Below are 54,583 nucleotides of genomic sequence, written 5' to 3'. Positions count from 1 at the left end.
GCCACTGCCTGGCGGAATTGCCGGTCGTCGAGGCGTGCCAGTACCTGGCCCTCGCTCACCTCCTGGAAATCCTGCACCGGCACCTCGGTCACATAGCCCGTAAGCTGCGGCGCGATGGCGGTGACGCGGCCGCGCACATAGGCGTTCTCGGTCATCACCGTGCTGCTGTCGAAGGGCGGCAGCTGCCAAGCGTAAAGGACGAAGCCGAGGCCGGCCAGGCCGATCAGCAGGGCGATGAGGGAATGGGACAGTTTCTTGGACAGGGACATGGGGAACCTCAGGCGGAACGGGGGGCAGAGGGAGAGGGAGCGAGGGCCGCCGTCAGGCGTCCCCAGGAAAGGTGAAGCACCAGGGCGGCGCAGGCGGCCAGCGCCAGCAGGGCCGTCAGGCGGAACAGGTCGTTGTAGGCCAGCACCTGGGCCTGGACCTGCAATTGGCCGGCCAGGCGGCTGGCGGCCTGCGCGCTTTGACCCGCGGGGTCGGCGGTCAGCGATGCGGCCTGCCGGGCAAGGCCCGAGAGCGCCGAGGTGACGGCGGGGCTGCCCGCCATCAGCTCATCGCGCAGGATCGCGGCGTGATGCGCGGTACGCAGGGCCACGCCGGTGCGGAAGAGGCCCGACCCGATGACCCCGCCCAGGCTTTGCGTCGACAGGAAGATCATCACGAAAGACAGGATGTACTCCGGTCCCTTCTGCAGCGCGGCCATCAGGCCAAGGGTCATGGCCGAGGGCATGAAGATGGCGCCGCCGAAGGCGATCAGCCCCTGGGACAGGCGCATCTGGTCGGGGCCGGTCAGGGCGGTGGCGGTGCTGTCCATCCAGGCGCCGGCGGCGATCATCAGCAGGGCGGCGGCATGGATCATCGGCACCCGGTCGGGCCGGATCAGCAACCCGCAGAGCAGACCGCCGGCGAGGCTGGCCACCACCACCCAGCCGAACAGTGGCGCCATCTGCGCCGTGCCATAGCCCAGCGTCTGCAGCAGGCCGGGGGCGCCCGCGCTCTGTTCCGCCAGCAGCATGCGGAACAGCAGCAGCACCGCGCTCAGGTGCAGGATGCGCGGCGTGGCGATCCAGCGGATGTCCATCAGCGGCGTGTCGCGGTGCAACTCCAGCACGGCGGCGAAGGTCAGCGCGCAGATGGACCCGGCCAGCACCATGCCCAGCCAAGCCGTGTCGGCCCACCACAGGGTCGTACCCCAAAGGGCGACTGTGACGATCCCGCCGAAGCCCAGGGCGATGCCGCCCCAGGCCAGGAAATCTTGGCGGTGCAGCACCTTGTGGCGGGGCGCATGGCTGAGCGGCAGCAGCAGGATGAAGGGCAGGGCGATCAGGATCAGCCCCAGATCAAAGAGCTTCATCGCCTCCCATCCGCCCAGGTCCAGCAGCGGCTGCGACAGCACCCGCGCCAGCGGCATGCCCAGCATGATGAGGGTCAGCGCGCCGCACAGGCCGACCGACAGGCGGTATTTCTGCGGCAGCGGCTCCAGCATGTAGAGGAAGGCCAGCGACGACAGCGGCGCGGCGGCAATGCCCGAGATCAGTTCCGTCGCGATGGCCGAATGCAGGTCGGTGACGAAAAGCGACAGCACCGTGGCGACGGAATAGGCGATGATGCCCACCACGGCGAAGCGGCGCAGCCCGTATTGCGTGCGGATCTTGATCAGCAGGATCGGCAGGGAGGCGCGCGGCGCCATGTAGGCCACCATCAGCCAGATGGATTGCGTCTGCGAGGCGCCGATTTCCCCCGCGATGGCGCGGGAATTGGCCATCAGGAACCCCTGACCCAGCGATTGCGACAGCGCCAGCAGCGCCGCCACGAAGAGGAAGGCCGCGACCCGCAGGGGTGGATGCGTCAGGGGCGCTGGTTCGGGCGCCGGTTGCGAGGCGGGGGTGTCAGGGCTGCTCATCCGGGGCCTCTTCGGCAAAGGACAGCCGTTCCAGGTTGGCGAAGATACGCGAAATCGTGTCTTCGGCGGCGTCCAGTTCCTCGGTGGGGATGCCGGCCAGCAGCTCGGCCCGCAGGGTTTCGGAGAAGCGGAACAGCGCACCGGCCTCGGCCCGGGCGTGATCGGTCAAGACGACGCGGCGCAGCCGGCGATCCTCGGGATCGGGGCGGCGTTCGACGAAACCGTCGCGGGCCAGCCCGTCCAGCGTGCGATTTAGCGTCGGGGCCTCGATCTGCAGACGGTCGGCCAGGTCGGTCTGGGTCAACCCCTCGTTGGCGGAGATGGTCAGCAGCGCCTCCAGCCGGGCCAGGCTGAGGCCGTAGTCCCGCGCCCGGATGTCATAGACCTTGCGCAGGGCGCGGCTGAGCTGGGCGATGGATTTCAGGATGTGGTGCGGATCAGGCTGATGCGGGGTCATGGCATTGTTAGGCTGCTAATGGTTAGCCTGCTAAGTAAATGGATTTGATGATTTTACAAGGGTGGGGGGATCTTCGTCTGCGGCGGGGAGATTGATGTATCCAATTGTTATAAATTGAAAAAACCATGACGTGCGGCGTCTCTGTCATGGCTGCTCCGCGCCTGACGCATGGCAGCTAGGCCGTGGCAGGGGTTTCCGCGCCCACGCGTTGGCCCTATCCCCGGGGCAGGCCGGGACGTCCGGCCGGGCAGACCCGGGGGAGGGACAGGTGGATTTTCGCGCGATTCTGATGGGGGTGGCCTTCGTCCTGATGTGGTCCAGTGCCTTCACCTCGGCCCGGATCATCGTCGAACATGCGCCGCCCATGATGTCGCTGGCCGCGCGCTTCCTGATTTCCGGCCTGATTGCTATGGGCATCGCCGCGGCCATGGGTCAGAAACTGCGCCTGACGCGGGGCCAGTGGCGGGCGACGGTGATCTTCGGCGTCTGCCAGAACGCGCTTTACCTCGGTCTGTTCTTCGTCGCGATGCAGTGGATCGAGGCGGGGCTGGCCTCGATCATCGCCTCGACCATGCCGCTGATGGTGGGGCTGTTCGGCTGGCTGGTGCTGGGCGAACGGCTGCGCCCCATGGCGGTGGCCGGGCTGGTGCTGGGGGTGATCGGCGCGGCGCTGATCATGGGCACGCGGATCTCCGGCGGGGCGGACCTGGGCGGCGTGGCGCTGTGCATCCTGGGCACCGCGGCGCTGAGCGTGGCGACCCTGTCGGCGCGCGGTGCCTCCTCGGGCGGCAACGTGATGATGGTCGTCGGATTGCAGATGCTGGTAGGCTCGGCCTGCCTCGGTGTGGTCTCTCCCTTCCTCGAAGACTGGCGGATCACCTGGGACCTCTCTCTGGTGCTGGCCTTCAGCTATACCGTGCTGGTGCCGGGCATCGCGGCCACCTTCCTGTGGTTCGTGCTGGTGGCGCGGATCGGCGCGGTGAAGGCGGCGACCTTCCATTTCCTCAACCCCTTCTTCGGGGTGCTGGTGGCCGCCGTGGTGCTGGGCGAACGGATCGGGCCGCTGGACATGCTGGGCGTGGCCATCGTGGCGGCGGGGATTCTGGCGGTGCAGCTGTCGAAACAGGCGCCCGCGCCGGCCTCCGTTCCGGTGGCGGACGCCCCGGATAAGAGCTGAGCCCGCCCGGCTGAAACAAACTGGCGCCATTTCTCACGCAGAGTTCGGGTGACAGTGAGCCCGCGTCGCGCCCATGGTGCGCCATGGAATTGCCGTTCGCCTATCTTGCGGGGCTTCTGACCCTGATCAATCCCTGCGTCCTGCCGGTGCTGCCCATCGTGTTGGGGTCTGCCTTGCAGGCCAGCCCGCGCGGGCCGCTGGCCCTGGCGGCGGGGATGAGCCTTTCGTTTGTCGTGTTGGGCGTGACCGTGGCGGGCTTCGGCTATGCCCTGGGCCTGACAGAGGAAGTTGTGGCCCAGGCGGGTGCCGTTCTGATGATCCTCTTCGGCGCGGTGCTGCTGGTGCCGCGTTTCTCCCACGCCTTTGCCAGTGCCACGGGCGGCATGGCCGCCGGGGCCGACGCCCGTATCGGACGGATGCAGGCCGGCGGCGCACGCGGGCAGTTTCTGGGGGGGCTTCTGCTGGGCGCGGTCTGGTCGCCCTGCGTCGGCCCGACGCTGGGCGGCGCGATCTCCCTGGCCGCCTCGGGCGAAAGCCTGGGTCGGGCCACGCTCATCATGATCTTCTTCGCCCTGGGCGTTTCCACCCTGATCGTTGGGCTGGGCTACGGCGCGCGGGGCCTGTTGGCCCGGCATCGCGGGGCGATGCAAAGGCTGGCGCAGGTGGCGCGGCCCCTGCTGGGCATCTTGTTCATCCTGGTCGGAACGGCGATCCTGTTCCGGCTGCATCACATGGCCGAGGCCTGGGCGCTGTCCGTCCTGCCGCCCTGGCTTCTGGACCTGTCGGTCGCGTTCTGAGGAAAGGTACCCTTATGAAGAGACGTCAATTCATCGCCACCGGGGCCGCCGCCCTGCTGACCCTGCCGCTGGTCCCTGCCGCGCTGCGGGCGCAGGATCTGCCGGCGCCCCTCGACTATGTCCCAGGGGTGATCACCGAGCGCCTGAATGCGGGCGAGACGATCTTCCTCGACTTCAAGGCTGATTGGTGCACCACCTGCGCCGCCCAGACCCGGGTGATGGACAAGCTGAAGGCGGAGAACCCCGCCTACCTCGACAATATCACCTTCATCGAGGTCGACTGGGACACCTACGGCCGCTCGCAGATGTCCGCCCGGATGCGTATCCCGCGGCGGTCCACCTTGGTGGTGCTGAAGGGCGATGACGAGCTGGGCCGGCTGGTCGCCGACACGCGCGAGGAGAAGATCCGCGCGCTGATGGACACCGCCCTGGCCGCCGCCACGACCGGCTGAACTTGGGCTGACGATGGGCTGACGCGGGGGGCCGTTGTCCTAGGGCCGTGGGCCGAGCCGGATCAGCCGGGTGGGCCCGGCGGCGGGCGCCTCGGCGACCATCGCATCGACCTGGGGGCGGGGCCTTGGCGCCTCACGCCCCGGCGGCGGCGCCCCGAACCAGCCCGAACTCAGCCCGATGATCCCGGCCAGCAGGGCGACCCCGGCCAGCCCCATGCCCAGCGGGCGGTCGCCTTCGGGGGCGAGGTCGTCGAAGAAACCGGCGGCGGCCATCCGGGCGCCCTGCGTCCGGTCCAGGTCCAGGGCCGACCGGCGGCTAGGGCCCCGGTCCTGCGTGAGATGTCGGGCGTTGCGCATCTGTCCTCTCCCTGTCAGCGGGCGCGCGGATAAGGCGCCCTGACCGGGATGCTGGGCAGGAAGTCTTAACATAGGGAAAACGCTGACCCGGGGGCCGGTCAGGCCAGGATGCCCAGCAGGGTCGTCAGGGTGATGAAGGCCGCGGCGGTGGAGATCGTCACGGTCAGCGCCGCCGCCCCCTCGTGCCCCGATCCCTGCGCCAGGATGGGGAAGATCCCGAAGACCGGCATCGCCGTGGAGAGGATCAGGGCGGGCGCCAGGTTGCCCGGCGGCACCGGCAGGGCCAGCAGGGTGAAAAGCGACAGCCAGGCGAAGGCGATCGTCGGGTGCAGCAGCAGCTTGCAGGCGGCGATGGCCCCGGCCAGGCCGAGGTTGCCCTTCATCGGCAGCCCGACCAGCGATCCCCCGATGAAGAACAGAGCCACCGGCGAGGCGGCCCGCGACAGCAGATCCAGCGCGCGTTCCAAACCCGTGGGCAGCGGCAGCGCGAAGACCGAGAAGACGGTGCCCAGGATGATCGCGATGATGAAGGGGCGTTTCAGCACCGACTGGGCCACCTGGCCGATCTGGCGCAGGGCCGAGGTGCCGGCGGCGCGCGGGTTCAGCGCCTCGATCAGGGTCAGACCGAGGGGTTGCAGCAGGAAGTTCTCCACCAGCAGGCACATCGCCAGGATCGAGGGTGCCTGGTCGGGATAGACCATCTGCATGATCGGGAAGGCCAGGAAGGCCGAGTTCGGTGTGGCTGCCCCCAGCACCCCGATGGCGCGCCGCCCCGGGCCAACGCCGCGCAGACGCAGGGCCGTCCACATCAGCGCCTGGGTGGTGAAAGCCGCCAGCACCAGCAACAGCAGGAAGGTCGGATCGACCAGCGAGGAGAAGCTGCGCGTGGCGGTGGCGTGAAACAGCAGCGCCGGCAGGGCGATGAGGATCACGAACTTGCCCAGCACCGCCATGTCGCGGGACTCGAAGACCTTCAGTGAGGTCAGCAGGTAGCCCAGCCCGATGAGGGCAAAGATCGGGAAGGTGATGGAGAGGATCGCCAGCATGTCGTCTTTCGTGCCTGTTCGTTCCCCCCGGTTCGTCCCCCTATAGCTGCGGGCCGATCCGACCGCCAGCCTCGCCGACCTGGCCGCGATGCAGCAGCAGGTGATCGAGGATCACGCAGGCCATCATCGCCTCGCCCACGGGCACGGCGCGGATGCCGACACAGGGGTCGTGGCGGCCCTTGGTGATGATGTCCGTCGCCTCCCCCGTCTTGGTGATCGTCTGACGGGTCTTCAGGATCGACGAGGTGGGCTTCACCGCGAAGCGCACGACGATCTCCTGACCCGTCGAGATGCCGCCGAGGATGCCGCCGGCGTGGTTCGAGGAATAGACCGGCTGGCCATCGTTGCCGAGGAAGATCTCATCGGCGTTTTCCTCGCCCGTCAGCATGGCGGCGGCCATGCCTTCGCCGATCTCGACGCCCTTCACGGCGTTGATCGACATCATTGCGGCCGCCAGGTCGGTGTCCAGCTTGCCGTAGATCGGCGCGCCGAGGCCGGCGGGCACGCCGCGCGCCACCACCTCGACGATGGCGCCGACGGAATTGCCCGACTTGCGCAGCGCATCCAGGTACGCCGCCCACTCCGTCGCCGCCGTGGCGTCGGGGCACCAGAAGGGGTTCTCGTCGATCTGCTCGGCGTCGAAATTGGCGCGGTCGATGCCATGGGGGCCGATCTGGGTCATGTAGCCCTTGATCTCCACCGTGGGGGCCAGCGCGCCCAGGGCCGCGCGGGCCAGACCGCCGGCGGCCACGCGGGCCGCGGTTTCCCGCGCCGAGCTGCGCCCGCCACCGCGATAGTCGCGCCGCCCGTATTTCTGGAAATAGGTGATGTCGGCGTGGCCGGGGCGGAACTTCTCGGCGATGTCGCCATAGTCCTTGGACCGCTGGTCGGTGTTGCGGATCATCAGCTGGACGGGCGTGCCGGTGGTCTTGCCCTCGAAGGTGCCCGACAGGATCTCCACCTGGTCGGGTTCGCGCCGCTGGGTGGTGTATTTCGACTGGCCGGGCTTGCGGCGGTCCAGCCAGAACTGCAGCAGCTCCGGGTCCACGTCGATGCCCGGGGGCACGCCGTCGACGGTGGCGCCCAGGCCGGGCCCGTGGCTTTCGCCCCAGGTGGTGACGCGGAAGAGGTGGCCGAAAGTGTTCAGGGACATGGGGCTGCTCCGGGGCTGGTTGCGTCCCGGTTACCCGATCCGCTGGCGCCGCGCAATTCCGCGCCGCCCGGCGCCCTCTGCGCCCGCTTGCAGCAGGGCGCCGGTGCCACTAGTGTCGCGGCTACCTCGGGGTGTCCTGGCCGATGTGCGCAGGACTGAGATGCGTGATGCGAACCCGTTGAACCTGATCCGGTTAATACCGGCGGAGGGATGGTCGGACAGCCGGGAATGCGTGATGCACAGGCTGTCTCGGAGCGTTCTCCGCCCGTAGCAGAAAGGAGGATGCAATGAAGCATCTTGCACTTGCCACGGGTTGTCTGCTGGCCACGCAAGCCGTGGCCGAGACCCCCGTTCTGAACGTCTACACCTATGAAAGCTTCACCTCCGAGTGGGGCCCCGGCCCGCAGATCGAGGCAGGGTTCGAGGCGCAATGCGGCTGCGATGTCGTCTTCACCGGCGTGGGCGACGGCGCCGCGCTGCTGTCGCGCGTCCGGCTGGAGGGCGCGCGGTCCGAGGCCGACGTGGTCGTCGGGCTGGACACCGCCCTGATGGCCCGCGCGCGGGCGACGGGGCTGTTCGCCCCCACCGAGGCCAGCGCCGAATATGACCTGCCGATCCCCTGGGAGGATCCCGATTTCGTGCCCTTCGACTGGGGCTATTTCGCCTTCGTCGGCGAGGCGGGGGCAGAGCATCCGACCAGCTTCGAGGCGCTGGCCGCCAGTGACCTGTCGATCGTCATACAGGATCCGCGCAGCTCCACCCCCGGGCTGGGCCTTTTGATGTGGGTGAAGGCCGCCTACGGCGACCGCGCGAGCGAGATCTGGGAAGGGTTGGCGGACAACATCCTGACTGTCACGCCCGGCTGGTCCGAGGCCTATGGCCTGTTCCTCGATGGCGAGGCGGATCTGGTCCTCAGCTACACCACCTCGCCCGCCTACCACATCATCGCCGAGGGCGACGACAGCAAGGTCGCGCTGCCCTTCGAGGAGGGACATTACATGCAGGTGGAGATCGCGGGCCGTCTGGCGGCCTCCGATCAGCCCGAGTTGGCAGAGCAGTTCCTGCAGTACCTGCTGGGCGCCGAGGCGCAGGGCGTGCTGCCGGAAACCAACTGGATGTATCCCGTCGTGCTGCCCGAGGGCGGTCTGGCCGAGGGGTTCCAGCAGATCGTGACCCCCGACAAGGCGCTGTTGCTGGAGGCCGGTGAGGCCGATGCCCTGCGCGAGGAGGCCCTGGCGGAATGGCGCGCGGCGCTGGCGCGCTAAGTCGCGGCGCGGGCCTCGCCGGGGCCGCGCTGGTCCTGGCGATGCTGGCGCTGCCGCTGGCGGCGATCCTGCGCGCAGCCGGGGGCGGGGTACGTCCCGGCCCCGCCGATCTGTCGGCGCTGTGGTTCACCCTGGAACAGGCCAGCCTGTCGGCGGTGCTGTCGGTGGCGCTGGCGGTGCCGGTGGCGCGGGCGCTGGCGCGGCGGCGCTTTGCCGGGCGGCGGCTGTTCATCACCCTGACCGGGGCGCCCTTCCTGCTGCCGGTGGCGGTGGCGGTGATGGGTCTGCTGGCCGTTTTCGGCGCGCGCGGCTGGCTGAATGCCGCCGCCGGCACCCTGGGGCTGGGGCCCTGGCGCATCTACGGGCTGCACGGGGTGGTGCTGGCCCATGTCTTCTTCAACCTGCCGCTGGCGGTGCGCATCCTGTTGCAGGGCTGGCAGGCGATCCCGGCGGAACGCTTCCGTCTGGCCGCGACGCTGGGCCTGCCGCCCGGCCAGGTCTTCCGCCTGCTGGAGGGGCCCATGCTGCGCCAGGCGGTGCCCGGCGCGCTGGCGGCGATCTTTGCCATCTGCCTGGGCAGTTTCTCGGTCGCGCTGATCCTCGGCGGGGGGCCTGCGGCCACGACGCTGGAGCTGGCGATCTACCAGGCCTTTCTGTTCGATTCCGACCTGGGCCGCGCCGCTGTGCTGGCGCTGATGCAGGCGGGGCTGGTGGCCGGGGCTGCCGTTCTGTCCCTGTGGCTGACACGGATGGACGGCTCGGGCAGCGGGCTGGACCGCGCGAGCCAGCGGCGCGATGCGCCGGGCGGCTGGCGGCGCGGGGCCGATGCCCTGTGGCTCGTCCTGGCGGGGCTCTTCGTCGTGCTTCCCCTGGTCGCGCTGGTGCTGAAGGGGCTGCCGGGGCTGGCCGACCTTCCGGCGCGCACATGGCCCGCCGTTGGCAACTCGCTGGTGGTGTCGCTGGGCTGTGCCGCGCTGACCGTGACGCTGGCCGGTGCCCTGTCCGCCCCCATGGCCCGCTGGGCCGAGGGCGTGGGGCTGATGCCGCTGGCGCTGTCCTCGCTGGTGCTGGGCACCGGCATCTTCCTGATCCTGAACCCGGTGATGCCGCCCGCCCGCGCCGCGCTGCCCGTCACGCTGCTGGTCAACGTGCTGATGGCGCTGCCCTTCTGCCTGCGGGTCCTGGCGCCCGCCTGGGCCCGGGCCGAGGCCGATCATGGGCGGCTGGCCGATCAGCTGGGGCTGCGGGGCCTGTCGCGCCTGCGCTGGCTGATCCTGCCGCGCATTCGTGGCCCGCTGGGCTTCGCCGCCGGGATCGCCGCCGCCCTGTCGATGGGCGATCTGGGTGTCATCACCCTCTTCGGCACCGAGGACCGTGAAACCCTGCCGCTGCTGATGTATCGCCTGATGGGCGCCTATCGGACCGAGGCCGCCTGGGGCGCGGCGTTGGTCCTGCTGGGGCTGTCCTTCGGGATTTTCTGGGTCTTCGACCGGATGGGAGGGCGCGATGCCTGAGCAAGATGGGCTGCACCTGAAACAGGTGGAGCTGATGCAGGGCGATTTCCGCCTGTCGGCCGATTTCGCCCTGGGTGCCGGCGCCCGGGTGGCGGTGCTGGGGCCGTCGGGGGCGGGCAAGTCGACCCTGCTGGGCGCCATTGCCGGGTTCCTGGATCCGGTGGCGGGGCAGATCCTGTGGGACGGCGCGCGCATTGACCGGCTGGCCCCTGGCGCGCGGCCCGTGGCGATGCTGTTCCAGGACGGCAATCTCTTTCCCCACCTCAACCTGATGCGCAACCTCGCCCTCGGCATCTCGCCCCGGGGCCGGGTCGATGCCGCAGGCCGCGCCCGGATCGAACGCGCGCTGGAACGGGTCGGCCTGGAGGGCATGGCGCAGCGGCGCCCGGCGGAGCTGTCGGGCGGCCAGCAAAGTCGTGCTGCACTGGCCCGGGTGCTGGTGCAGGCGCGGCCCTTGATGCTGCTGGATGAACCCTTTGCCGCGCTCGGCCCGGCCCTGCGCGCCGAGATGCTGGCGCTGGTGGCGGAGTTGCAGGCGGAAACCGGCGCCACCCTGCTGATGGTCAGCCATGATCCGAAGGACGCGGAACGCATCGCGGATCAGATCGTGCTGGTGGACGAGGGCCGCGCCGCGCCGCCTGCGCCGACCGCCGCCCTGCTGGCCGATCCGCCGCCCGGGCTGCGGCGCTACCTGGGCGACGGCTAGGCCCGCGCCTGCGGCAATTGATTGACCATCCGGTCTCGCGCGCCCTATCACGGTGGCATGAGCTGGATCGGACAGGAAATCGGCACGCCCCGCGCCTGGGGCCCGGACGGGGTGACCGAAGATCACCCCTGCGCCCCCGAGGCGCGGATCCTGGTGGGTGCCCCCGGCGTGCCGGGCAACGACCTGCCGGGCAAGCTGATGCCCGAGCAGATGCAGAAGGCCCCCGACGGGATCTACCTGCCGCCCCTGGGCGCGCTGACCGCCGGGCAACGCCTGCGCCTGCTGGGCTTCCAGACGCTCAACCCCCATTGGGACGGCCTGGCCGTGCTGCCCGGCGTGCGCGAAACCCTCTGGGTCACCCTGTCGGCCGGCGAGGCCATCCACCTGCGCGCCAGCGCCACGCCACGGCTGGCCAAGGCCCTGGGCTGTGTCGAGGAACGCCCGCAGGGCCTCGACGAGGCCCTGGCGCGGGCTGATGCGCTGCCCTTCGAGCTGGCCGAGGCCAGCCCGGCAGAGGCGCTTGGCCTGCTCCTGGGCGCCGAGATGGCCGCCGCCAAGAGCCTCTGGTTGGGTCAGCAGGCCATGCTCGTGGGTCAGGTGCCGCTGTCGCGCGCCTATCTGGCCGCGCTTCAGGGCCTTTACGTGCCGGTGACCGAAACCGCCGAGGATGCGCTGTTGCGCGAGGGGTTCCGCGCGCTGGCCAAGGCTTTTGTTCACCCCAGCTGATCCTCACGCGGCTGACGCCCGGGCAGCGCGCCGGGCGGGTGCCCGTCGTGGACAGGACCGGGCCAAAGTTGTATCCGCAAGGTATTGCCGGGAAGCAAGATCGGGCCGTCCGGGCCCGCCCCGGCAGCGGCGGCGTCGCGGGACGGGGACCCGGGGCGCGCGTCGGGACGAAGCTCAGGAGGTCTGCCATGCAGAGCACGACAGAGGGACAGGCGCGGTCCACCAATGGCCCCGCGCAACTGCCCCAGACCATCGACACCGCCGATGCGATGCGAAACCCCGGGATGGAGCTGGACATGGACTGGGTCCTGTCGGCCCGTGCCAATCGCTCGGCCATCGAACGACGCGCGGTCACGCTGCCGGGGCGGCGTTCGGTCAAGAAGGAGTATCAGGCGGCCTGGCTGGCCCGTGCGATCAGTTGCATCGACCTGACCACCCTTGCGGGCGACGACACCGAGGGCCGCGTGCGGCGCCTGTGTGCCAAGGCCCGCCAGCCGGTGCGCGCCGACCTGCTGGAGGCCATCGGCCTGCCCGGTCTGACCACAGGCGCGGTCTGCGTCTATCACGACATGGTCGCCACGGCGCATGATGCACTGCAAGGCTCGGGCATTCCCGTCGCCGCCGTCTCCACCGGCTTCCCCGCGGGCCTGACGCCTTTCCCCCTGCGTGTCGCCGAGATCGGCGAAAGCGTGAAGGCCGGGGCCGAGGAGATCGACATCGTCATCACCCGCCGCCATGTCCTGCAAGGCAACTGGCAGGCCCTTTATGATGAGATGAAGGCCTTCCGCGCCGCCTGTGGCGAGGCCCACGTGAAGGCGATCCTGGCCACGGGTGAACTGGGCACGTTGCAGAACGTCGCCCGCGCCAGCCTCGTTTGCATGATGGCAGGCGCAGATTTCATCAAGACCTCCACCGGCAAGGAAAGCGTCAACGCCACGCTGCCCGTGTCGCTGGTGATGATCCGCGCCATCCGCGACTACCATCAGCGCACGGGCATCCGCGTCGGCTACAAACCCGCCGGGGGCATCAGCAAGGCCAAGGACGCGCTGGTCTACCTCTCCCTCATCAAGGAGGAACTGGGCGACCGCTGGCTGCGGCCCGACCTGTTCCGTTTCGGGGCCTCTTCGCTGCTTGGCGATATCGAGCGGCAGTTGGAACATCACGTGACCGGCGCCTATTCGGCCGCCTGGCGCCACGCCGCAAGCTGAGGGTTGGGATATGAGCATCAAGGACATTTTCGAGACCATGGACTATGGCCCCGCCCCCGAAGCCGCCGGTGACGCACTGGCCTGGATCGTCGATCAGGGCAGCCGGTTCGGTGCCTTCATCAATGGCGAGTTCACCACCCCCGGCGACACCTTTGAGACCATCAACCCCGCCACCGGCGAGGTGTTGGCTCAGGTGACGCAAGCGAGCCCCGCCGACGTGGACGCCGCCGTGGCCGCGGCGCGCAAGGCGCAGGACGGCTGGGAGAGGCTGGGCGGCAAGGGCCGCGCGCGGCACCTTTACGCCCTGGCGCGGCTTGTGCAGAAACACGCCCGCCTTTTCGCCGTTCTGGAAAGCCTCGATTCGGGCAAGCCGATTCGCGAGGCGCGCGACATCGACGTGCCCCTGGTGGCGCGGCATTTCTACTATCACGCGGGCATGGCCCAGCTGATGGAGGCGGAACTGCCGGGCCGCGCCGCCATGGGCGTCTGCGGCCAGGTGGTGCCCTGGAACTTCCCCCTGCTGATGCTGGCCTGGAAGATCGCCCCGGCGCTGGCCATGGGCAACACGGTGGTGCTGAAGCCCGCCGAATGGACCTCGCTGACAGCGCTGCTGTTTGCCGACATCTGCCGCCAGGCCGGACTGCCCAAGGGCGTGGTCAACATCGTCACCGGCGACGGGGTCGTGGGCGCCGCGCTGGTCGCCCATGACGGCGTCGACAAGGTGGCCTTCACCGGCTCGACCGAGGTGGGCCGCAAGATCCGCGAAGCCACCGCAGGCCAAGGCAAGGGCCTGACGCTGGAGCTGGGCGGCAAGTCGCCCTTCGTCGTCTTCGAGGATGCCGATCTGGATTCGGCCGTTGAGGGGCTGGTGGATGCGATCTGGTTCAACGGCGGGCAGGTTTGCTGCGCCGGGTCGCGCCTCTTGGTGCAGGAAGGCGTGGCCGAGCGGTTCCACGAGAAGCTGAAGCTGCGGATGCAGTCGCTGCGCGTCGGCAATCCGCTGGACAAATGCATCGACGTCGGCGCCATCGTCCACCCCGAACAGCTGGCCCGCATCAAGGGGCTGGTCGCCGGATCGGGTGGCGTGGTGACGCAAGGCACGGCGCCCGAGGGCTGCTACTACCCGCCGACGCTGATCGAGGGGCTGGAGCCCGCCGATCCGCTGATGCAGGAGGAAATTTTCGGCCCCGTCCTCGTCTCCACCACCTTCCGCACGCCATCGGAGGCGGTCGCGCTGGCCAACAACACCCGCTACGGGCTGGCGGCCTCGGTCTGGTCGGAAAACGTCAACGTGGCGCTGGATGTGGCGCCGAAGCTGGTGGCGGGGGTCGTCTGGGTCAACGGGACCAACATGTTCGACGCCGCCGCCGGGTTCGGCGGGGTGCGCGAAAGCGGCTTTGGTCGCGAGGGCGGCTGGGAAGGGCTTCAGGCCTACACCAAGCCCGCCGCGAAGCGGAAGGCGCTGAAGGTCGCCGCCCCGGTGGTGGGCGAACCCGAACTGCCCGAGGGGCTGGACCGCACGGCGAAGCTCTATATCGGCGGCAAGCAGGCGCGGCCCGATGGCGGCTATGTGCGCCATGTCTTCGGCAAGGGCGGCAAGGCCCTGGGCCAGGTGGGGATCGCCAACCGCAAGGATCTGCGCAACGCGGTCGAGGCGGCACGCGGGGCCGCTGGCTGGTCGGGGGCCACGGCGCATAACCGCGCCCAGGTCCTCTACTACATCGCCGAGAACCTGGAGGCCCGGGCGGAGGAGTTCGCCGCGCGTATCGACGCGGTCACCGGCAAGGGCGGCAAGGCCGAGGTCGAGGCCGCCGTCAGCCGGTTGTTCAGCTATGGCGCCTGGGCCGACAAGTTCGGCGGCGACCTGCGGCAGGTGCCGATGCGGGGCATGGCCCTGGCGGTGCGCGAACCCGTTGGGGTGGTCGGTGCCTTCTGCCCGGATGAGGCGCCGCTGCTGGGCCTGATCTCGGTCCTGGCCCCCGCCATCGCCATGGGCAACCGCGTGGTGCTGGTGGCAGGCGAGGCCGGGCCGCTGACCGCCACCGACTTCTACCAGGTGCTGGACACCTCCGATGTGCCGGGCGGCGTGGTCAACATCCTGACCGGCTCGCACGCCGAGCTGGCGCCGACCATGGCGCAGCATTTCGACATCGACGCGGTCTGGAGCTTCTCCGCCTCGGACATCAGCGCGGTGATCGAACGGGAAAGCGCGGCCAGCCTGAAACGCACCTGGGTCAACAACGGTCTGGTCACCGACTGGGACACGGCCGAGGGCCGCGCCTTCCTGGAACAGGCCACCGAGGTGAAGACGGTCTGGGTGCCCTACGGCGCCTGATCTGGTCTGATGAAACCGCTGGGCGCCGTTCAGGCGGCGCCCAGGTGCCGCAGCAGGATCGAGCCGCCCAGACCGATCAGCGCCACACCCCCGAGCATCTCCGCCATCCGTCCGAAGCGGCGGCCCAGCAGGCGACCGGCCAGCAGGCCCGAGGTGCTGAGCGTCATGGTGGTCAGGCCGATGATGATCGCAATGACCAGGATATTCACCTGCAGGAAGGCGAGCGACACGCCAACGGCCATGGCGTCGATCGAGGTGCCCACGGCGGTCAGGACCGTGTGCCACAGCGACGAGGGCGCCGGGGCGGCCTCGCTGTCGCGCGACAGGGCCTGGAACAGCATGTGCAGGCCCACGGCCGACAGCAGGGCGAAAGCGATCCAGTGATCCACCGCCTCGACATAGCGGTTGGCGGCGACGCCCGCGCCCCAGCCGATCAGCGGGGTGATCGCCTCCACCGCGCCGAAGATGGCGCCGGTGCGCAAGGCGGGACCCAGGCCCACGGGGCGCTGCGCGGCGCCCTTGCCGATGCAGGCGACAAAGGCGTCGATGGACATGGAAACGGCCAGGATGCCGATGGTGATCGGGGTCATGGGATCTGACTTTCGCGCGGACCGGGGGAGAGCCGGACAGGCCGGCGGCACCACGATCCCGCCCTTTCGGATCGCCGCGCCACGGTCTCGCAAGGCCCCGGAGTGGGCCAGGCACGCCACGCGGATGAGCCGCGAGAATGTTGACGTGCCTCCACCCGGGGTCAGCCCCGGGGGTTGCTACTCCCCGTGGCGGTCAAATGGGCGTCCGCCCGGAGAAAGTCAAACAAAAACATGAGGTTAATAATGCGTCTCATTCGCAGGTAGGCGTATCATCCCACCGTGACGGACCAGCCGAACTGTGCTGCTTCGCCCGGCGTGAGGGTCTGGGACAGCGGGCGGTCGGCGATCTCCGGACCGCTGCTTGCGCGGGCGGCCAGGCCAGGCCAGGGTTCGATGCACAGGAAGGGGGCGCCGCCGGGCTTCGACCAGATCCCAAGGGCCGGGCAGTTGTCGAACCGGAACGACAGGCGCGGCGCGCCGGGGGCGGAATAGCTGAGGCCCGATCCGGCGCCTTCGGGGAAGATCATCGCGTCGGCGTCGAAGAGATCCGGGGTGACGGTCAGTCGCCCGCGGCTGAAGGGCGAGGGCAGCGCCTCGGGGGCCAGCAACCCGTCGCCATCCAGCCGCGCCAGCGCCGGTTCCGCGCCATTGTCCAGCCGGATCTCCGCCGGGCCGGTGGCGCCGGGCAGAGGCCAGGCGAAGGCGGGGTGAAACCCCAGGCCGAAGGGCAGGGCGGCGGCGCCCGTGTTGGCCACCTCGACCGTCACCGACAGGGTTGCGCCTCTCACCGCGTGGCTTTGCGTCAGGCGGAAGGACCGGGGATAGACCGCGCGGGTCTCAGGGGTGTCGCCGAGGATATGGGTGCAGCCCGCTTCGCAGCGCCGCGCCAGGATCCAGTGGCTGCGGCGGGCAAATCCGTGCTGGTTCATCGTTGCCCGGGCGCCATCCACCGCGATCTCGTCACCTGGCGCGCGGCCGACGATGGGAAAGAGCAGCGGCGCGCGCCCCGACCAATAGGCCGGGTCGCCCTGCCACAGCAGTTCCGTCCCCTCGTGTGTCAGGCTTTGCAGTTCGGCGCCCAGGTTGGAGATGCGCGCGCTGAGGGCGCCGGAGGTGATGGTGGTTTCGGAAGCCATGGCGGCGGAGTCCCGTCCGTTCAAATCTGCGCCAAGGGTTAGGCCCTCGGGCGGGGCGCGGCAATGACAGGGCGCGCAGCGAAGCCCGACCGAGGGCGGCAGTGGCGCAGCATTGGGCGGATCACCGGGGCCGCGGCCTAGATGTCCATCTCGACCAGGGGGGTGACCTCCACCTCGCCGCCGCCCGCGACCATCGGGTTTTCGGCGGTCAGGGCGCAGGCCTCCTCCAGCGTGTCGCACTCCAGGATGGAATAGCCCATGATCGGGGGCTTGTTGCCTCCTTCGCGTGCGCCCTCGGCGGTCACCGTCCAGCTTTTGCCGACCGGATTGCCCGGATCGACGAGCTTGGGGCCCAGGGTCTCCATCCAGGCGCCCCAGGCGGCCATTGCCTCCTCGGCGGCCTCCGGGGTTTGCGGCGTCTGGGATGTCTCGGCCTTGTAGATCAGCAGGTAGCGGGGCATGGCGTCCTCCCTTGCGATGCGCAGGCGGAAGGGGACGCGGTTTCCGCGATTCGGGCAAGGCTGTCGCCCGCGCCCTGCCGGACAGGCGGCGCGGTGCCGCCTGTCCGGCAGGGAAAGATCAGGCGGCCGGCGCCGCGAAGTCCTCCCGCGCGTAGCCCTGCAGGTAGAGCAGCGCGGTCAGGTCGCCGAAATTCACCCGCAGCTGGCATTGCGCCGCGACGGAGGGTTTGGCGTGCAGCGCCACGCCCGCGCCCGCGCGGGTCAGCATGCCGAGATCGTTGGCGCCATCGCCCACGGCCAGCACCTCGGCCTCGGTGATGCCCAGCTTCGCGGTGATCTGCTCCAGCGCCTCGACCTTGGCCTCGCGCCCCAGGATCGGGCGGGCGACCTCGCCCGACAGGGTGTCTCCCGTCGTCAGCAGGGTGTTGGCGCGGTTTTCGTCGAAGCCGAGCCTGGCCGCGACCTGGGCGGTGAACATGGTGAATCCGCCGGAGACCAGGGCACAGTAGGCACCTGTCGCCTTCATCGTGGCCAGCAGTTCGGGACCGCCGGGCATCAGGGTGATGCGCGTCGCCAGCACCTGGTCGATGACCGAGACCGGCAGCCCCTTCAGCAGGCCGACACGTTCGGTCAGGGAGCCCTCGAAATCCAGCTCGCCGTTCATGGCGCGGGCGGTGATGTCCTTCACCCGCTCGCCCACCCCGGCCTCGTCGGCCAGCTCGTCGATGCATTCCTGCTGGATCATGGTCGAATCCATATCCGCCAGAAGCATCTTCTTGCGCCGCCCTGCGGTCGGTTGCAGGCAGAGGTCGACACCCTGTTTCTGCAGCTCGGCCCAGGTCTCCTCGAAGTTCGCGGGCGCGCTGTCCACCGGGAACTCCGCCGCCTCGCCATCGGCCAGCACGCGGATTTCTCCGCCGGCCCAGGCATTGCGCAGGGCGGTCACCAGCGCGGTGTCCAGCGCGGGCGAGGTGGGGGCGGTCAGCAGGGTGACGGTGAACATGGCGCGGCCTCCTTGGGTTCTCCGCCGCTATAGGACAGGCGGCGGGGCGAAGGCCAGCGGTTCGCGCGTCAGCCGCCGTCGGGGATCGGCGGCAGGGTCCGCAGGTAGAGGATGAGGGCCGCCACGTCGTCCTCGGTCATGTAGGCATAGTGGCGGTAGGACATCGGCGGGTGCATTTGCGACCCGTCGGGGCGAATGCCCTGGGTGATCATCGTCGCGATCTCGGCATCGCTGTAGTCGGCCAGCCCGTCCTCGTGGCTGGTCAGGTTGGCCGCCACGGACACGCCCCAGGGGCCTTCCCAGGTATGGCCGCCCCCGCCCAGATGCCCGTCGAGATCGGGCATCCCGTCCTTCAGCGAATGGCATTCCAGGCAATGGGCCACGGGACCCGCCAGGTATTCCCCATAGGCCACGCTGACCTCGCGCGGGACATCCGCGACGCTATCGATCGGCGGGCCATAGGCGGGCGGCAGGGGGAAGGGATAGGTCGAGGCCTTGAACTTGGTCTCCACCGCCGGGACGGTGCGCAGGTAGGTGACCATGGCCGTCACGTCGCTGTCCGACAGGTGCCGGTAGAGCATGATGGGCATCGGCGGGCCGATGACGGAGCCGTCGGGGCGTATACCCTCGCGGATGGCGCGCACCAGCTCCGCGTCGGACCAGTCGGCGATGCGCGATCCCGGGGTGATGTTGGGCACCTCGGCGGTGAAGGCCGGCTCCACCAGGGTCCGCCCGGCCAGCGGCGCGGCCCCGGGCATGGGCGCCGTGTGGCAGGAGCCGCAGGCGGCGGGCCCTTCCACCAGGTAGGCGCCGCGTTCCAGCGGGGTTTCGGCGGCAAGGGCGGTTGCGGAAAGGGCCAGGGCCCCGGCGAGGGTGGATAGGCTTTGGCTGGGCAAACGCATGGATGGGCTTCCTCCGATACCTGTCGAGCGTGACTGCGGTGGCTGCGCGCTATTGACGCAGGGTCAGCTTATCACGCGGCCCGGAAAAACAAGGGTGGAAGATGTATCAATGCCCATTCGAGCTATGCCGGGCCGCCCGGCGGGCCCGATCCCGGTGGGGAGACCGGGTTTCCGATAGGCGTCACGGGGCGCCCGATTTGCCGAAAATGCGACCCGATGCGGACGGGATGCGACATCTGCGTGATTGCGCGGGGCCCGAATCCTCCGTATATGCGGCGGTGGGACACCCCTCCCCAACGAGGGGCGCTTATCTGGAAGGTTAAGTCATTATGACTGACAAGCATCCGGCCACGCGGCCGGCAAATCCGCGTTTTTCCTCTGGCCCTTGCGCCAAGATCCCCCATTACACTCTGGACATGCTCGCCGACGCTCCGCTCGGCCGCTCGCACCGTGCCAAGGTCGGCAAGGAAAAGCTAAAGGCGGCGATCGAGACCACGCGCGAGATCCTGGGTATTCCGGCCGAGTACAAGATCGGCATCGTGCCCGCCTCCGACACCGGCGCCGTCGAGATGGCCATGTGGTCGCTTCTGGGTGAACGCAAGGCCACCATGGTTGCCTGGGAATCCTTCGGCTCCGGCTGGGTCACCGACGTGGTGAAGCAGCTGAAGATCGACGCCGAGGTGAAGACCGCCGACTACGGCCAGATCGTGGATTTCGCCGAGGTTGATTTCGACACCGACGTCGTCTTCACCTGGAACGGCACCACCTCGGGCGTGCGCGTGCCGAACGGCGACAAGATCCCCGCCGACCGCGCCGGCCTGACCATCTGTGACGCCACCTCTGCCGCCTTCGCCCAGGACCTGCCCTGGGACAAGCTGGATGTGACCACCTTCTCCTGGCAGAAGGTGATGGGCGGCGAAGCGGCTCACGGCATGATCGTGCTGTCGCCCCGCGCCGTCGAGCGTCTGGAAAGCTACACCCCCGCCTGGCCGCTGCCGAAGATCTTCCGCCTGACCAAGGGCGGCAAGCTGATCGACGGCATCTTCGAAGGCGCGACGATCAACACGCCCTCCATGCTGGCGGTCGAGGATTACCTCGTCGCGCTGGACTGGGCCAAGAAGGTCGGCGGCCTGGATGGCCTGATGAAGCGGGCGGACACCAACGCCAAGATCCTGTGGGACTTCTGCGATCGCAACGACTGGATCGCGAACCTGGCTGAGGACGATGCCACGCGCTCGAACACCTCCGTCTGCCTGAAGTTCACCGATGATCGCATCAAGGATCCGGCGAAGTTCGCCAAGGCCGTCGCCAAGAAGCTGGAAGACTACAACGCGGCCTATGACGTCGGCGCCTATCGCGACGCCCCCGCCGGTCTGCGTGTCTGGTGTGGTGCCACGGTCGAGGCCTCCGACGTGGAAGCCCTGACGCTCTGGCTGAAATGGGCCTTCGAGGCCTGCCTCGACGAGCAGGACTAAGCTGGTCGACGGTGGGAGAGATCCCACCGTCCCGCATCCCCAGTCTTTCCCCGGCGCGGTGCCCGCGCCGTCCCGATCCCAATTCCGACTTTCGAAGGAGCGCCTGACATGGCCCCCAAAGTTCTGATTTCCGACAAGCTGTCCGCCGCCGCCGTCCAGATCTTCAAGGATCGTGGCATCGACGTGGATTTCCAGCCCGACCTTGGCAAGGACAAGGACAAGCTGGCCGAGGTCATCGGCCAGTATGACGGCCTGGCCATCCGGTCGGCCACCAAGGTCACCGAGAAGATCCTGGAAAACGCCACCAACCTGAAGGTGATCGGCCGCGCCGGCATCGGCACCGACAACATCGACAAGGAAGCGGCCTCCAAGAAGGGCGTGATCGTGATGAACACGCCCTACGGCAACATGATCACGACGGCGGAACACGCCATCGCCATGATGTTCGCCGTGGCCCGCCAGATCCCCGAGGCCAGCGCCTCCACCCATGCCGGCAAGTGGGAAAAGTCCAAGTTCATGGGCGTCGAGCTGACCGGCAAGACCCTGGGCGTGATCGGTGCCGGCAACATCGGCGGCATCGTCTGCAACCGCGCCCTGGGCCTGAAGATGAAGGTCGTGGCCTATGACCCCTTCCTGGGCGAGGAAAAGGCCAAGAAGATGGGCGTCGAGAAGGTCGAGCTGGACGAGCTGCTGAAGCGCGCCGATTTCATCACCCTGCACGTGCCCTTCACCGAGCAGACCGCCAACATCCTGTCGGCGGAAAACCTGGCCAAGACCAAGAAGGGCGTGCGGATCATCAACTGTGCCCGCGGTGGCCTGGTGGATGAACAGGCCCTGGCGGACCTGCTGAAATCCGGTCACGTGGCCGGTGCGGCCTTCGACGTGTTCAAGGAAGAACCCGCCACCGAGAACCCGCTGTTCAACCTGCCCAACGTGGTCTGCACCCCGCACCTGGGCGCCGCCACCACCGAGGCGCAGGAAAACGTCGCCCTGCAGGTGGCCGAGCAGATGTCGAACTACCTGCTGGACGGCGCCGTGGAAAACGCGCTGAACATGCCCTCGATGACCGCGGAAGAAGCCAAGGTCATGGGCCCCTGGGTCGACCTGGCCGGTCACCTTGGCAACTTCATCGGCCAGCTGACCGATGAGCCGATCAACGCCATTAACATCCTCTACGACGGTGTCGCCGCCGACATGAACCAGGGCGCGCTGAACTGCGCCGTGATCGCCGGCATCCTGAAGAAGGCCAACCCGGACGTGAACCTGGTCTCGGCCCCGGTCGTCGCCAAGGAGCGTGGCACCCAGGTCTCGACCACCTCGCAGTCCAAGGGCGGCACCTTCGACGGCTACATCAAGGTGACCATCGTCACGCCCGAGCGTGAACGCAGCTGCGCCGGCACCGTCTTCTCCGACGGCAAGCCGCGGTTCATCCAGATCAAGGGCATCAACATCGACGCCGAGGTGGGGGAGCATATGCTCTATACCACCAACGAGGACGTGCCGGGCGTGATCGGCACCCTGGGCACCACCCTGGGTGAGAACGGCCAGAACATCGCCAACTTCACCCTGGGCCGCACGGCCACGGGCAAGCAGGCGATCGCGCTGCTGTACCTCGACGAGAAGACCAAGCCGGAAACGGTGAAGGCGCTGCGTGACACCGGTCTGTTCCAGCAGATCCGTCCGCTGGAGTTTGCCGTCTGATCGACGTCTGACCCTGTTTCCGAGAGGGGCCGCGCCGCAGGGTGCGGCCCTTTTTCGTTCGGGTCGCCGTTCGGGGGCGGACGGCGCCGGGGTCGGGGGCTCTGCCCCCCTTGAGCCTTCGGCTCAATTCCCCCCGGAGTATTTTTGACGAAGTGAAGACAGGGGCGGGGCGCCTGTCATCCGCTGTCATGAAAATGTGTCGTCCGGGCGCTGGTCATTGGCGGGCAAAGATGATCCTTTTGCCGCGACGCAGCGACGAGGCTTTCATGACCATCTATGCCATCGGGGACATCCACGGACAGATCGACCTTCTGGACGGGGCGCTGGCGCGGATTGCGCAGGACGGCGGGCGCGACGGGCCGGGCGGGCCGGACGAGGTGATCTTCACCGGCGATCTGGTGGACCGGGGGCCCGAGACGCGCGCGGTGATCGACCGGCTGATCGCAGGGCGGGCGGAGGGGCGGAACTGGACGGTCCTGCTGGGCAACCATGACCGCATGTTCCGCCGCTTCCTGGAAAGCGCCCGCCTCGACGACCCGGCGATCAAGTCGGGCGCCCCCTGGACGCATTACCGCCTGGGCGGTTGTGCCACGCTGGAAAGCTACGGGGTGGCGACCGGACCCGACCGGTCCGTCGCCGACCTGCATGCCGAGGCGCGGGAAAAGGTGCCGCAGGCGCACCGGGATTTTCTGGACGGGTTGCCGCTCTGGGCGGAGCGGGACGCGTTGCTGTTCGTCCACGCGGGCATCCGGCCCGGCATCGCCCTGGAGGCGCAGGACGAACAGGACCTGGTCTGGATCCGGGACGAGTTCTATGCCGAGACCGGCCCGCATCCCTGGCTGATCGTGCATGGCCACACCATCGTCGACGAGGTGAGCCATTTCGGCAACCGCGTCGACATCGATACCGGGGCGGGGCATTCGGACGGGCCCCGGTTCCTGTCGGCCGTGGCCTTCGAGGGGTCCGAATGTGCGGTTCTGACATCGGCGGGCCGGGTGCCGCTGGTCCCTGGGCAGGCTGCCGAATAACGCACCGTCACTGTCGCCACGGGGCGGTGCGGTGGTAGGGTTTGCCCGAAACACCTTCGGGAGGACCTCATGGACGATATCGTCATTCTCAGCGGTGCGCGCACCGCCATCGGCACCTTCGGCGGCAGCCTGGCCGGTGTCTCGCCCATCGACCTGGGCACCACCGTCACCCGCGCGGCACTGGAACGCGCGGGCGTCGAGGGGGCTCAGGTGGGCCACGTGGTCATGGGTCATGTCATCAACACAGAGCCGCGCGACATGTACGTCAGCCGCGTTGCCGCGATGCAGGCAGGTATCCCCGAGACGACGCCGGCGATGAACGTGAACCGCCTTTGCGGCTCCGGCGCGCAGGCCATCGTGTCCGCCGCCCAGTCGCTGATGCTGGGAGATGCCGATTTCGCCGTCGCCGGCGGGGCCGAGAACATGTCGCGCTCGCCCTACATCATCCAGGGGCAACGCTGGGGCACCAAGATGGGCGACGTGAAGACGCTGGACATGATGCTGGGCGCGCTGAACTGCCCCTTCGGCACCGGCCACATGGGCGTGACGGCGGAAAACGTCGCGGCCGAAACCACGATCACCCGTGAGGATCAGGACGCCTTCGCGCTGGAAAGCCAGCGCCGCGCCGGCGCCGCCATCGCGGCGGGCCATTTCGCCGAGCAGATCGTGCCGGTCACCGTGAAGGTGAAGCGCCAGGAGGTCGAGTTTGCGACTGACGAACATGCCAAGCCCTCCACCACCGCCGAGGCGCTGGCGGGGCTGCGCCCGGCCTTCCAGAAAGACGGCACGGTGACGGCGGGCAATGCCTCCGGCCTCAACGACGGCGCGGCGGCGCTGGTGCTGGCCCGCGCCTCGGCGGCCGAGGCCGCCGGACTGAAACCGCGCGCGCGCATCCTGGGCTATGCCCATGCGGGTGTGCGCCCCGAGGTGATGGGCGTGGGGCCGATCCCGGCGGTGGAGAAGCTGCTGGAGAAGACCGGTCTGAAGGCGTCGGATTTCGACGTGATCGAATCGAACGAGGCCTTCGCCGCCCAGGCCATCGCGGTGAACCGCGCCCTGGGTCTGGACACAGCCAAGGTGAACCCCAACGGCGGTGCCATCGCCCTGGGCCACCCGGTGGGCGCCACCGGCGCGATCATCACCGTCAAGGCGCTCTACGAGCTGGAGCGGATCGGCGGGTCGAAGGCGCTGATCACCATGTGCATCGGCGGCGGTCAGGGCATCGCGCTGGCGATCGAGCGGATCTGAGCCGCAGACCTGAGCCACTGGGCGCCCCTGCGCCTATCCGACAGCCGAAAATACTCTCGCCGAAGGCAAAGGCGCGCCCCGTGGGGCGCGCCTTTCTCGTTGCACGAGGTTCGGGGCCGTCAGGCGGCGTCGGTTCTATGCGCCTCGATCTCCGCCTCGGCCTCGGCGTGCTCTTCCGGGGTTTCGTCGGGCAGTACGAGGTTGAGGATGATCGACAGGCCGGCGGCGGGCAGCAGGCCCGAGGTCAGCAGGATCTGCAGGGTGCGTGGCAGGTGCTGCAGCGCCGAGGGTTCCAGTTGCAGGCCGAAGCCCACCGAGAGCGACACCGCGAGGATGATCATGTTGCGGCGGTTCCAGACCACGTCGGACAGCATGTTGATGCCCGAGGCCGCGACCATGCCGAACATGACGATGACACCGCCGCCGAGGACGTTGATCGGCACCGTGTTGATCACCGCGCCCACCTTGGGCACCAGCCCGCAGAGGATCAGGAAGACCGCGCCGATGGTGACCACGTGGCGGCTCATCACGCCGGTCATGGCGATCAGGCCGACGTTCTGGCTGAAGGACGTGTTGGGCAGCCCGCCGAAGACCCCGGCCAGGGCGGAGCCGAAACCGTCGGCAAAGGTCGCGCCCTCGATCTCGCGATCCGTGGCCTCGCGGCCCGCGCCGCCCTTGGTGATGCCGGAGGTGTCGCCCACCGTCTCGATGGCCGAGATGATCGCCATGAAGCACATGCCGATGATGATCGCAGGGTCGAAGCCGAGGCCCCACTGGAAGGGCATCGGCAGGTCGAAGAGGCTGGCATTGCCCACGTTGCCGAAGCTGACCTGGCCCATGGCGGCGGCGACGGCATAGCCTGCCAGGATGCCGATCAGCACAGAGGCCACGGAGAGGAGCCCGGTGGTGAAGAACGACAGGCCCAGGGCCACGAAGATCACCACCAGCGCCGGGATCCACATGGCGGCGGTGCCGAACTCGGGCTGGCCGACCAGGGGCACACCGCCTGCGGCATACTGGATGCCGGTTTTCAGCAGGGCCAGGCCGATCATCAGCACGATCAGCCCGGTGACCAGGGGCGGCAGGGCAAAGCGCAGCCGCCCGATGAAAAAGCCGATGCAGAAGTGGAAGATCCCGCCGATCACCACCCCGGTCATCAGCGCCGCCATGCCTTCGGTGCCACGTCCCGCCACGGCCGGGATCATGACCGGCAGGAAGGCGAAGGAGGTGCCCTGCACGATCGGCAGGCGCGCCCCGATCGGCCCCATGCCGATGGTCTGGAACAGCGTGGCGACGCCGGCAAACAGCATCGCCATCTGGATCATGTAGGTCATGTCGGGGAAGCCGAGCGCCCCCTGGTCCGACCCGAAGCCGAAGCCCGCGGCCCCCGCGATGATGATCGAGGGCGTCACGTTGGAGGCGAACATCGCCAGCACATGCTGGATCCCCAGCGGAACGGCGTCGCCGATCGGCGGCATGTAATTCGGATCGCGGAGCTGCTCCGCGGTGCCCAAGGAACTTTCGGTCATTGTCACTTCCCCTGTTGCTGACATGGCCTCTCTTGACGGAGGCGTATGTCAGAGCGTGACAGTAAACGGATGCTCTAGGAAGTACTCTTCTAGGTTGGGGGTGTCGCCGATGCGGTCGATGACGGCGAAAAGGCCCGGTTCTGCCAAAGGCGTAAGCACACCGTGCCAGGTGCCGCGGTGGAAATTCACCCCCTGGCCCGGTTCGGGCAGGAAGGCGCGCGGCGCGCCGGGCCGGCCATCCGCGTCCGCGGCGACGATCACCAGCCACGGCGCGGCGGTCATCGGCACGAAGGCCTGGCTGCCCTCCGGGTGCCGTTCCAGCAGGTCGCAGGTATAGGGCAGGGCGCGCGCCTGGGCGCGGAAGATCGAGATCCCGGCGCGCCCGCCGGGACCGAAATCGAGCGTCGCCCGATCATGATACCGTTCGCACATCCCCGCATTGATCAGCTTGTCGTAGCTTTCCGTCACCTCCAGCACGTCGCCGAAGGGGGCGAAGGCGGCGGCTGTCAGCGGCTCGGCCCGGATCGTCCGCGGGGGCGTGGTCACAGGGTCAGCTCCGGGTGGCGGTTCACGTCCTTGTAAAGCAGGTAGCGGAACGGCTCATCGCCAAGCTGTTCGCAGGCCTGCGGGCAGAAGGCGCGCAACCACATGAAATCGCCCGCTTCCACGTCCACCCAGTCGGTATTGAGCAGGTAGCGCCCCTTGCCCTGCAGCACGAAGAGACCGTGTTCCATCACGTGGGTTTCGGCAAAGGGAATGCGCCCGCCCTTCTGGAAGGTGACGATATTGACGTGCATGTCGTGGCGCAGGTCGCTGGGATCGGCGAAGCGGGTGGTGGCCCAGGCGCCGCCGGTGTCGGGCATCGGGATCGGTGCCACGGCGTCGTCGTGGGAGACAAAGCTTTCGGGCGCGTCGATGCCGGGGGCGGGCACGTAGCGCTTGCGGATCCAGTGGAAGGAAACGGGCACGTCCCCGCGGTTGCGCAGCGACCAGGCCGCGCCCGGCGCGAGGAAGGCATAGCCGCCCGCGTCCAGCACATGCTCGGTCCCGTCCAGGGTCAGCACCACCTCGCCGCCGGTGACGAAGATCACGCCCTCGGCGCCCGCGTCGGGTTCGGGGGTGTCGCTGCCGCCGCTCGGGGCCAGCTCGACGATGAGCTGGGCAAAGGTCTCGGCGAAGCCCGAAAGCGGACGCGCCAGGATCCAGGCGCGGGCCTGGTTCCAGCCGGGCAGGAAGGAGGTGACGATATCCGACAGGCAGGTGCCGGGAATGATCGCATAGGCGGTGGTAAAGCGCGCCGGATCGTAGTGGCGTTCCCCCTGTGCGGGCAGGCCCCCCTTGGGGGTGAAGTAGCTGCGTGTCACGCGAGAAGGTCCTTCAGGCGGTGGTACGTGATTCGCTCGACCTGGGCGCAGGCGGCCCGGAACTCGGTCTCGCGGTCATGGGCCAGGCGACGGGTCATCGCCTCCATGATGGACGCCTTCGTATGCTCCTTGGCGGCGATGATAAAGGGGAAGCCGAACTTGGCCGTGTAGGCGGCGTTGCCCTCGGTGAAGAAGGCGCGTTCCTCGTCGGTCAGGACCGACAGGCCGGCGCCCGCCTGTTCCTCGCTGCTTTCCGCCGTCAGGCGCTTGGCCTCGGCCAGCTTGCCGGCCAGGTCGGGGTGGCTGGTCAGCACCTGCAGCTTTTCCTCCGGCGCGGCGCGGCGGAAGACGCGCACAAGCGCGCTCCACAGCCCCTTGGCGCGGTCGTGCACCGGGCCCAGCTCGCCCTCCCAGGCGCGTTCGGCCACCCAGGGGGAATGTTCGTAGATCCCACCGAAGAGGCGCACGAACTCCTCCTTGGGCATCTGGCTGGGGACCAGGGCCGGGGTGACATGGGGGTGTTCGGCGGCCCAGTGGTCGTGGATGTCGATGCGGCGCGGGAACCAGACATCGCCCTTCGACTGGGCGTAGTCGATGAACTTGCGCAGCGCGGCAATGCGGCCCGGACGGCCCAGCAGGCGGCAGTGCATCCCGATCGAGAACATCTTGGCCGATCCCGCCTCGCCCTCCGCGTAGAGCTCGTCGAAGGCTGCCTTCAGGTACTCGAAGAACTCTTCCTGGCCGCCAAAGGTGGCCGGCCCGGCAAAGCGCATGTCATTGGTGTCCATCGTGTAGGGGATCACCAGGGTGCGATGGCCGTCGAAATCGCCCCAGTAGGGCAGGTCGTCGTCGATGGTATCGCTGACCCATTTCATCCCCAGCTCGGCGGCCAGTTTCACCGTGTTCATGGAACAGCGCCCGGTGTACCAGCCCTCGGGCTTCTCGCCGGTCACTTCCTCATGCAGGGCGATGGCCTCTTGCATGATCGCCCGCTCTTCGTCCTCGGGCATGTCCTTGTGTTCGATCCATTTCTTGCCGTGGCTGGCGATCTCCCAGCCGGCCTCCTGCATCGCCCAGACCTGTTCCGGGCTGCGCGCCAGGGCATCGGTCACGCCGTAGACGGTCAGCGGGATGCCCTTCTCGGTGAACAGGCGATGGAGGCGCCAGAACCCGGCGCGGGCGCCGTATTCATAGACCGACTCCATGTTCCAGTGGCGCTTGCCCTCCCACGGCGTGGCGCCGATCACTTCCGACAGGAAGGCCTCGGACGCGGGATCGCCGTGCAGGATGTTGTTTTCGCCGCCTTCCTCGTAGTTCAGCACGAAGGAGACCGCGACCTTGGCACCGCCAGGCCACCGGGCGTCCGGCGGGGTGGGGCCGTAGCCGATCATGTTGCGCGGGTAGCGGTTCATGTGGTTCTCTCCGTCTGCATCTGGGGCGCGGGCATCTTTGACGCTCGCCCCACGGAGGCTCAAGGGGAATTTGGCAAAAGGGGTCGGGAATGGCCGAGGGTTACCTGACGACGCATGTTCTTGATACGGCAAGAGGCGTTCCGGCAGCGGGGATGGAGGTCGTGCTGTACCGCCTGGCCAATGGCGCGCGGGACGAATTGGCCCGGATGGTGACCAATGCCGACGGGCGCACCGACAGCCCGATCCTGCCTGCGGCGCATTTCGCCTGCGGCAGCTACGAGCTGGAGTTCCACGCCGGCGCCTACCTCGACGCCAGCGGCGCGGCGCCGGAAGAGCCGCGGTTCCTCGACGTGGTGCCGATCCGGTTTGGCATCTCGGACGAGGCGGCGCATTACCACGTGCCGCTGCTGATCTCCCCCTTCGGGATGAGCACTTATCGCGGCAGCTGAGGCCGCCGCCGCATCACGTCACAGCATCACCACGGGCTGGTAGCCGGTGGTGATCCCCGCCTGGTCGACCGGGGCCGCAGCGCGGCGGCGAGTGGGATCGGCCATGTAGCGCTCGAACGCCGCTTCGTCCGGGAAGGCGTAGAGATGCGTTTCGCCGCCCGTGTCGAGGTGGCGCAGGCAGACCAGCCTTTCGCCGCCGTAGTCTGCCAGCAATGGCAGAACGGTCGCCTCGTAGGCCTCCAGCGGGCGAAAGTCCTCGCCCGGCGGGCCGATGGTCAGCAGCACGCAGAACATGCCATGCAGCCTAGCGCGGTTTGGTCATCAAAGGGTTAGGACCAGTAGCCCATGCAAAAGGCCGCGCCCGAGGGGACGCGGCCGTTGTCCTTGGCGGGGTGGGCGGGAAAGCCCGCCCGGGCCGGCCTCAGCGGGCGTTCGGCAGGATCACGATTTCCACGCGACGGTTCTGCGCGCGGCCCTCGGGCGTCAGGTTCGACGCGCGCGGCTGATCCTCGCCGCGGCCGATGGCCTGGATGCGTCCGGCGGAGACGCCATAGCCGATCAGGGTCGAGGCGACGGTGCCGGCGCGACGCTGCGACAGGTCCTGGTTGTAGGCGGCGGCCCCGGTGTTGTCGGTGTGGCCCAGAACCTGGACGCTGGTCTGCGGGTAGTCGTTCAGCGACACGGCCAGGTCGCGCAGGTCGCCGGTCAGATCCGGGCGCAGCGAGGCGCTGTCGGTGGCGAACAGGATGTCCTGCGGCATGGTGACGATCAGGCGGTCGCCGGTATTCACGATCTCGACGCGGTTGCCCATGGACTGGCGCAGCTGCGCTTCCTGGCGGTCGAGGTAGTTGCCGTAGGCCCCGCCGGCCAGACCGCCGAGGGCTGCGCCGACCACGGCGCCCTTGCCTTCGTCATCCGACACGATGGCACCCAGGGTGGCACCGGCCAGCGCGCCCAGGCCCACGCCGGTGCGGGTGTTGCGTTGGCCGTCATCGGGGTTCTCACAGGCGGTCAGCACCAGCAGCGAAGCGCCCGAGAGCGCGAGAATGGATTTCTTCATCAGGGTCATGTCTGTCTCTTTCCTCCGGTAGGCCATACGGGGGGCCGTCCTTATGCTCTCGGCATAGCCGATGTTGCGAAAGCGCCCAATGGGCAACGCGCCAGGGGCAGGCGGGTTTCCGCTCTCACCGAGGATAGACGGAGTGTTGCAGGACTGCATCGGACCTGATCGGGGGGTGTCAGTCTGCGGCCTGCGGCTGGCGCAGCGCCTCGCGGGTCAGCAGGGCCTCTTTCACCCCGGTGCCCCAGTGATAGCCACCCAGGCCCCCGTCCTTGCGCAGAACGCGGTGGCAGGGGATCAGCCAGGCGATCGGGTTGCGGCCCACGGCGGTGCCGACGGCCCGGCTGGCGCGGGGGGCGTCGATGCTGCGGGCGAGATCGGAATAGCTGGTCGTCTGTCCTTCCGGGATGGCCAGAAGGGCCTCCCAGACCTTGATCTGGAACGGCCCGCCCATGATGTGCAGTCGTGCCGCGCCGCCTTCGAAAGCGGCCTCGGCCAGGGGGCGGATGCGCGCGGGGTCGCGGTGGTACTGCGCTGCGGGCCAACGCGCGGTTAGATCGGCCAGCGCGGCGTCCCGCCCGGTTTCGGCGGTGAAGGCCAGGCCGCAGATGCCCCGTTCGGTCGCCATGACCACCGCTGGGCCATAGGGGGTGGCCAGCTCGTCCCAGGCGATTTCCACACCGGCGCCGCCGCGGGCCACGTCGCCAGGGCGCATCGCTTCCCATCGCAGCACCAGATCATGCAGCCGCCCGGTGCCCGACAGGCCCGCCGCGGCTGCGCTTTCCTCGGTGGTGGCACGGGCGGTCAGCAGCGGGCGGGCCCGGGTCAGGGCCAGGAATTGCTGGTAACGCTTGGGGGAGATGCCCGCCCAGGCAGAGAAGACCCGCTGGAAATGCGCCGGGCTCATCTGCATGCGCGTGGCAAGGTCCTCCAGTGACAGGGGCGCCTCGGCTGCCCGGATCTCCTCGATTGCGCGGCGGATCAGGCCGTAGTGATAGCGATCCTCCGGCGCGGCGTCGGGCAGGGAGGTTTGGGCAGCGGACAGGGGGGCGATCTGTGTCATGGACCTGAAGATATGTGCCCCCGCCCTGTCTGGCGACCCGGAAGCTGCGCAAAGGCTGCGGGCGCGGCGCGGGACAGGCGCGGGACCGTCACGCAGCCAGCAGCCGGGCCGGCCGCGGTCAGGCGGCCAGCAGGTCGAGCAGGGACAGGTCCGGCGGGCAGATCTGGCGCAGCGTCAACGCCTCCTCCCGCGTCAGGCAGGGGCGCGCCGGCCCCTGACCTTCGTCGAAAAGCCGCGTGGCGCGGCGCACAGCCGGGGGCAGGTCCAGCTGTGCCGCCATGCGGGCGTTCGTGCTTTCGACCCACAGAGAGCCGGCCGAGATGATCTCATGCCGTTCCATGATGATGAGGTGATAGGTCAGCCCGCCCATGCGCGGATCAGGGCGGGCGCGGTTGCGGCGCGAGATGTCGCAGAAGCGGGCCAGTGCCTCCTTCGCGCGGAACTGGGTCTCCACCTCCGGTCGGCGGATCAGGGCGCGGTGCCCCGGGGCGACGCGCAGGGATTCCAGCAATTCGCCCTGGGGACCGCGTTCGCCGGGGTGAAATGTCAGCGGCGACGGCAGGGCGCTGCCGTCGGGCATCTGACGTAGCCGCGCGATATGCAGCACCGGCTGCGCGCCGCGGTCGCGTGTGATCATCCTGTCGCCCGGCGCCAACCACTCGATCGGCATTTGGCCGTCGACGGTCAAAACCATGCAGCCGGGGCCAAGGCCGGAAATCGGGCCGGTGCCGGAACCTTCTCCGGCCTGTTCTGTCTGAGAATCGGTCATCTGCCTGCCTCCGGGCACAGTTTGCGCAGGAGCCCTTTCCCGGGGGTTAAATACCTTGTTGCCAGAGAGAATTCAGGGCAGAAACGCGCCCATGGCCCGTCAATTGCCCTATCCGATCCTGCGTGAGATCTTCGACCGCTTCCAGGCGGCCGAGCCGGAGCCGAAGGGCGAGCTCGATCACGTGAACGCCTATACGCTGCTGGTTGCCGTGGCCCTCTCGGCTCAGGCGACCGATGCCGGCGTCAACAAGACGACACGCGATCTGTTTCCCATTGCCGACACGCCGCAGAAGATGCTGGCGCTTGGCGAGGAAGGCCTGATCGAGCACATCAAGACCATCGGCCTTTACCGCAACAAGGCCAGGAACGTCATCAAGATGGCGAAGATCCTTGTCGAGGAGTACGGCGGCGAGGTGCCCAATTCCCGCGCGGCGCTGCAGGCGCTGCCGGGGGTGGGGCGCAAGACCGCCAATGTCGTGCTGAACATGTGGTGGGGCTTTCCCGCGCAGGCGGTCGATACCCACATCTTCCGTCTTGGCAACCGTGCAGGCATCGCGCCCGGAAAGGACGTGGTCGCCGTGGAGCGGGCGATAGAAGATAACATCCCGGTGGATTTCCAGCTGCATGCGCATCACTGGATGATCCTGCATGGCCGCTACGTGTGCACGGCCCGTAAACCCAAGTGCGGTACCTGCCTGATCCGGGATCTCTGCGAATTCGAGGAAAAGGTTCTATGACCAAATATGACGTGATCGGCATCGGCAATGCCGTGATGGATGTTCTGACGCAAAGCGACGACGCCTTCCTGGACCGGATGGGCATCGAGAAGGGCATCATGCAGCTGATCGAACAGGAACGGTCCGAGTTCCTTTACGGAGAGATGGGCGAACGCCACCAGATCCCGGGCGGCTCGGTCGCCAACACCGTGGCGGGCGTCGCCAACATGGGGCTGAAGACCGCCTTCATCGGCAAGGTGCGCGATGACGAGGTCGGCCGTGAATACGCCGCCAAGACCCGCGACGGCGGCACCGATTTCCCCAACGATCCCTTCAGCGATGCCGAGCTGCCCAGCTCGCGCTGCATGATCTTCGTCTCCCCCGATGGCGAGCGGTCGATGAACACCTATCTCGGCATCTCCTCCGAGGTGGGCCCGGACGACGTGCCCGACAGCGTCTGCCAGAACGCCAAGATCCTGTTCCTGGAGGGCTATCTCTACGACAAGCCCAAGGGCAAGCAGGCCTTCGAGACCGCCGCACGCCTGACCCGGGCCGCCGGTGGCATGGCCGGCATCGCCCTGTCCGACCCCTTCTGCGTCGATCGCCACCGCGAGGATTTCCGCAAGCTGGTCAAGGAACTGGACTACGTGATCGGCAATGAGCACGAGTGGAAATCCCTCTATGAAACCGACGACTTGGGCGCGGCGCTGGAAACGGCCGCTGCCGAATCGGGTCTGATCGTCTGCACCCGTTCGGGCCACGACGTGGTCATCGTGCGCGGCGACGAAGAGGCCATCGTGCCGGTGAAGACCGTGACCCCGGTCGATGCCACCGGCGCGGGCGATCTCTTCGCCGCGGGCTTCCTCTACGGGCTGGCCACCGGCGCCGATCTGGCGACCTCGGGCAAGATGGGCTGCGTGGCTGCCGCCGAGGTGATCTCGCACTACGGCGCCCGTCCCGAGAAGGACCTGGCGGCGCTATTCAAGGCCGAAGGGCTGGTCTGACCTCCCGGACGTCTTTCGTGACGTCCTTCCTGTCGCCGCGGGCCGGCTACGCGCTTGCGGCGATGGTATGCCTTTGTGTACCGGGCGGGCTTGACCCGTGGAGACAATCGGCGCAAACCACGCACTGAAGCATCTGGAAAGGAATGGCCCATGGCGCAGCGCCTTCACCTCGTCTTCGGTGGCGAACTCGTCGATCCGTCGAAGAACGTCTTCAAAGATATCGACGACCTGCACATCGTCGGCATGTACCCCTCCTATGCAGAGGCCTACGACGCCTGGAAGGCGGAGGCCCAGAAGACCGTCGATAACGCCCACATGCGCTATTACATCGCCCACATCCATCGGCTGCGCGACGAGGAGCTTGAAGCCTCGCCCACCGAGGAACTGGGTCATTAATCCCTGATGGTGCGTCCTGTCGGACTGGCGGCCTACAGGGCGCTGACCCGGCGTGGCGCCCAGGCCGGGGCGGATCTGCCGCCGCGGCCCGAGGGCGTGGTCCTGTGGATCCACTGCCCGCGCGCCGCGCGCCGCAAGTCGGCCGAGGAGCTGGCGCGCCGCCTGATCAGCCAGGAGGACGACCTGTCGGTCCTTCTGACCCTGGGCGAAAGCGACCGGCTGACGCCGATCGACGATCCGGCGCTGATCACCCTCCCGGCGCCGGAGGAGGACGGAAGTTCCCTCCAAGCCTTCTTCTCCCATTGGCACCCCGACATGCTGGTCTGGCTGACCGGCGACCTGCGTCCGCCGCTGCTGGCTCAGGCGCGGCGGGCCAGCATCCCGATGATGCTGGCCGAGGCCGAGGAGGATGCCTTCAACGAACCGCGGTTCAGCCTTCGGCCCAGCCAGACGCGGCGCATGCTGGAACGGTTCTCGGTCCTGTGCGCCAGTTCGGCCAATGCGGCGCGGCGCCTGCAACGGCTGGGGGTCGACCCCGGCCGGATCGAGATCAGCGGCGCCCTGCAGGAGGCGGGCATGGCTCTGCCTTGCAACGACGAGACGCGGGATGAGCTGGCCGCCGAACTGGCCGGGCGGCCGATCTGGCTGGCGGCCATGGTGCACCGCGAGGAACTGGCCACCGTGCTGGACGCGCATCGCCGGGCCTCGCGCCTGGCGCACCGGCTGCTGCTGGTGCTGGTCCCCGACGACCCGGAGGAGGCCGAGGCCTACACCGAGGTGCTGAAGACCGAGGGCTGGCGGTACATCAGCTGGTCCGACGGGGATCTGCCCCGGGATGAAACCCAGGTCCTGCTGGCCGACACGCGCGGCGAGATGGGGCTGTGGTATCGGCTGTCGCCGGTGACGCTGATGGCCGGATCGCTGCGCCGCGGGATGAAGGGACATGACCCGTTCGAGCCGGCGGCGCTCGGCTCTGCCGTGCTTTACGGGCCCTTCGTGGCGCATCACCTGCCAGCCTATACGAAGCTGGCCCAGGCGGGGGCAGCGCGGCTCATTCGTGACGCGGACAGCCTGGCGCAGGGGCTGTCGCGGATGCTGGCGCCGGACCAGGCGGCGACCATGGCGATGGCGGCCTGGGACGCGGCGACCGCGGGGGCGGAGATGACCGACCGGGTCTGTGCCTGGGTGACCGAGCAGATCGACGAGAGGCAGGGCTGATGCAGGCACCATCCTTCTGGTTCCGCCCGCCGGGCGTTGCCGCCACCCTGTTGCGGCCTCTTGGGGCGCTTTACGCTGCTGCCAGCGCCCGGCGGTTGGCCGCCCGCGCGCCGGTCGATCCGGGCGTGCCAGTAATCTGCGTCGGCAACCTGAACGCGGGTGGCACCGGCAAGACGCCCACGGCCATCGCGTTGCTGATGCGGCTGACGGCGCGGGGACTGACCCCGCATTTCCTGTCGCGCGGCTACGGCGGATCGCTGGAGGGGCCGGTGCAGGTCGACCCGCGCCGCCATGGCGCGGAGGAGACCGGGGACGAGCCGCTGTTGCTCTCGGCCTTTGCGCCGGGCTGGATCGCCCGCGACCGGGTGGCCGGGGCCCGCGCCGCCGTGGCGGCCGGCGCCGATGTGATCGTGATGGACGACGGGTTCCAGGATCCGGCGCTGGCCAAGGCGCTGTCGCTGGTGGTGGTGGATGCCTGGAAGGGCTTCGGCAACGGGCTCTGCCTGCCCGCCGGGCCGCTGCGCGAGCCGGTGGAGGCGGGTCTGGCGCGGGCCGACCTGCTGTTGTCCATCGGCCCGGAGGCCGCCCAGGCGCAATTCGATCCCGGCCCGCTGCCCGGCGGCGTCGCGCATCTGCGCGGTGAATTGGCGCCGCTGCCCACGGGGATGGACTGGCAGGACATGCCGGTCTTCGCCTTTGCCGGCATCGGTCACCCGGAGAAGTTCTTTGCCACCCTGCGGGGGCTGGGCGCGCAGGTCATCCACGGCGAGGGCCTGTCGGATCACCAGCCGCTGACGCCTGCGCTGCTGGCGCGGCTTGAGCGGGACGCGGCGGCCCATGGGGCGCAGCTGGTGACCACCGAAAAGGATGCTGTGCGCCTGCCGCAGGAATACCGCCAGAAGGTGCTGACCCTGCCGGTGCGGCTGTCGCTGCAGGATGCGACCCCGTTGGACGCGGCGCTGGACCGGGTGCTGGCGGGGTAGAGGTCGCAGGGTGGGGGCTCTGCCCCCCTTGAGCCTTCGGCTCAATTCCCCCCGGAGTATTTTTGACGACGTGAAGACAGGGGTGGGGTGCCTCGGGCCGGGCGTGGCACCCGGCGGCCCCGGGCGTCAGTCGCGCAGGGGTGGCAGCGGATCGCGCGGGGCGTCGGGAGCGAGGCGCGACAGGATCTGATCCTGCAGCCCGACGGAGGCGGCGATCACCCCGTCGAGCAGCGGGCGGTCGCGGTTGAAGACGAGGGGGCCGCCGCTGCGGTCGCAGGCGGTGGCGCCGGCCTCTTCCACGATCAGGCTGCCCGCCGCGATGTCCCATTCCCAGGACGGGCGCAGGGTCATCATCGCGTCGAAGCGACCCTCGGCCACCAGCGACAGGCGATAGGCCAGCGAGGGGCGGTAGTGGCGGGACACGTCGGGCACCGGGCCGGACCAATTTTCCGGCGCGTAGTTGGGTTTTGCCGCCAGCAAGCGGGCGCCGGTGAGGCTGGAGGTGGTGGTGGCGCGGATCGCCGCGCCGTTCAGCGTGGCCCCCTGGCCCCGGGCGGCGGCATAGAGCTTGTCCATGGCCGGCAGGAAGACCACCGCCGCGGTGACGCGACCACCCTCGGCCACGGCCAGCGAATGCGCCCAGGCCTGGTCCCCCTTCATGAAGGCGCGGGTGCCGTCGATGGGATCGATGATGAAGACCCGCTCATGCCCGAGGCGCACCGGATCGTCGGGGCGTTCCTCCGACAGCCAGCCGTAATCGGGCCGCGCGGCGCCGAGGGCCGCGTGAAGGGCCGCATCCACCGCCAGGTCGGCCTCGGTCACCGGGCCCTGTCCGTCGGGTTTCTCCCAGCTCTGCGCGCCCTTCGCCGCATAGCGCAGAGCGATCTCGCCCACTTCGCGCGCCGCCGCGACCAGCAGGGCCATGTCCTGCGCATGACGGGCGTGCGCCCGGGGGTCAGCTTCCGGCAAGGGTCATTCCTTCGACCAGCAGCGAGGGCACCCGCAGCGAGGCCCAGGGCCGGGCGTCGTTGGCCGGCCGCAGGGCCCGCAGCATGTCGCGCAGGTTGCCGGCGATGGTGCATTCGTGGACCGGGTGGCGGATCTCGCCGTTCTCGATCCAGAAACCGGCAGCGCCGCGCGAGTAATCCCCGGTGTTGGGGTTGATGGTCGAGCCGATGAGCGAGGTCACCAGCAGGCCGGTGCCCATCTCGGCGATCAGCTCTTCGCGGGTCTGGGCGCCGGGTGTCAGTTCCAGGTTCCAGGTCGAGGGCGAGGGCGGGGCGGAGAGGCCGCGCGCGGCATTGCCCGTGGGCGCCACGCCCAGCTTGCGCGCCGTGGCCAGATCGACGGTGAAGCCGGTCAGCATGCCCTGGTGGATGATGTCGCGGGGCGCCACGGCCAGGCCTTCGGCGTCGAAGGGGCGGGACTGGCCGCCGCGGGGGCGCAGCGGGTCCTCGGTCAGCGACAGGGCGTCGGGCAGCACCGCTTCGCCCAGGGCGTCGCGCAGGAAGGAGGAACCTCGGGCGACCGCCTGGCCGTTCACCGCGCCGATCAGGTGGCCGATCAGGCTGGCGGCGACCCGTTCATCGTAGAGCACGGGGTAGGCGCCGGTTTTCGGCGCGCGGGCGCCCTGGCGGGCCAGCGCCCGTTCGGCGGCGCGGCGGCCGATCTCCTCGGCGTCGCGCATGTCGGCGGCGAAGATGCGGCCATCGCTGTCGTGGTCCCGCTCCATGCGCTCGCCTTCGCCGGCGATGGCGACGCAGGCCAACGAATGCGAGGAACGGCGATAGCCGCCCTCGAAGCCGTTGCTGGCCAGCATCCGGATGTCGCTTTCGCCATAGGCCGCCGATGCGGTGGACACCTGCGAGATCCCCTCGACCGCCAGCGCCGCAGCCTCGGCGCGCACCGCGGCCTCCTTCAGCGCCTCGGGGTCGGGTTCCCCGGCAGGGTCGTACATCTCCAGACCCTCGGCATCGCGGCGGGCCGACAGCTGACCCGGCTCCGCCAGGCCGATCCAGGGATCCTCGGGGGCCTCGCGGGCCATGGCGACGGCGCGTTCGGCCATCATCTCCAGCCCCTCGCGGCGTGCGTCGGAGCCCGACACGCAGGCCTGGCGCTTGCCCAGGAGAACCCGCAGGCCGATCTCGAACCCTTCGGCGCGTTCCGCCTGTTCCAGGGCACCGCCCCGGATGTCGATGGACACGGAGGTGCCCTGGCGGGCGACCACGTCGGCGTCGTCGGCGCCGGCCTTGCGGGCGGCATCCAGAAGGGCGTGGGAGAGAGCGGTCAGGTCGTTCATGGAAATCCCCGAAAATGGGCCGGGTTACGGTTCCAACTGACCTAGACCCTGGGGGGGCGCGGATCAAGGCGCCTGGGCCCGCCGACAGGTCCCGGACCCCTGAACGGCAACCGCCCGGGCGCTGGTGGCGGCCCGGGCGGCATCGTCTTCCTTCGTCTGGCGGGCCTGGGCCCGATCCGCCTTACGGCGTCATCGGGTTGCCGTTGACCAGCAGGCTTTCGTCCTCGGTGATCTCGATCGTCGAGGCCAGGTCATCGGGACCCGACACCTGGCGGGCGAACATGCCGACCATCATCGGAGCCATCATCGCCTGGTCGGCGGGGATCAGGCCCATTTCGCCCAGGGTCTGGATCAGGCCCATGACGCCCTGCGCGGTGACCTCCAGCGTGCCGGTGGCCTTGGGCATGTCGGGGTTCAGTTGCGATTGCACCGTGTTGTCGATGTCGAACTGGCCCTCAGCCTGCAGCGCGGCGCCGCCGGCCTTCAGCTCCAGCATGTCGAGGTTGAGCGAGGTCAGCTCGCCCGGGGCCTCGCCGGGATCCATGTCCTCCAGTGCCTCGGCGTCGGTCAGGTCGTGGAACAGCCGTGCGGCGCCGGAGAGGCGGGCATCGACGGTCAGCGGCTCATGCGGCAGGGCGCCGGTGGGATCGACCATCGCCCAGAGGCCTTCGGGTACCACGGCGTCGCGCAGGGTGATGCGCAGACCCAGCGGGCTGGGCTCTTCGCTGGCGGCAAGCGGCATGGTCAGGCCGAAACCGGCCTCCGCAAGGCTCAGCTGTACCGGGAAGGGCAGATCGTCCGATTGCAGCTGCATGGCGATGTCGGTGCCGGAGACGTCGTAGTGCAGACCCTCGTCGGCCAGGCGCGCGATCAGCTGTCCGCCGGCGCTGGTCTGGCCAAAGCTGAACTCCTCACCGTCGCTGCTGCCCGACATCTGCATCTCGCCGCCAGTGTGGGCCATGGTGGTGTCCATGCGCATGCCGCTCGACAGCATGCTGGCCGGGTCCATCTGCTTGCCGTCCTCTGCCGCGGGCAGGAAGAGCGTGCCGCCGAAGCTGGTGCCGGCGAAGCTGCCGGTAGCATGCACCTCGCCTTCCTCGCCGCTTTCCTCGGGGGCGATCAGGTCGAAGCGATAGCTGATCATGTCGGCGGTGAAGGCCTGCTCGATGTCGAAGCCGTCGGTGGAGGCGATGCGCGCGGTACCGGAGGCGCCGCTGATGAGGACGGCGAACATGTCCTCCAGCACCACGTCGTCGGGGCCGGTGACGCTGTCGACGGTCACACCGATCTCATCCGCCTCGTAGCGGGCGGCGACATCCCCGGGGGTGCCCGAGAAGAGCTGGCTGAGGCCCTCGGCGGTGAGGGTCATCTCGACGCTGAACGGGCCTTCGTCGCTGTCGGCTTCCAAGGTCATCGGCATCGAGGCAGGCAGCACCAGCTCGACCTCGTCGTCGCCACGGGCTGCATAGGTCATATCGCTCATGGTGAGGACCATGGAGAGATCCTCGCCGTCCTCGATCTCGGTGGTCACAGTCAGCCGCAGCTCATCCACCGTCAGGTCGTCGCCATCGCGCGAGATGTCGGCGTCAACGGTGTATCCGCTGGCTTCGAGATAGGCGCGGTTCTGCTCCCACAGCTCGTCCGGGGTCAGGGCGAAGGCGGGGCCGGCCAGGCAGGTGCCGGCGACGAGGGTCGCCAGGACGGAGCGCGCGGGGCGGACAGAGACGGGGAAAATAGGGGAAAGGGTCATGAAAAGGTCCTCCGAAGTATGGGGCACAGCGTGGCGTGACCCCTGACCTTGGTCAAGCGTCTGGCGCTGTCTGCGGCGTCTTGTCAGCGTGCGGCGGCGCGCGCAAGGGCCGGCGCTGTCGCGCCGGGTCAACGGGCGGATTGGCACCGGTGCTGGACGGGGGGCGGTCCGGGCGATAGCTCTGGTCCGAAGCATCAGCAGGGACGGGGCCGCGGGCGCTCCGGGAAAGGACGACAGCCATGACGGATCTGACGGGAAAGACCGCGATCATCACCGGGGCGGGCCGTGGGATCGGCGCCGCGACTGCGCGGGAATTCGCCGCCCGGGGCGCCAACGTGGCGCTGCTGGCGCGCAGCGGAGACGAGATCGCGGCCCTGGCGGGGGAGATCGGCCCCCAGGCGGTGGCGATTCCCTGTGACGTGTCGCGCTACTGGGAGGTGGAGCAGGCGGTGAAGGCCGTGGCCGACACCTTCGGCCGCGTTGACATCCTGGTCAACAACGCCGGCATCCTGAAACCCGTCACCACCCTGGCCGAGGCCGACCCGGAGGCCTGGATGAAGGTCATCGACATCAATATCGGCGGTGTCTTCAACGGCTTCCGCGCGGTGCTGCCGGTGATGATCGCCGCGGGCGGCGGCACGATCATCACCGTGTCGTCGGGCGCCGCGCATCGCGCCCTGGAAGGTTGGAGCGCCTATTGCACCTCGAAGGCGGGCGCCGCCATGCTGACTGAGGCGGCGCACCTGGAGAACGCCGGGCACGGCATCCGCGTCATGGGCCTCTCGCCGGGTACCGTGGCCACCCAGATGCAGCGCGACATCAAGGCCTCGGGGGTCAATGCCGTCAGCCAGCTGAACTGGGAAGATCACATTCCCCCCGAATGGCCCGCCAAGGCCCTGCTGTGGATGTGTGGCCCAGAGGCCGACGCGCATCTGGGCGAGGAGCTGTCGCTGCGCGACGAGGGTCTGCGTGCCAAGCTGGGCCTCGGCGCATGATCCGCACCGAGGAGCTGGAGGGCGGCCTTTACAAGGTCACCCTGGCGCGGCCCGACAAGGCCAATGCCCTGACCGAGGGGATGCTGGAAAGCCTTATCGAGGTCTTCGAGACGGTGCGCCCGCGCGCCATGATCCTGACCGGCGAAGGCCGCGTCTTCTCCGCCGGGGCGGACCTGGAGGCGGCGCGCGCGGGCCTGGGCGTCTCGCCCCTGTGGGAACGGCTGTCGGGCGCCATCGCGGCGCAGCCGGGCCTGACCGTGGCGGCGCTGAACGGCACCCTTGCGGGGGGCGCCATGGGCATGGCCCTGTCCTGCGACATCCGCCTGGCGGTGCCGGGGGCGAAGTTCTTCTATCCGGTGATGAAGCTGGGCTTCTTGCCGCAGCCCTCGGACCCGGGGCGCATGGCGGCGCTGATCGGGGCTGCGCGGGCCAAGATGATCCTGATGGGCGGGCAGAAGATCCTGGCCCCCGAGGCGCTGGCCTGGGGGCTGATCGACCGCATCTGTGACGATCCGGTGGCCGAGGCCCGCGTGCTGGCCGCCGATACGCTGGGGGCCACGCCCGAGCATGCCGAGGCGATCAAGCGGATGTGCGAGGGGTGACGCGGCAAGGGGGGCTCCGCCCCTTCGCGGCTGAAATCCTCCTCCGGAGGATTTCCGAGACGCCGCTCAGCCCCGGAGTATTTCCGGCTGTCGGATGAGACTATTTGCGTTTGCGCCTGCCGCCCGGTGTTTTCGAGTGGAAGTCGGGCGGGCGTTTGGCGACCCAGGCGGCGAATTTCGCCAGCCGCGGGTGGCTGCGCAGCGCTTCCGGCGTGTGGTAGTCGCGGGCCAGTTCGGCCTCGGTCAGGGTGGCGTGGATCTCGTTGTGGCAGATCTGGTGCAGCAGCACGGTCGGCCCGCCCTTGCCGCCTTTGAGGCGGGGGATCAGGTGATGCAGGCTTTGTTTCGCATGGGGCGGAATAGGGCGCATGCAGAGAGGGCAGAGGGGATCATCCGTCATGCCCGAAGGATAGGTGAATGAGCGCGGAACGCGAGACGGTTGAGGCGCTGGTGATCGGCGCGGGCCCGGCGGGGCTGATGGCGGCGGAGGCCCTGGCCGGCGCCGGGCTGTCGGTCGTCGTGGTCGACCGGATGCCCAGCGTGGCGCGCAAGTTTCTGATGGCCGGGAAGTCGGGGCTGAACCTGACCAAGGCGGAGCCGTTCGAGCGGTTCCTCGCGGCCTATGGCGAGGGTGCTGAGTGGCTGCGCCCGATGCTGGAGGTCTTTGGCCCCGATGAGGTCGCTGCCTGGGCGCGGGGGCTGGGGCAGGATCTGTTCACCGGCTCCACCGGCCGGGTCTTTCCCACGGTGATGAAGGCCTCGCCGCTGTTGCGCGCCTGGCTGGCGCGGCTGGATGGGGCGGGGGTCAGCCTGCGCACCCGCTGGACCTGGCGTGGCTGGGAGGAGGGCGCGGCGGTGTTCGATACCCCCGAGGGCGCGCGCCGGATCGAGGCGGGGGTCACGGTGCTGGCGCTTGGCGGGGCCAGCTGGCCGCGGCTGGGATCCGATGGCGCCTGGGCGGCATGGCTGGGGCCGGTCGATCCCTTCGTGCCCTCGAACTGCGGCTTCCGCGTCCGCTGGTCGGACCACATGGCGCCGCAGTTCGGTGCGCCGGTGAAGGCCGTGGCGCTGCAGGCGGGCAGGCAGGTCAGCCGGGGGGAGTTCGTGATTTCCCGCGCGGGCGTCGAGGGCGGCGCGATCTATGCCCTGTCGGCGGCGCTGCGCGAGGGCGCGGCGCTGACCTTGGACCTGTTCCCGGATCTGGACGCCGAAACGCTGGCCGCGCGGCTGGCCAGGGGCCGCAAGGGCGAGAGCGGGACCAAGGCCTTGCGCCGGATGAAGCTGGACGCCGCCAAGCGCGCGCTGGTGATGGAACTGGCCCGGCCCCTGCCGAAGGATCCCGCCGGCCTGGCTGCCGTGCTGAAGGCTCTGCCGCTGCCGCTGGCGGGGCCGCAGGGCATGGAGCGGGCGATTTCCAGCGCCGGGGGCCTGCGGCTGAGCGCGCTGGACGCGCAGTTGATGCTGCGTGAGCGGCCGGGCGTTTTTGCTGCGGGCGAGATGCTGGGCTGGGACGCGCCGACCGGGGGGTATCTGCTGACCGCCTGCCTGGCCACAGGTCTGGCTGCGGGGCAGGCGGCAGCAGGTTACGCGCGCCGCTAGCTCAGGCGGTGGCGGGCGCGGCCAGGGATTTTTCCGACGCCACGGCGCTGCTGTAGGCCTCGCGAGCCCGCATCCGGGCATGATAGGCCAGCAGGGTCTCGCTGGAGACCTCGAACTTCGCCGCATGGGCCCAGTCGAGGCAATGGGTGGCCAGGATATCGGGCACCGTCATCTCCTCTCCCATGATGAAGGGGCCGACCATGCGCTCGGCCAGCCGGTCGCAGTTGCGGGCGAATTCCCATCGCAGGCTGTCCTTGATGGCGGGGACGCGCTGGTCCTCCGGCAGGACGAAACTGTGCCGCGTGGACATCCACAGAAGGCCCTCGATGTCATCGACGATCTGCTGGGTAAGCCCGTCCTGGCGGGCGCGTTCAAGGCTGCCCGCGCGCGCGGTCATGCGGCCCGTGCTGTCGGCCAGCCAGGTCAGGATGGCGACGGAATCGGTCAGGGCCGTGCCGTCTTCGGTGACCAGCACGGGCAGCTTGCCCAGGGGCGAATGTTCGGTCACCTGCGGCTCATGGGGCTTGGCGTATTGGCGCTGGTAGGGCAGGCCAAGCTCCTCCAACATCCAGACGACGCGAAAGGTGCGGTTCTGCGGGCCGCCGATAAGGGTGTACATGGGTGATCTCCTCCTGCCGTCACACAGGCACAGGGGCGGGCGGAAATCCAGTGTGACGTGGCGCGGCCTAGCGCGCGCGGCCCAGCATCGCCAGGCGGATCAGCATCCGTTCGACCAGCGCCATGTCCGGCGCCGTGGCCCCGGCAGAGCGCAGGGTCAGATCCGTCTCGATGATCAGCGACAGCGCCTGTTCCAGGCGCGGCGCGCCCCAGGATCCGGCCTGGCGCATGATCCGGTCGCGTCGGGGGCCGAAGACCGGTGGGCGCAGCTTGCCGATGCCCTCGCCCGGGCCGCCCGGATGGGCCGCGACAGCGTAGAGGGTGCGGAAGTGGCGCAGGGCGGCGATGCACAGCCCCGTAGGCTGGGTGCCCTGGGCCTTCAGCTGGCGCATCACCGGGCCAATCTCGCCGGCGCGACTTTCGGCGACGGCGTGCAGCACATCGTCCAGCTCCGCCTCGCTGGAGGCCGGGGCGCAGGCGGCGATGTCCTCGCCCGTCAGGGGCGTGTCGTCGCCGAACTTGTAGAGCGCGATCTTGTCGACGGTCTGGCGGAAGTCGCCGGGATCCAGCGCCAGCGCCAGGTTGGTCAGGTCGCGCAGGGCCTCCTGTGGCACGTTGCGCAGGCCCGCCTTCTGCAGCGTCGCCTCGATCTCCTCGCGGGAGGGCGGGTCGTCGTAGATCCCGCAGGCATAGGCGTTGCGGTGCCCCTCAAACGCCTTGCGGATCTTCGAGGTGGGTTTCAGCTGCCCTGCGGTGATGATGAGTTGGGCATCGCCTGGCTGCCATTCCTCCAGCGCCGCGAGGATCGCCGTGGCCGCGTTTTCATTCGCCCCCTCGACGAAGACGACGCGCGGGCCGGGGAAGAAGCTTTGCGCCTTCATCGCATCGACCAGCTGGGCGGTGTCGCGGCGCAGCTCTGCCCCCTGCATCCGGGTCAGGCGCATTTCCTCGTCGCCCTGGGGGCCGACGAGGGCTGCGATCATCTCCTGCCGGCGCAGGGCGATGCGCATGGCATCCGGCCCGTAGAGCAGCACGCCGGTCTTGTCCGCCTCGGGCTTGGCCGCGTAGCGGGCGATGTCGCGCGAGGCGAGCTTCATGTCTCGGCGGTGGCCGGGGCGGGCAGCTCGGCGATCAGCCGGGACATCAGCAGATCGGCCAGCATGGTGACGATGCGCGCCCGTGCGGCACGGCCTGCCGCCTGTGTCGCGACGGTGGAGCCGGTGGCGGAATAGCCGGTGAAGTTGGTCACCTGGCCCTCGGTCAGCAGGGCACCGGAGGCATCGCGCAGCTTGTAATCAAGATCGCCCGAGACGCGGAACCGCGTGGTGTCGTTGGCCGCGTTCACCGCGAGCCGGCTTTCGGAGATCCGCAGGGTCAGCTCCAGCGCGTAGTCCACCGAACCGGCCCGGCCAAGGCGCTGTTCCAGCTCCCGGATGAGCAGGTAGCTTTCCTCGGAGTTGGGGTCGGGCAGAAGGGTGCGGCCGTGCAGGCGCGAGGCGGCGCCGCCCGGCGCATAGGCCGGGGAAAAGCCGCAGGCGGCCAGCCCCGCCAGCCCGATACCGGCGAGGGATTTCAGCACGTTGCGCCGCGCGAGGCTGCTTTTAGACAACGACATTCACGATCCGCCCGGGGACGACGATGACCTTCTTGGGCTGGGCCCCGTCCAGCGACCTGACGACACCATCGCTGGCCAGGGCCAGCTTTTCAACCTCTGCCTTGTCCATGTCCTTGGGCACGGTGATCTCGCCCCGGCGCTTGCCGTTGACCTGGATGGGCAGGGTGACGGTATCCTCGACCAGCATCGCCTCGTCCGCGACGGGCCAGGGGGCGTTTGCGATCAGGCCCTCGCCGCCCAGGGTCGACCAGATCTCCTCCGCCAGATGCGGCGTCATGGGCGACATCAGCTGTGCCAGGGTCAGCACCGCCTGTTTCTTCGCCGCGCCGGAGGCCTTGGATTTCTGGATCGTGTTGGTGAAGCCGTAGAGTTTCGCGATGGAGGCGTTGAAGCCGAAGCTTTCGACGCCCAGGGTCACGTCGCGGATGGCCTTGTGCATCTCGCGCAGAAGCGCGGTGTCTTCGGCCTCGGTCCCTGCGGCGGTTTCGTCCAGCTCTGCCGCCAGGCGCCAGACACGCGCCAGGTGTTTGCTGGCCGCCTCGGCGCCCGCAGCGGTCCATTCCACGTCGCGTTCCGGCGGGCTGTCGGACAGCACGAACCAGCGCGCGGTATCGGCACCGTACTGGCCAATGATCGCCACCGGGTCGACGACATTGTTCTTCGACTTGGACATCTTGGCCGAGGGGATGATTTCGACCTTCTCATGAAGCTGGAGGCCTTGATGGCGAATCCACATGCTGGCAGCGTCGGACGTATCGACCAAGCTATTTGAACTGAGACTTTCCAACACGGTATTCAGGACAGCAAACTGTTTTCCATCCAGCGAGAATAATGTGACGTCTTCAGGGTAGTGGTATATCGGCCGCTCGTCTTTGATAGTTCTATAGATCGCGTGGGTTACCATCCCTTGCGTGAAGAGCGCGTTGAACGGCTCTTTCGACTTCTCCGGCAGGTGGCCGCAGATGTTCATCGCCCGGGCGAAGAAGCGCGAGTAGAGCAGGTGCAGGATCGCGTGTTCGATGCCGCCGATGTACTGGTCGACGTTCATCCAGTATTCGGCCTCGGCCATGTCCGTTGGCGTGGTGGCGCGTGGCGCGGTGAAGCGGGCGAAATACCACGACGAATCGACGAAGGTGTCCATCGTGTCCGTTTCGCGTTTCGCCGGAGCCCCGCAGGCCGGGCAGGCGCAGTCACGCCAGGTCGGATGCCGGTCCAGCGGGTTGCCGGGGATGGAGAAATCGATCGGCTTGCCGCCCTCGTCGTAGGGCAGTTCGATCGGCAGGTTCTCTTTCTTCTCGGGCACCACACCGCAGGCGTCGCAATGGACGACCGGGATCGGGCAGCCCCAGTAGCGCTGCCGCGACAGGCCCCAGTCTCGCAGGCGGAACTTGGTCACACCCTGGCCGATGCCCTTGGCCTCGCAGAACTCGACCGTGGCGTCGATCGCCTCGTTGCCGGTCATGATGTCCTCGCCCGCGACCTTGCGGATGAAACGCACCTTGTCGGGCTTCGGCGGCACATAGGCGCCCTTGGCGGGATAGTCGCCCTCGACCGGTTCGAACACCGGGGTGATCGGCAGATCGTACTTGCTGGCGAACTCATGGTCGCGCTCGTCATGGGCCGGCACGCCGAAGATGGCGCCGGTGCCGTAGTCCATGAGGATGAAGTTGGCGATCCAGACCGGCAGTTTCCAACCCGGATCAAGGGGATGGGTCACGGTCAGTCCGGTGTCGAAGCCCAGCTTCTCGCCGGTCTCGATGGCCTCTTCGGTGGTGCCGCCCTTGCGCGCCTCGGCGCAGAAGGCCGCGACCTTGGGATCCTTGGCTTCCAGCGCCTTGGCCAGCGGGTGGTCGGGCGAAATGCCGACGAAGCTGGCGCCCATCAGGGTGTCGGGGCGCGTGGTGTAGACCTCGATCTGCTCGAACCCTTCGGCGGGCGCGGTCAGATCCCAGCAGAACTGCAACCCGCGCGACTTGCCGATCCAGTTGGCCTGCATCGTCTTCACCTTGGCGGGCCAGTCGTCGAGACCGTCCAGCGCGGTCAGCAGCTCATCCGAGAAATCGGAGATCTTGAAGAACCACTGGGTCAGTTCGCGCCGTTCCACCAGCGCGCCGGAGCGCCAGCCGCGGCCGTCCTCGACCTGTTCGTTGGCCAGCACGGTCATGTCGACCGGATCCCAGTTCACCACCGCGTTCTTGCGGTAGACCAGGCCCTTTTCCATGAAGTCGAGGAACATCGACTGCTGCTGACCGTAATACTCCGGATCGCAGGTGGCGAACATGCGCGACCAGTCGAGGCCGAAGCCCAGGGGCTTCATCTGTTCGACCATCGTTTCGATGTTGCCGTAGGTCCAGTCCTTGGGGTGGCCGCCCGACGCCATGGCGGCGTTCTCCGCCGGCATCCCGAAGGCGTCGAAACCCATGGGGTGCAGCACGTTGTGCCCCGTTGACATCTTGTAGCGCGCGATCACGTCGCCCATCGTGTAGTTGCGCACGTGGCCGATGTGGATGCGGCCCGAGGGGTAGGGGAACATCTCCAGCACGTAGTACTTCGGCTTGTCGCCGTCGCGGGTGGCGCGGAACACCTGGGCGTCGTCCCAGGCCTTCTGCCATTTCGGTTCGATCTCGGCGGCGGAATAGCGCGACATGTCTGGCCCTTTGGTGGTCTGGCGGTGATCGGTCATAGGTCTCGGGGTTTGGCGCGGTTGATATTGCGCGGGGCGCGCAGGGTCCAGCCCTTTGCGCAAAGGGGCCGCGGCCACGGCTTTTCAAGGCCGGCAGCGCGTGGTTCACTGGCACAGTTTCCGGAGTAAGCCATTTGAACATCCTTTTCATTCACCAGAACTTTCCCGGCCAGTTCAAACACCTCGCCGTGGCGCTGGCGGCGCGGGGCCATTCGGTGACCGCGCTGACCCTGCGGGTGAAGGAACCGGCCACATGGCGCGGGGTGCGGGTGCTGCCCTACACCATCCAGCGCAAGGGCGGGCAGCAGTTGCATCCCTGGCTGGTGGACATGGACAGCAAGGTGACCCGCGCGGAGGCCTGTTTCCATGCCGCCCGGCGCCTGCGCGAGCAGGGCTATCAGCCCGATGTCATCATCGCCCACCATGGCTGGGGCGAGTCGCTGTTCCTGCGCGATGTATGGCCGCGCGCCCGGATGGGCATCTATTGCGAGCTCTACCACCTGGCGGGCTACCCGCATCTGAACTTCGACCCGGAATTCCGCGGCCGCGACGAGGCGATCGAGCCGCTGCGCATCCGGATGAAGAACCTCAACAACCACCTGCACTTCGACATGGCGCAGGCCGGGATTTCGCCCACCCGGTTCCAGGCGGATACCTTCCCCGCCACCTTTCGGCCCGAGATCTCGGTCATTCACGACGGCATCGACACCGGCCAGGTGAAACCCGACCCGGAGGTGCGGTTCGAGCTGGAGGAGGGCGGGCGCGTCCTGACCCGGGACGACGAGGTTATCACCTTCGTCAATCGCAACCTCGAACCCTATCGTGGGTATCACATCTTCATGCGGGCCCTGCCCGAGCTGCTGCGGGCGCGACCCAAGGCCCAGGTGCTGATCACCGGGGGCGACGGCACCTCCTACGGGGCGAAGCCGCCCGAGGGCAAAACCTGGAAGCAGATCTTCATCGACGAGGTGCGGGACCGCATCCCGGACGAGGATTGGGCGAGGGTGCATTTCCTGGGCCGCATTCCCTATGCGCGGTTCCTCGACATGCTGCGGCTCAGCCGGCTGCACGTCTACCTGACCTATCCCTTCGTCCTGTCCTGGTCCCTGCTGGAGGCGATGGCGACCGAGGCGGCGATCGTGGCCAGCGACACCGCGCCGGTCCGCGAGGTGATCGAGCAGGACAGGACCGGGCGGCTGGTGGATTTCTTCGATCCCGACGCGCTGACGGCGGAGATCTGTGCGTTGCTGGATGACCGGGCGGCGCGCGAGAGGCTGGGCCGGGCGGCGCGGGCGCATATCCTGGAAAACTATGACCTGGGTCGAATCTGCCTGCCGCGGCAGATCGATTGGGTGGAGCGGCTGGCCGCGATGCCGGCCCCGCCTCTGCCGGAGTAGGGGCGACAGGCCTGCGGTGCTTGCCCCAGGAAAGCAAAAGGGGCGGCGCCCGACGGGCCCGCCCCTTGCTGTCTGTCAGGTCCGGTGCCGGGTCTCAGAACCGGCGGTCGCTCACGCGCAGCTGGCGGGCGCGGGTCAGGATCGCATCCTCGACCGCCCGCTGGGTGCCTTCCGCGACCGGGCTGCCGCCACGGGTCTGGATCGACACGTTCAGGGAGCGGGCCTCCAGCGCCGGGTCGGAGATGTAGACGGTGGCGCGGTAGGCGCGGCCGCCGCCCGGAGGCGTGCCGTAGCCGAAGGTGATGACGCCGGTGAAGGGGTCGATCTGTTCGACGGGCAGGAAGTTCAGCACTTCTAGCGAGGCGTTCCACAGGTAGCGGTTCACCGCGACCTTGGTGCCGTCGTCGCGCTGGTTGAACAGGTCCCAGATCGTTTCGCGCTGCTCCAGCTGCTGCTGCGGCGTCGGCCCGGGATCGGGGTTGTTGCCACAGGCGGCCACTGCCAGCAGGCCGGTCACGGCCGCAGCGCGAGCCACGGTTCGGATTGCGCGAGAAGAGATCATGCTTCGGCCCCGTTGTGATTGGTCCCTCCCGATCTACCGAAGCCGTCCTTCATGAGCAAGAACCTTTAAGACGCGGCATTTTTCCCGCGTGGGCCTGCCCCTGCTGAAGGAAGATGCACGCGCGCGCCCGCGCGACGGGCGCAGGACCGTAAAAGGCGTGCCCGCGCAGAATTCCGGCGTCTGACATGCGCTGTCGGTTGCCACTGTGGCAGAGTTGCACCAATCCCCGACGTGGTTATCCGGTCGCCATTCGGTGTTCTTGCAAAGAGACGGCAAAAAGAGCGAAAGACCTTGGCATACCCAATGCGGATTCTCCGTTTTGGGGCAGACTGAGAAACCGAGGGAAACACCATGAAAAAGATTCTCTTTGCGACGACCGCCCTGGTCGCAACCGCAGGCTACGCCGCAGCTGACATCACCGTTTCCGGTGGCGCCAACATGGGTGTGAAGTATCTGGAAGACCGCGCAGGCGGCGAAACCTACACCTACACCGAACTCGACTTCGGCATCAACGCCTCCGGCACCACCGACTCCGGCATCGAGTTCGGCGCGTCGATCGACCTGGACGCCACCGATTCCGATGGCTCGGCCAAAAACGACAACGCTGCTCTGGACCCCGAGACCTACATCTCCTCCGGTGGCCTGACCCTGCGCATGGGTAACCTGGACGGCGTGTCCGATCCCTTCGGTCTGCCCGACATCGGCTTCGACGGCATCGGTGTCGACGATGTGGCCGAGAAGGTCACCGTGGGTGGCACCCAGTACGGCGTCAAAGCCGACGCATCGGTCTCCGTTGAGTACGCCTTCGGCGACTACACCTTCGTGGCTGCTGCCAACGAAGACGACGACTGGGGCGTTTCGTTCGCCGGCGCAGTTGACGCCTTCACCTTCGGCATCGCCTACGAAGAAGTTAACGATGTCCAGAACACTGGCATCGACGGCGCTACCACCTGGCTGAACCTGGGCTACTCCTTCGGCGCCTTCGGTGTTGACGCCTTCTACGTCAACATGGACCCCGATGGCTTCGACACCGAAGAAGGCTACGGCCTGGCCGGTTCCTACACCGCCGGTGACCTGACCGTGACCGCCGTGTGGGCCGACAACTCGACCGCAGACGACGCAGCCTACGGCATCGACGCAGCCTACGACCTGGGCTCCGGCCTGGTTGTCAAAGGCGGCGTGGGTTCCGTCAACGACAAGACCGCTGCCGACTTCGGCGTGATCATGTCCTTCTAATAGACCCTACGGTCTATCTGAAGGAGAAGGGCGAGCTTCGGCTCGCCCTTCTTGCTTTCGGGCCCTCGCCACGGCGGGGGTCTTTTCTTTTGTCGCGCGCTGGTGTTCCTATGCCGGCAATTCCGAACGACCCGCCAGGAGGCCCCCATGTCGCTGTCAGAGATCCGCACCCGCATCGCCAAGGCCTGTGACGAGGCCGGGCGCGACGCCTCCGAGGTGACGCTGATCGCCGTGTCCAAGGTGCAGCCCGACGACCGGGTGCGTGCCGTGCTGGACGAGGGCCACCGCGTTTTCGGTGAGAACCGGGTGCAGGAGGCGGCGGGCAAATGGCCCGGCTTCCGTGAGGCCTATGACGGGATCGAGCTGCACATCATCGGGCCGCTGCAATCCAACAAGGTGCGCCAGGCGATGGAGCTGGCGCAGTACATCCATTCCGTTGATCGCCCGAAGATCGCCCATGCCATTGCCCGCATCGCGGATGAGACCGGCGCCTGCCCGCGTCTGTTCCTGCAGGTGAACACCGGCGAGGAGCCGCAGAAGGCCGGGATCCTGCCGGGGGAGGCCGATGCCTTCGTCAAGGAATGCCGGGACCTGTCGCTGCCGGTCGAGGGGCTGATGTGCATCCCTCCCGTCGAGGAAGAGGCGAGCCTGCATTTCGCCCTGCTGGCCAAGATCGCCGAGCGTAACGGGCTGACCGGCCTGTCGATGGGCATGTCCGGCGATTTCGAGAAGGCGATTTCCTTCGGGGCGACTCATGTCCGGGTCGGATCGGCCATCTTCGGTGCCCGCGAGACCCCTGCAGGCTGAACCCTGCGGCGGCGCGGGGTGCGCCTGGCGGGAACCGGGTTTGCGCGGCGCTTGTCCGGTTGCAGGGTGGGCCGGGTTCTGGGCAAGGTGCGGCCAAAGGCAAGCGCAGCACCCAGGAGCCGCCCCAAATGGATTTCATCGCCCCCTTCGTCGAGTGGCTGGTTTTCATCTTCGTCATGGCGATCGGCCTGGCGATGCTGGCCGTGGTCGTCATGTTCCTGCTGGACCTGAGCCAGCGCGAGGATGCCATTCGCCGCAACTATCCCGTTATCGGGCGCTTCCGCGGCATGTTCACCAAGCTGGGGGAGTTCTTCCGCCAGTACTTCTTCGCCATGGACCGCGAGGAGATGCCCTTCAACCGGGCGCAGCGCGACTGGGTGTACCATTCAGCCAAGGGGCTGAGTAACACGCTGGCTTTCGGGTCGACCCGGAACCTGTCGATCCCCGGCACGCCGATCTTCGTCAACGCGGTCTTCCCGCCGCTGGATGACCAGTTCGCCGCGACCAAGCCGATGGTGATCGGTCCCCACGCCCGCCACCCTTACAACGCGCCGTCGATCTTCAACATCTCCGGCATGTCCTACGGTGCCATGTCACGCCCGGCGATCGAGGCGCTGTCGAAGGGCGCGAAGAAGGCGAACATCTGGCTGAACACCGGGGAAGGGGGCCTGTCGCCCTACCACCTGGAAGGGGGCTGTGACCTCGTCTACCAGATCGGCACGGCCAAGTTCGGTGTGCGCGACCATGACGGCAACCTCAGTGACGACAAGCTGCGTGAGGTGGCCGCGAAGCCGCAGGTGAAGATGTTCGAGCTGAAGCTGGCGCAGGGCGCCAAGCCCGGCAAGGGCGGCATCCTGCCCGCCGCCAAGATCGACGAGGAGGTGGCCCAGATCCGCGGCGTGCCCATGGGCAAACCCGCGATCAGCCCGAACCGGCACAAGGAAATCGACGATTTCGGCGACCTGCTGGACATGATCGCCCACATCCGCGAGGTGACGGGCAAGCCCGTGGGCTTCAAGACCGTGATCGGCTCCTCGGACGCCTATGAGGAGCTGTTCGAGATGATCGTCGCGCGCGGTCCCGAGGCGGCGCCCGATTTCATCACCGTCGATGGCGGCGAAGGGGGCACCGGCGCCGCGCCCATGCCGCTGATGGACCTGGTGGGCATGCCCCTGCGCGAGGCGCTGCTGCGGATGACGGACATGCGCGACCGCTTCGGCCTGCATGACCGGATCCGCATCATCGCCAGCGGCAAGCTGGTGAACCCGGCCGACGTAGCCTTCGCCATCTGCGCGGGCGCCGATTTCGTCGTCTCGGCGCGGGGCTTCATGTTCTCCATGGGCTGCATCCAGGCGCTGAAGTGCAACAAGAACACCTGCCCCACGGGGATCACCACCCATGACCCGCACCTGCAGCGCGGGCTGGTGGTGCAGAAGAAGTACAAGGGTGTCGCCAACTACGCCCGCGGCATCGTCGGCGAGGTGGAGATGATCGCCCATTCCGTCGGGGTGGCTGAGCCCCGCCAGATGCGCCGCCGCCACGTGCGGATGGTGATGGCCGACGGCAACTCGGTCCTGCTGCGCCGCCTGCGCCCCTCGGTGGAGGACGCGGCTGCCATTCCCGAGGGCAGCAAGACCGCCGAGACCCCGGTGGAGGCCCCTGACGCCTGACCTTCGGGCCGGCCTCGACCCACTGTACAGCCCCGCCCGCGCAGCCTTCTGCGCGGGCGTTTTGTTTCAGGCTATTGCCGCAGCTGTGAGCAGGGGTCATTTTGAGGAAACCGAAAGGGCTGCTACCTCGTACCTTAAGGGAGAG

Annotated in this window: 54 protein-coding genes and 1 riboswitch (1 of these 55 cut by a window edge); of the genes, 26 read left to right on the top strand and 28 right to left on the bottom strand. The window is 68.5% G+C overall.

Features of this window, described 5'->3' with window-relative positions:
• The 3 genes in view from CVM50_RS08405 to CVM50_RS08395 are tightly spaced (at most 8 nt apart) and all read right to left on the bottom strand, a layout consistent with a single transcriptional unit that may run on beyond the window.
• Positions 1-269: the start of an HlyD family secretion protein gene (locus tag CVM50_RS08405; RefSeq protein WP_085889653.1), read on the bottom strand. Its footprint begins 778 nt before the window's first position; 269 of the gene's 1,047 nt are visible here — the first part of the coding sequence; the start codon lies at positions 267-269; its stop codon lies off the left edge, out of view.
• Positions 270-277: 8 nt separating this feature from the next.
• Entirely contained in the window at positions 278-1,906 is a 1,629-nt protein-coding gene (locus tag CVM50_RS08400; RefSeq protein ID WP_085889654.1) for an MFS transporter, read from the bottom strand.
• Positions 1,893-2,363, bottom strand: coding sequence for a MarR family winged helix-turn-helix transcriptional regulator (locus tag CVM50_RS08395; protein ID WP_085889655.1), 471 nt, complete (start codon positions 2,361-2,363; stop codon positions 1,893-1,895). The genes CVM50_RS08400 and CVM50_RS08395 overlap by 14 nt, the downstream gene beginning before the upstream one ends.
• A 268-nt stretch (positions 2,364-2,631) precedes the next feature.
• On the opposite strand from CVM50_RS08395, the gene CVM50_RS08390 reads away from it, so the two are divergent.
• The 3 genes from CVM50_RS08390 (at position 2,632) to CVM50_RS08380 (ending at position 4,789) form a co-directional block, all read left to right on the top strand.
• Positions 2,632-3,540, top strand: a complete 909-nt coding sequence (locus tag CVM50_RS08390; protein ID WP_085889656.1) for a DMT family transporter — start codon at positions 2,632-2,634, stop codon at positions 3,538-3,540.
• Between the two features lie 83 nt (positions 3,541-3,623).
• Complete coding sequence (locus tag CVM50_RS08385) at positions 3,624-4,337, top strand: cytochrome c biogenesis CcdA family protein (RefSeq protein WP_085889657.1); 714 nt, start codon at positions 3,624-3,626, stop codon at positions 4,335-4,337.
• A 14-nt stretch (positions 4,338-4,351) separates the two neighbouring features.
• Entirely contained in the window at positions 4,352-4,789 is a 438-nt protein-coding gene (locus CVM50_RS08380; RefSeq protein WP_085889658.1) for a thioredoxin family protein, read from the top strand.
• Positions 4,790-4,828: 39 nt separating this feature from the next.
• Here CVM50_RS08380 and CVM50_RS08375 read toward each other — a convergent pair whose 3' ends face one another.
• From CVM50_RS08375 to aroC, 3 genes are all read right to left on the bottom strand, one after another.
• On the bottom strand, positions 4,829-5,146 hold the full coding sequence (locus tag CVM50_RS08375; protein ID WP_085889659.1) for a hypothetical protein: 318 nt from the start codon (positions 5,144-5,146) through the stop codon (positions 4,829-4,831).
• Positions 5,147-5,244: 98 nt separating this feature from the next.
• The gene (locus CVM50_RS08370) at positions 5,245-6,192 is read right to left on the bottom strand and encodes an AEC family transporter (RefSeq protein ID WP_085889660.1); all 948 of its coding nucleotides are present in this window, start codon (positions 6,190-6,192) and stop codon (positions 5,245-5,247) included.
• A 40-nt stretch (positions 6,193-6,232) separates the two neighbouring features.
• A complete protein-coding gene (gene aroC, locus CVM50_RS08365; protein ID WP_085889661.1) occupies positions 6,233-7,345 on the bottom strand; it encodes a chorismate synthase in 1,113 nt (370 codons plus the stop codon).
• Positions 7,346-7,462: 117 nt separating this feature from the next.
• A riboswitch (TPP riboswitch) is annotated at positions 7,463-7,573 on the top strand.
• 59 nt (positions 7,574-7,632) lie between these two features.
• Here aroC and thiB point away from each other — a divergent pair.
• From thiB to CVM50_RS08335, 6 genes are all read left to right on the top strand, one after another.
• A complete protein-coding gene (gene thiB, locus CVM50_RS08360; RefSeq protein ID WP_085889662.1) occupies positions 7,633-8,610 on the top strand; it encodes a thiamine ABC transporter substrate binding subunit in 978 nt (325 codons plus the stop codon).
• Positions 8,586-10,124 carry an ABC transporter permease family protein gene (locus CVM50_RS08355; protein WP_085889663.1) on the top strand — a complete coding sequence of 513 codons (1,539 nt, stop codon included), beginning with the start codon at positions 8,586-8,588 and terminating at the stop codon, positions 10,122-10,124. Before thiB ends, CVM50_RS08355 begins: the two co-directional genes overlap by 25 nt.
• The gene (locus CVM50_RS08350; RefSeq protein ID WP_232618191.1) at positions 10,117-10,830 is read left to right on the top strand and encodes a thiamine ABC transporter ATP-binding protein; all 714 of its coding nucleotides are present in this window, start codon (positions 10,117-10,119) and stop codon (positions 10,828-10,830) included. Before CVM50_RS08355 ends, CVM50_RS08350 begins: the two co-directional genes overlap by 8 nt.
• A 57-nt stretch (positions 10,831-10,887) precedes the next feature.
• The gene (locus tag CVM50_RS08345) at positions 10,888-11,556 is read left to right on the top strand and encodes a 2-dehydro-3-deoxygalactonokinase (protein ID WP_085889664.1); all 669 of its coding nucleotides are present in this window, start codon (positions 10,888-10,890) and stop codon (positions 11,554-11,556) included.
• Positions 11,557-11,825: 269 nt separating this feature from the next.
• Positions 11,826-12,764: a deoxyribose-phosphate aldolase gene (gene deoC / locus CVM50_RS08340; protein WP_085889718.1), complete on the top strand. Its 939-nt coding sequence runs from the start codon at positions 11,826-11,828 to the stop codon at positions 12,762-12,764.
• A gap of 10 nt (positions 12,765-12,774) precedes the next feature.
• Positions 12,775-15,099 carry an aldehyde dehydrogenase family protein gene (locus CVM50_RS08335; protein WP_085889665.1) on the top strand — a complete coding sequence of 775 codons (2,325 nt, stop codon included), beginning with the start codon at positions 12,775-12,777 and terminating at the stop codon, positions 15,097-15,099.
• Between the two features lie 29 nt (positions 15,100-15,128).
• On the opposite strand, the gene CVM50_RS08330 is transcribed toward CVM50_RS08335, so the two are convergent.
• From CVM50_RS08330 to CVM50_RS08310, 5 genes are all read right to left on the bottom strand, one after another.
• Positions 15,129-15,689 (bottom strand): manganese efflux pump MntP, encoded by a 561-nt coding sequence (locus tag CVM50_RS08330; RefSeq protein WP_085889666.1) that lies wholly within the window; start codon positions 15,687-15,689, stop codon positions 15,129-15,131.
• A gap of 269 nt (positions 15,690-15,958) precedes the next feature.
• On the bottom strand, positions 15,959-16,825 hold the full coding sequence (locus CVM50_RS08325; RefSeq protein WP_085889667.1) for an aldose 1-epimerase family protein: 867 nt from the start codon (positions 16,823-16,825) through the stop codon (positions 15,959-15,961).
• A 137-nt stretch (positions 16,826-16,962) separates the two neighbouring features.
• Positions 16,963-17,286 carry a YciI family protein gene (locus CVM50_RS08320; RefSeq protein ID WP_085889668.1) on the bottom strand — a complete coding sequence of 108 codons (324 nt, stop codon included), beginning with the start codon at positions 17,284-17,286 and terminating at the stop codon, positions 16,963-16,965.
• 118 nt (positions 17,287-17,404) lie between these two features.
• Positions 17,405-18,289: a phosphoserine phosphatase SerB gene (gene serB, locus CVM50_RS08315; RefSeq protein WP_085889669.1), complete on the bottom strand. Its 885-nt coding sequence runs from the start codon at positions 18,287-18,289 to the stop codon at positions 17,405-17,407.
• Between the two features lie 68 nt (positions 18,290-18,357).
• Positions 18,358-19,191 carry a c-type cytochrome gene (locus tag CVM50_RS08310; RefSeq protein ID WP_085889670.1) on the bottom strand — a complete coding sequence of 278 codons (834 nt, stop codon included), beginning with the start codon at positions 19,189-19,191 and terminating at the stop codon, positions 18,358-18,360.
• Between the two features lie 329 nt (positions 19,192-19,520).
• On the opposite strand from CVM50_RS08310, the gene CVM50_RS08305 reads away from it, so the two are divergent.
• From CVM50_RS08305 to CVM50_RS08290, 4 genes are all read left to right on the top strand, one after another.
• Positions 19,521-20,666, top strand: a complete 1,146-nt coding sequence (locus tag CVM50_RS08305; RefSeq protein WP_085889671.1) for a phosphoserine transaminase — start codon at positions 19,521-19,523, stop codon at positions 20,664-20,666.
• Between the two features lie 108 nt (positions 20,667-20,774).
• Positions 20,775-22,367, top strand: a complete 1,593-nt coding sequence (gene serA, locus CVM50_RS08300) for a phosphoglycerate dehydrogenase (protein WP_085889672.1) — start codon at positions 20,775-20,777, stop codon at positions 22,365-22,367.
• Between the two features lie 266 nt (positions 22,368-22,633).
• A complete protein-coding gene (locus CVM50_RS08295) occupies positions 22,634-23,395 on the top strand; it encodes a metallophosphoesterase (protein WP_085889719.1) in 762 nt (253 codons plus the stop codon).
• 69 nt (positions 23,396-23,464) lie between these two features.
• Entirely contained in the window at positions 23,465-24,643 is a 1,179-nt protein-coding gene (locus CVM50_RS08290) for an acetyl-CoA C-acyltransferase family protein (protein WP_085889673.1), read from the top strand.
• A gap of 119 nt (positions 24,644-24,762) precedes the next feature.
• On the opposite strand, the gene CVM50_RS08285 is transcribed toward CVM50_RS08290, so the two are convergent.
• Genes CVM50_RS08285 through puuE form a run of 4 tightly spaced genes read right to left on the bottom strand, consistent with a single transcriptional unit; the run spans position 24,763 to position 28,948 of the window.
• Positions 24,763-26,172 (bottom strand): uracil-xanthine permease family protein, encoded by a 1,410-nt coding sequence (locus CVM50_RS08285; protein ID WP_085889674.1) that lies wholly within the window; start codon positions 26,170-26,172, stop codon positions 24,763-24,765.
• Between the two features lie 48 nt (positions 26,173-26,220).
• Positions 26,221-26,718, bottom strand: a complete 498-nt coding sequence (locus CVM50_RS08280; RefSeq protein ID WP_085889675.1) for an ureidoglycolate lyase — start codon at positions 26,716-26,718, stop codon at positions 26,221-26,223.
• The gene (locus tag CVM50_RS08275) at positions 26,715-27,536 is read right to left on the bottom strand and encodes a bifunctional allantoicase/(S)-ureidoglycine aminohydrolase (RefSeq protein WP_085889676.1); all 822 of its coding nucleotides are present in this window, start codon (positions 27,534-27,536) and stop codon (positions 26,715-26,717) included. Before CVM50_RS08275 ends, CVM50_RS08280 begins: the two co-directional genes overlap by 4 nt.
• On the bottom strand, positions 27,533-28,948 hold the full coding sequence (puuE, locus tag CVM50_RS08270) for an allantoinase PuuE (protein WP_085889677.1): 1,416 nt from the start codon (positions 28,946-28,948) through the stop codon (positions 27,533-27,535). The genes CVM50_RS08275 and puuE overlap by 4 nt, the downstream gene beginning before the upstream one ends.
• 89 nt (positions 28,949-29,037) lie before the next feature.
• On the opposite strand from puuE, the gene uraH reads away from it, so the two are divergent.
• Positions 29,038-29,397, top strand: a complete 360-nt coding sequence (gene uraH / locus CVM50_RS08265; RefSeq protein ID WP_085889678.1) for a hydroxyisourate hydrolase — start codon at positions 29,038-29,040, stop codon at positions 29,395-29,397.
• Positions 29,398-29,415: 18 nt separating this feature from the next.
• On the opposite strand, the gene CVM50_RS08260 is transcribed toward uraH, so the two are convergent.
• From CVM50_RS08260 to CVM50_RS08245, 4 genes are all read right to left on the bottom strand, one after another.
• Positions 29,416-29,691 (bottom strand): hypothetical protein, encoded by a 276-nt coding sequence (locus CVM50_RS08260; protein WP_085889679.1) that lies wholly within the window; start codon positions 29,689-29,691, stop codon positions 29,416-29,418.
• Between the two features lie 127 nt (positions 29,692-29,818).
• Positions 29,819-30,466 (bottom strand): OmpA family protein, encoded by a 648-nt coding sequence (locus tag CVM50_RS08255; protein WP_085889680.1) that lies wholly within the window; start codon positions 30,464-30,466, stop codon positions 29,819-29,821.
• A gap of 169 nt (positions 30,467-30,635) precedes the next feature.
• Positions 30,636-31,520, bottom strand: a complete 885-nt coding sequence (locus CVM50_RS08250) for a methylated-DNA--[protein]-cysteine S-methyltransferase (RefSeq protein WP_085889681.1) — start codon at positions 31,518-31,520, stop codon at positions 30,636-30,638.
• Between the two features lie 118 nt (positions 31,521-31,638).
• Complete coding sequence (locus CVM50_RS08245) at positions 31,639-32,289, bottom strand: Hint domain-containing protein (RefSeq protein ID WP_085889682.1); 651 nt, start codon at positions 32,287-32,289, stop codon at positions 31,639-31,641.
• A 91-nt stretch (positions 32,290-32,380) separates the two neighbouring features.
• Between CVM50_RS08245 and nth the strand changes: the two genes are divergently transcribed.
• The 5 genes from nth to lpxK all read left to right on the top strand — a co-directional run bounded on the left by nth (position 32,381) and on the right by lpxK (position 36,605).
• Positions 32,381-33,025 (top strand): endonuclease III, encoded by a 645-nt coding sequence (gene nth, locus CVM50_RS08240; protein ID WP_085889683.1) that lies wholly within the window; start codon positions 32,381-32,383, stop codon positions 33,023-33,025.
• Positions 33,022-34,008, top strand: coding sequence for an adenosine kinase (locus CVM50_RS08235; protein ID WP_085889684.1), 987 nt, complete (start codon positions 33,022-33,024; stop codon positions 34,006-34,008). The genes nth and CVM50_RS08235 overlap by 4 nt, the downstream gene beginning before the upstream one ends.
• Positions 34,009-34,158: 150 nt before the next feature.
• Positions 34,159-34,404 (top strand): DUF4170 domain-containing protein, encoded by a 246-nt coding sequence (locus CVM50_RS08230; protein ID WP_085889685.1) that lies wholly within the window; start codon positions 34,159-34,161, stop codon positions 34,402-34,404.
• Positions 34,405-34,410: 6 nt separating this feature from the next.
• On the top strand, positions 34,411-35,622 hold the full coding sequence (locus CVM50_RS08225; RefSeq protein WP_085889686.1) for a 3-deoxy-D-manno-octulosonic acid transferase: 1,212 nt from the start codon (positions 34,411-34,413) through the stop codon (positions 35,620-35,622).
• On the top strand, positions 35,622-36,605 hold the full coding sequence (gene lpxK, locus CVM50_RS08220) for a tetraacyldisaccharide 4'-kinase (protein ID WP_198431874.1): 984 nt from the start codon (positions 35,622-35,624) through the stop codon (positions 36,603-36,605). Before CVM50_RS08225 ends, lpxK begins: the two co-directional genes overlap by 1 nt.
• Before the next feature lie 126 nt (positions 36,606-36,731).
• Here lpxK and CVM50_RS08215 read toward each other — a convergent pair whose 3' ends face one another.
• The 3 genes from CVM50_RS08215 to CVM50_RS08205 form a co-directional block, all read right to left on the bottom strand.
• A complete protein-coding gene (locus CVM50_RS08215; RefSeq protein ID WP_085889720.1) occupies positions 36,732-37,529 on the bottom strand; it encodes a 3'(2'),5'-bisphosphate nucleotidase CysQ in 798 nt (265 codons plus the stop codon).
• Between the two features lie 31 nt (positions 37,530-37,560).
• Positions 37,561-38,904, bottom strand: coding sequence for a TldD/PmbA family protein (locus CVM50_RS08210; RefSeq protein WP_085889688.1), 1,344 nt, complete (start codon positions 38,902-38,904; stop codon positions 37,561-37,563).
• 181 nt (positions 38,905-39,085) lie between these two features.
• Positions 39,086-40,654, bottom strand: a complete 1,569-nt coding sequence (locus CVM50_RS08205) for a DUF2125 domain-containing protein (RefSeq protein ID WP_100148464.1) — start codon at positions 40,652-40,654, stop codon at positions 39,086-39,088.
• 239 nt (positions 40,655-40,893) lie between these two features.
• Here CVM50_RS08205 and CVM50_RS08200 point away from each other — a divergent pair, with 239 nt between their 5' ends.
• Positions 40,894-41,649, top strand: a complete 756-nt coding sequence (locus tag CVM50_RS08200; protein WP_085889690.1) for an SDR family oxidoreductase — start codon at positions 40,894-40,896, stop codon at positions 41,647-41,649.
• Positions 41,646-42,251 (top strand): enoyl-CoA hydratase/isomerase family protein, encoded by a 606-nt coding sequence (locus tag CVM50_RS08195; protein WP_085889691.1) that lies wholly within the window; start codon positions 41,646-41,648, stop codon positions 42,249-42,251. The genes CVM50_RS08200 and CVM50_RS08195 overlap by 4 nt, the downstream gene beginning before the upstream one ends.
• 100 nt (positions 42,252-42,351) lie before the next feature.
• On the opposite strand, the gene CVM50_RS08190 is transcribed toward CVM50_RS08195, so the two are convergent.
• Positions 42,352-42,621: an HNH endonuclease gene (locus tag CVM50_RS08190; protein ID WP_408634054.1), complete on the bottom strand. Its 270-nt coding sequence runs from the start codon at positions 42,619-42,621 to the stop codon at positions 42,352-42,354.
• Between the two features lie 47 nt (positions 42,622-42,668).
• Between CVM50_RS08190 and CVM50_RS08185 the strand changes: the two genes are divergently transcribed.
• Complete coding sequence (locus CVM50_RS08185; protein ID WP_085889693.1) at positions 42,669-43,850, top strand: TIGR03862 family flavoprotein; 1,182 nt, start codon at positions 42,669-42,671, stop codon at positions 43,848-43,850.
• 1 nt (position 43,851) lies between these two features.
• On the opposite strand, the gene CVM50_RS08180 is transcribed toward CVM50_RS08185, so the two are convergent.
• The 4 genes from CVM50_RS08180 to leuS all read right to left on the bottom strand — a co-directional run bounded on the left by CVM50_RS08180 (position 43,852) and on the right by leuS (position 48,730).
• Complete coding sequence (locus CVM50_RS08180) at positions 43,852-44,469, bottom strand: glutathione S-transferase family protein (protein ID WP_085889694.1); 618 nt, start codon at positions 44,467-44,469, stop codon at positions 43,852-43,854.
• Between the two features lie 67 nt (positions 44,470-44,536).
• Positions 44,537-45,565, bottom strand: a complete 1,029-nt coding sequence (holA, locus tag CVM50_RS08175) for a DNA polymerase III subunit delta (RefSeq protein ID WP_085889695.1) — start codon at positions 45,563-45,565, stop codon at positions 44,537-44,539.
• A complete protein-coding gene (gene lptE, locus CVM50_RS08170; protein ID WP_085889696.1) occupies positions 45,562-46,083 on the bottom strand; it encodes an LPS assembly lipoprotein LptE in 522 nt (173 codons plus the stop codon). The genes holA and lptE overlap by 4 nt, the downstream gene beginning before the upstream one ends.
• Entirely contained in the window at positions 46,070-48,730 is a 2,661-nt protein-coding gene (leuS, locus tag CVM50_RS08165; RefSeq protein ID WP_085889697.1) for a leucine--tRNA ligase, read from the bottom strand. Before leuS ends, lptE begins: the two co-directional genes overlap by 14 nt.
• Before the next feature lie 170 nt (positions 48,731-48,900).
• On the opposite strand from leuS, the gene CVM50_RS08160 reads away from it, so the two are divergent.
• On the top strand, positions 48,901-50,163 hold the full coding sequence (locus CVM50_RS08160) for a glycosyltransferase (RefSeq protein WP_085889698.1): 1,263 nt from the start codon (positions 48,901-48,903) through the stop codon (positions 50,161-50,163).
• Positions 50,164-50,257: 94 nt separating this feature from the next.
• Here CVM50_RS08160 and CVM50_RS08155 read toward each other — a convergent pair whose 3' ends face one another.
• Positions 50,258-50,725 (bottom strand): DUF3576 domain-containing protein, encoded by a 468-nt coding sequence (locus tag CVM50_RS08155; protein ID WP_085889699.1) that lies wholly within the window; start codon positions 50,723-50,725, stop codon positions 50,258-50,260.
• A 351-nt stretch (positions 50,726-51,076) separates the two neighbouring features.
• Here CVM50_RS08155 and CVM50_RS08150 point away from each other — a divergent pair, with 351 nt between their 5' ends.
• The 3 genes from CVM50_RS08150 (at position 51,077) to CVM50_RS08140 (ending at position 54,438) form a co-directional block, all read left to right on the top strand.
• Positions 51,077-51,961: a porin gene (locus CVM50_RS08150; protein ID WP_085889700.1), complete on the top strand. Its 885-nt coding sequence runs from the start codon at positions 51,077-51,079 to the stop codon at positions 51,959-51,961.
• Positions 51,962-52,108: 147 nt separating this feature from the next.
• On the top strand, positions 52,109-52,768 hold the full coding sequence (locus CVM50_RS08145) for a YggS family pyridoxal phosphate-dependent enzyme (RefSeq protein WP_085889701.1): 660 nt from the start codon (positions 52,109-52,111) through the stop codon (positions 52,766-52,768).
• 128 nt (positions 52,769-52,896) lie between these two features.
• Positions 52,897-54,438 (top strand): FMN-binding glutamate synthase family protein, encoded by a 1,542-nt coding sequence (locus tag CVM50_RS08140; RefSeq protein ID WP_085889702.1) that lies wholly within the window; start codon positions 52,897-52,899, stop codon positions 54,436-54,438.
• Positions 54,439-54,583: the final 145 nt, after the last annotated feature.

Origin of the sequence: Pseudooceanicola marinus (genome assembly GCF_002786295.1) — a bacterium.
GTDB lineage: Bacteria > Pseudomonadota > Alphaproteobacteria > Rhodobacterales > Rhodobacteraceae > Pseudooceanicola > Pseudooceanicola marinus.
This window is presented reverse-complemented; position numbering and strand designations above follow the sequence as displayed.

Excerpts from the sequence above, each read along its gene's own strand:
- CVM50_RS08260 (WP_085889679.1), bottom strand. The coding sequence starts at position 29,691 with ATGTTCTGCGTGCTGCTGACCATCGGCCCGCCGGGCGAGGACTTTCGC.
- CVM50_RS08250 (WP_085889681.1), bottom strand. The coding sequence starts at position 31,520 with ATGACACAGATCGCCCCCCTGTCCGCTGCCCAAACCTCCCTGCCCGAC.
- CVM50_RS08155 (WP_085889699.1), bottom strand. The coding sequence starts at position 50,725 with ATGATCTCTTCTCGCGCAATCCGAACCGTGGCTCGCGCTGCGGCCGTG.
- nth (WP_085889683.1), top strand. The coding sequence starts at position 32,381 with ATGGCCCGTCAATTGCCCTATCCGATCCTGCGTGAGATCTTCGACCGC.
- CVM50_RS08195 (WP_085889691.1), top strand. The coding sequence starts at position 41,646 with ATGATCCGCACCGAGGAGCTGGAGGGCGGCCTTTACAAGGTCACCCTG.
- CVM50_RS08310 (WP_085889670.1), bottom strand. The coding sequence starts at position 19,191 with ATGCGTTTGCCCAGCCAAAGCCTATCCACCCTCGCCGGGGCCCTGGCC.
- CVM50_RS08305 (WP_085889671.1), top strand. The coding sequence starts at position 19,521 with ATGACTGACAAGCATCCGGCCACGCGGCCGGCAAATCCGCGTTTTTCC.
- CVM50_RS08380 (WP_085889658.1), top strand. The coding sequence starts at position 4,352 with ATGAAGAGACGTCAATTCATCGCCACCGGGGCCGCCGCCCTGCTGACC.
- CVM50_RS08180 (WP_085889694.1), bottom strand. The coding sequence starts at position 44,469 with ATGTACACCCTTATCGGCGGCCCGCAGAACCGCACCTTTCGCGTCGTC.
- aroC (WP_085889661.1), bottom strand. The coding sequence starts at position 7,345 with ATGTCCCTGAACACTTTCGGCCACCTCTTCCGCGTCACCACCTGGGGC.
- CVM50_RS08210 (WP_085889688.1), bottom strand. The coding sequence starts at position 38,904 with ATGAACGACCTGACCGCTCTCTCCCACGCCCTTCTGGATGCCGCCCGC.
- CVM50_RS08335 (WP_085889665.1), top strand. The coding sequence starts at position 12,775 with ATGAGCATCAAGGACATTTTCGAGACCATGGACTATGGCCCCGCCCCC.
- uraH (WP_085889678.1), top strand. The coding sequence starts at position 29,038 with ATGGCCGAGGGTTACCTGACGACGCATGTTCTTGATACGGCAAGAGGC.
- CVM50_RS08395 (WP_085889655.1), bottom strand. The coding sequence starts at position 2,363 with ATGACCCCGCATCAGCCTGATCCGCACCACATCCTGAAATCCATCGCC.
- CVM50_RS08320 (WP_085889668.1), bottom strand. The coding sequence starts at position 17,286 with ATGCCCCGCTACCTGCTGATCTACAAGGCCGAGACATCCCAGACGCCG.
- CVM50_RS08345 (WP_085889664.1), top strand. The coding sequence starts at position 10,888 with ATGAGCTGGATCGGACAGGAAATCGGCACGCCCCGCGCCTGGGGCCCG.
- CVM50_RS08330 (WP_085889666.1), bottom strand. The coding sequence starts at position 15,689 with ATGACCCCGATCACCATCGGCATCCTGGCCGTTTCCATGTCCATCGAC.
- serA (WP_085889672.1), top strand. The coding sequence starts at position 20,775 with ATGGCCCCCAAAGTTCTGATTTCCGACAAGCTGTCCGCCGCCGCCGTC.
- CVM50_RS08400 (WP_085889654.1), bottom strand. The coding sequence starts at position 1,906 with ATGAGCAGCCCTGACACCCCCGCCTCGCAACCGGCGCCCGAACCAGCG.
- CVM50_RS08150 (WP_085889700.1), top strand. The coding sequence starts at position 51,077 with ATGAAAAAGATTCTCTTTGCGACGACCGCCCTGGTCGCAACCGCAGGC.
- CVM50_RS08285 (WP_085889674.1), bottom strand. The coding sequence starts at position 26,172 with ATGACCGAAAGTTCCTTGGGCACCGCGGAGCAGCTCCGCGATCCGAAT.
- CVM50_RS08295 (WP_085889719.1), top strand. The coding sequence starts at position 22,634 with ATGACCATCTATGCCATCGGGGACATCCACGGACAGATCGACCTTCTG.
- CVM50_RS08375 (WP_085889659.1), bottom strand. The coding sequence starts at position 5,146 with ATGCGCAACGCCCGACATCTCACGCAGGACCGGGGCCCTAGCCGCCGG.
- CVM50_RS08350 (WP_232618191.1), top strand. The coding sequence starts at position 10,117 with ATGCCTGAGCAAGATGGGCTGCACCTGAAACAGGTGGAGCTGATGCAG.
- CVM50_RS08370 (WP_085889660.1), bottom strand. The coding sequence starts at position 6,192 with ATGCTGGCGATCCTCTCCATCACCTTCCCGATCTTTGCCCTCATCGGG.
- serB (WP_085889669.1), bottom strand. The coding sequence starts at position 18,289 with ATGTTCACCGTCACCCTGCTGACCGCCCCCACCTCGCCCGCGCTGGAC.
- CVM50_RS08255 (WP_085889680.1), bottom strand. The coding sequence starts at position 30,466 with ATGACCCTGATGAAGAAATCCATTCTCGCGCTCTCGGGCGCTTCGCTG.
- CVM50_RS08205 (WP_100148464.1), bottom strand. The coding sequence starts at position 40,654 with ATGACCCTTTCCCCTATTTTCCCCGTCTCTGTCCGCCCCGCGCGCTCC.
- puuE (WP_085889677.1), bottom strand. The coding sequence starts at position 28,948 with ATGAACCGCTACCCGCGCAACATGATCGGCTACGGCCCCACCCCGCCG.
- CVM50_RS08325 (WP_085889667.1), bottom strand. The coding sequence starts at position 16,825 with ATGGCTTCCGAAACCACCATCACCTCCGGCGCCCTCAGCGCGCGCATC.
- CVM50_RS08290 (WP_085889673.1), top strand. The coding sequence starts at position 23,465 with ATGGACGATATCGTCATTCTCAGCGGTGCGCGCACCGCCATCGGCACC.
- leuS (WP_085889697.1), bottom strand. The coding sequence starts at position 48,730 with ATGTCGCGCTATTCCGCCGCCGAGATCGAACCGAAATGGCAGAAGGCC.
- lpxK (WP_198431874.1), top strand. The coding sequence starts at position 35,622 with ATGCAGGCACCATCCTTCTGGTTCCGCCCGCCGGGCGTTGCCGCCACC.
- CVM50_RS08245 (WP_085889682.1), bottom strand. The coding sequence starts at position 32,289 with ATGACCGATTCTCAGACAGAACAGGCCGGAGAAGGTTCCGGCACCGGC.
- CVM50_RS08140 (WP_085889702.1), top strand. The coding sequence starts at position 52,897 with ATGGATTTCATCGCCCCCTTCGTCGAGTGGCTGGTTTTCATCTTCGTC.
- CVM50_RS08185 (WP_085889693.1), top strand. The coding sequence starts at position 42,669 with ATGAGCGCGGAACGCGAGACGGTTGAGGCGCTGGTGATCGGCGCGGGC.
- CVM50_RS08230 (WP_085889685.1), top strand. The coding sequence starts at position 34,159 with ATGGCGCAGCGCCTTCACCTCGTCTTCGGTGGCGAACTCGTCGATCCG.
- thiB (WP_085889662.1), top strand. The coding sequence starts at position 7,633 with ATGAAGCATCTTGCACTTGCCACGGGTTGTCTGCTGGCCACGCAAGCC.
- CVM50_RS08145 (WP_085889701.1), top strand. The coding sequence starts at position 52,109 with ATGTCGCTGTCAGAGATCCGCACCCGCATCGCCAAGGCCTGTGACGAG.
- CVM50_RS08190 (WP_408634054.1), bottom strand. The coding sequence starts at position 42,621 with ATGCGCCCTATTCCGCCCCATGCGAAACAAAGCCTGCATCACCTGATC.
- holA (WP_085889695.1), bottom strand. The coding sequence starts at position 45,565 with ATGAAGCTCGCCTCGCGCGACATCGCCCGCTACGCGGCCAAGCCCGAG.
- CVM50_RS08200 (WP_085889690.1), top strand. The coding sequence starts at position 40,894 with ATGACGGATCTGACGGGAAAGACCGCGATCATCACCGGGGCGGGCCGT.
- CVM50_RS08235 (WP_085889684.1), top strand. The coding sequence starts at position 33,022 with ATGACCAAATATGACGTGATCGGCATCGGCAATGCCGTGATGGATGTT.
- lptE (WP_085889696.1), bottom strand. The coding sequence starts at position 46,083 with ATGTCGTTGTCTAAAAGCAGCCTCGCGCGGCGCAACGTGCTGAAATCC.
- CVM50_RS08215 (WP_085889720.1), bottom strand. The coding sequence starts at position 37,529 with ATGGCCCTGCTGGTCGCGGCGGCGCGCGAAGTGGGCGAGATCGCTCTG.
- CVM50_RS08225 (WP_085889686.1), top strand. The coding sequence starts at position 34,411 with ATGGTGCGTCCTGTCGGACTGGCGGCCTACAGGGCGCTGACCCGGCGT.
- deoC (WP_085889718.1), top strand. The coding sequence starts at position 11,826 with ATGCGAAACCCCGGGATGGAGCTGGACATGGACTGGGTCCTGTCGGCC.
- CVM50_RS08385 (WP_085889657.1), top strand. The coding sequence starts at position 3,624 with ATGGAATTGCCGTTCGCCTATCTTGCGGGGCTTCTGACCCTGATCAAT.
- CVM50_RS08355 (WP_085889663.1), top strand. The coding sequence starts at position 8,586 with ATGGCGCGCGGCGCTGGCGCGCTAAGTCGCGGCGCGGGCCTCGCCGGG.